Genomic DNA, 55620 nt, shown 5'->3' on the forward strand with positions numbered 1-55620 from the left:
AGCCGGGACGCCAGTTCCGGTGGAGCCATAGGTGAAATACCACCCTGTTGTTTTCTGATGTCTAACCTCGCACCGTCATCCGGTGCAGGGACCCTCTGTGGCGGGTAGTTTGACTGGGGCGGTCGCCTCCTAAAGAGTAACGGAGGCGCGCGATGGTGGGCTCAGGACGGTTGGAAACCGTCTGTTAGAGTGCAATGGCATAAGCCCGCCTGACTGCGAGACTGACAAGTCGAGCAGAGACGAAAGTCGGTCATAGTGATCCGGTGGTCCCTCGTGGAAGGGCCATCGCTCAACGGATAAAAGGTACGCCGGGGATAACAGGCTGATGATTCCCAAGAGCTCATATCGACGGAATCGTTTGGCACCTCGATGTCGGCTCATCACATCCTGGGGCTGGAGCAGGTCCCAAGGGTTTGGCTGTTCGCCAATTAAAGTGGTACGTGAGCTGGGTTCAGAACGTCGCGAGACAGTTTGGTCCCTATCTGCCGTGGGCGTCGAAATTTGAGAGGAGTTGACCCTAGTACGAGAGGACCGGGTTGAACATGCCTCTGGTGTACCTGTCGTCCTGCCAAGGGCGCAGCAGGGTAGCTATGCATGGACGGGATAACCGCTGAAAGCATCTAAGCGGGAAGCCTCCCTCAAGATAAGATTTCTTCGAGCGGTCGTAGACCACGACCTTGATAGGCCGGATGTGGAAGTGCGGTAACGCATGGAGCTAACCGGTCCTAATTGCTCTGTTCGCGCTTGAATGCTTCTCCAAAGAAGCGAGTCCCACCATCAATGACAACACTGGAATAAACCAGCGTCAAAGATGTGGTGATCACCCTCATGCCAGACATCATTGCCTCAAGTGCACGGCACCGATTAAAACCCGAAGCGCAAGCTCTATTGCTTGGTGACCATAGCGTCTGTGACCCACCCGATCCCTTCCCGAACTCGGACGTGAAACCAGTCTGCGCCAATGGTACTGTGGCTCAAGCCCCGGAAGAGTAGGTCGTCGCCAGGCATTATAGCTCGCGCTCCATTAAACCCATTCGCAATAAATGCGGCCTCCGCAGCGATCTCTAGTGTCGCGGGATGGAGCAGCCCGGTAGCTCGTCAGGCTCATAACCTGAAGGTCGTAGGTTCAAATCCTACTCCCGCAACCAGAGGCCGCAATTCACTTCACAAAGCTTCAGAACCTGCCCAGGCAGAAAGCATCCCGTCACGCCGGTCCTTCGGATCGACGATGAGCAGGATCGTTTCTCGCTGCATGCGGATCAGCGCCATATCCTTCCCATGGAGGGCTTTCCAAGCGGTCGAAACGGATCGCTGGCTAGGAAATCGCGGAAAACAAAGAAATTGGAGCGGCGATCTGATCAATCAGATCAACACCCGCTTCAATATGGCTCCGCCGCGGCATGACGACGGCTTGCGCCGCTTCCTAATCCCGCAAAGCGATCATCGAAATCTGCCGGCCATAATCGGCTTCCCCCCGATGGCAGGAGCGCCGATAGCTGTAAAAGCGATCCGGCTGGCTATAGGTATCTTCATCCAGCAGTTCGATCTGGCCGATCCCCGCGCCCGCGAGCCGCGCAGCCACATAGGCGGCAATGTCGAATTGGCAATGCCCTTCCCGTCCTGCCGAGAAGAAGCGATCATTCTCCGCATCCGCCGCTGCGAAGCGTTCCGCGAAATCCAGCGTCACCTCATAGGAGGAACGCCCGATGCACGGCCCGATCGCGCAGGCGATCCGGTCGCGCCCAGCGCCCAGCGCCTCCATCGCGCCGATCGTCCGGTCCGTGACTCCGCCCAGGGCGCCTTTCCACCCCGCATGCGCCGCACCGATGACGCCGGCCGAAGCATCGGCAAACAGCACAGGCACGCAATCGGCGGTGAGTATTCCCAAAATCAGTCCAGAGCGATTCGTCACCATGGCGTCTGCCGCCGGCCGTTCGTCAGCGGCGATGGGCGCCGTGACCGTGACCGCATCGGGCGAGTGCACCTGATGCACCGTCACCAGCGTCGCGCCGGGGAGCAAGGCGTCGCGCGCCAGATCCCGGTTGCGCAGAACCGCGTCCCGCTCATCCTCCGACCCCAGCCCGACGTTCAGGCCCGCATGAACCCCTGTCGAAACGCCGCCGCGCCGTCCCGCAAACCCGTGCAGGACATCCCCTAAACCTGCCGCCCGCAGCAATTCAACCACGCTTCGCTCCTCAACATCGTCATGGGAACCGCTTTTGGACCATGTCCTGAATGCGCAACATACTTGCGCGCTGCGGATTAGGCGATAGTCTCCGTTTCATCATAAAAGGGGAGCGGCCGCAACGGTCGCCTCGGGCAAAAGACTTCAAAGATAAAGGGCTCCACCATGATCTTCGGGCGCATAAAGCCATTGGACGCCATATTGGCCACGGCCGAGAAGAAATCTCTCGTCCGTACCCTGGGGCCGGTTCAACTGACGCTATTGGGTGTCGGCGCGATCATCGGCACCGGCATCTTCGTCCTGACCGCCGCCGCCGCGCAAAAGGCCGGACCGGGCATGATGTGGAGCTTCGTGATCGCGGGGGCCGTCTGCGCCTTCGCCGCGCTCTGCTATTCCGAGATCGCGTCGATGGTGCCCGTATCGGGTTCCGCCTATACCTATACCTATGCGGTGGTCGGCGAATTGCTCGCCTGGATGGTGGGATGGGCGCTCATCCTGGAATATGCGGTCGCGGCCAGCGCCGTTTCGGTCGGCTGGTCAGGCTATTTCATGGGATTGCTCAAAAGCATAACCGGGCTTGAGCTGCCGCAGGCGCTTTCGGCGGGGCCGGTGTGGACGATGAACGGCCTGGTCCCGCATGCCGACATCACCCATGGCCTCATCAACATTCCCGCCATCGTCATCGCCCTGGCGGTCACCGCCCTGCTGGTGATCGGCACCACGGAAAGCGCCCGCGTCAACGCCGTGCTCGTCGCCATCAAGGTGACAGCGCTCACCGCCTTCATCCTTCTGACCCTCCCCGTGCTCGACACCGGCAATTTCTCGCCTTTCGCGCCCAATGGCTGGTTCGGGCCGGAAGGCGCCAGCGGCATGGGCATCGTCGGCGCCGCCGCCTCGATCTTCTTCGCCTATGTCGGCTTCGACGCCGTGTCGACCGCGGCGGAGGAAACCAAGAACCCGCAGCGCAACGTGCCCATCGGCCTGATCGGCAGCCTGGCGCTCTGCACCGTCTTCTACCTGCTGGTGGCGGGCGGCGCGATCGGCGCGATCGGCGCGCAGCCGGTGCTTGGCCCCGACGGTTCTGTCGTCGCGCCCGGATCGCAGGGCTTCGCCGCCGCCTGCGCGACCGCCGCCCATGCCCAGGACCTCGTCTGCTCCAACGAAGCGCTTGCCCATGTGCTGCGCGAGATCAACTGGACGGTCGTGGGCAATGCCCTGGGCCTTGCCGCCAACCTGGCGCTGCCGTCGGTCATCCTGATGATGATGTTCGGCCAGACCCGCATCTTCTTCGTGATGGCGCGCGACGGCCTGCTGCCCGAAAAGCTCGCCAGCATCCATCCCCGTTTCAAGACGCCCCATGTCGTCACCATGGTGACGGGCGTCTTCGTCGCCATCGGCGCCGCTCTGCTGCCCGTGGGCCAGCTTGCGGACATCTCCAATTCCGGCACGCTGTTCGCCTTCTTCATGGTGTCCATCGCCGTGCTGGTGTTGCGCGTGAAGGAACCGGGCCGCGCCCGTCCGTTCCGCACCCCCCTGGTGTGGGTGATCGCGCCCATGGCGGCCTTCGGCTGCGTCTTCCTCTTCTTCAACCTGCCGTTCGATGCCCAGCTCGTCCTGCCGATCTGGGGCGGAATCGGCCTCGTTCTCTATTTCATCTACGGCTATCGCAAGAGCCATGTGGGGCGCGGACTGGTCGAAACCCATGAACAGGATGCCGGCATTCCGCCCCAGCCCGTGCCGCCGATGCCGGGTGCGCATACGCCGGGCGGACGGGACGCCTGATCGACGAAGGGGGCGGCCACACCGCCCCCTTTTCAGTGCAGCGGCTCGAATTCCGGATCGCGCAGCGCGCCATGATGGGGGCGCGTGAACAAATTGCCCCGTTCCGCCCAGGCGACGATCAGGAAGGAGACGGAGCCGAACACCGCCAGCCCCAATGTCAGCGGCAGTGTCGTCCCGTTGAAGGCCTGGCCGATCAGGCTGCCCAGCGCGCTCGACACCGCCGTGGTCAGAAAGGCCTGGAAGGAGGATGCGACGCCGGCGCCTTTCGCGAAGGGCTCCATCGAAATCGCGCTGAAATTCGACGCGGTGAAGGCGATGGTCATCATCGTCGCCGCCTGCAGGATCATGAAGCTGACGATGGTTTCATGCCCCGCCAGGATCACCGCCAGATGCACGACATTGATCGATACCAGGCACAGCAGCGCCGTCTGGCTCAGCCGCCGGGCGCCGAAGCGGGAGACGAGCCGGCTGTTGAGCAGGCTGCCGACACCCATGCTGCCGGCCATGGCCGCGAAGGCGAAGGGAAAAATCCCCTGCGCCCCGAATATGTCGAAGAAGATCTGCTGCACCGACAGGATGAAGCCGATCAGGCCGCTCATCACGACGCCGCTCGCCAGCATATAGCCGATGGACGTGCGCGTGCGGACGATGGTGCCGACCGTGCGGAAGATCGTCCCCGCGCTCATCCGCAGGCGATTTTCGGGCAGCAGCGTTTCCGGAAGCCTCATCCCCATCCACAACAGGATCAGCGTCGCCAGGATCGCCAGCGCCCAGAATATCCATCGCCAGGGCGCGATCCACAGGATCGCCTGGCCGAAAGTCGGCGCCATGACCGGGATCAGCATGAACACGGCGAAGATCAGCGACATCACCCGGGCCATCGCGTCGCCCCGGAACCGATCGCGGACGATGCCGACGGTGATCACCCGGCTGGCGCCCGCGAAGAAGCCGGCGCAGGCCCGGGCGGCCAGCATCATGGCAAAGCTGTGCGCGCCCGCGCAGGCGATGGAGGAAAGGATGAACAGCGCCATCGCGCCGCCCAGCACCCGTTTCCGCCCATAGCGGTCCGAAAGCACGCCGAACAGCAGCGATCCGACGCCCAGTCCCAAGAAGTAGACGCTGATGATCAATTGCCGGTCATTGGGGTGCGGCACCGAAAGATCCCGGCCGATGTCGGGCAAGGCAGGCAGCATGGGATCGATCGACAGCGCGTTCATCGCCATCAGGCAGGCGCACAGCATCACGAATTCGCGGAATGCCATGTCCCGTTTCGGCTGTGCTGCGGCGGTGTCGGGATGTTCGGTCATGCCGGTCGCTATGCGGATAATCCAACGGCCGCGCCACCCCCCTAGGGCGTTTTGCGGATGAAGGAATCGTCTGTCGGACCGGAAACGCGGCGAGACGAGGAACCGGCGCATTCGATCCGCGGTCGGACCGCCCCGCACGCACATGGTATCTGCTGCGTTAACCATTTTTTATCCGGTGCCGGTGCAGCCTGCCGATCGTCGAAAACCATCAAGTCGAAATCCATGAGGGGGATTCGGTTATGGCCAATGGACTGAAGAGCGCGCAGTTTCTGATGGAAAGCCGGTACGCGGGAGCGGCGGGCGGAACCGCAGAGGCCTGTTTCGATCTGGGCGTCGCCTATAGCTGCGGCACGGGCGGCCTGCCCGTCGACCTGATCGAGGCGCATAAATGGTTCAATCTCGCCGCGCTCAAGGGCAGCGAGGAAGGGCAGACGATGCGCGCGGAAGTGGCCGGGGAAATGTCGGCGCGCGAAATCGCCGAGGCGCAGCGGCAGGCGCGCGCGCTGATGGCCGCGACGCAATTGCGCGCCGCCTGAACAGAGCGATTTCCACGCGATCGAAACCCGTCCTGGAGGGGCGCAACCTTAGAGCGTGATCATCTTAGATTGAAGCGTATCCGGAGTTTCTGAGGTAGTTGGCGCATTCTGTTGGCGGGAAGTCATCCAGTAGAGAACCGATGCGCCTCCATGTTGCCTCGACCGAGCGCATTTCAGCTTTTCGGAGCAGGGTTTTGAGTTTGGCGAAGACCTGTTCGATAGGATTGAGGTCCGGGCTGTAAGGCGGCAGGAACAGCAGCTTGGCGCCGACGGCTCTGATGGCTTGCCGGACGGCCTGGCCTTTGTGGCTGCCCAGATTGTCCATGATGACGATGTCCCCTGCCGAGAGGGTCGGAACGAGGAACTGCTCGACATAGGCGGTAAAGAGCTGGCCGTTGATCGGGCCATCGAGCACGCAAGGCGCGTCGATCCGGTCATGACGAAGCGCGGCCAGGAAGGTGAGCGTGCGCCACTTTCCGAACGGCGCTTTGGCGTAGAGCCGTTCCCCACGGCGCGACCGGCCATGGGTGCGGGTCATGTTGGTTTTGGCCCAGGTCTCATCGATGAAGACAAGGCGACGAGGATCAAGCCGACCCTGATACTTCTTCCACTGCATTCGCCGCCGCGCGATCTGCGGTCGGTCCTGCTCGCTGGCGAACAGGCTTTTTTTTGAACGACAATCCCTCGCGTTCGAGGAACAGCCACAAGGCGCCGTAGCTCGCCTTCACCCCGCGCTCGACCAACTCGGCAAGCAAGCCGCGCAAGGTCAAGTCCGGCTCGGCCGCAACGCGCGCCAGCAGCCAGTCCCGCTCGGGCAGCAACACCGGTTTGCGATGTCCGCCCAGCTTGCCCGGAGCCACCCCGCCAGTCCGCCGATGACGCTGCGACCAGCGCACCGCACTGGCTACGCTCACCCCAAACTGCGCCGCTGCACCGCGCGCCGACAGGCCAGACGCCATCGCCGCCACAACGCGCTCTCTCAGATCAATCGAATAGGCTCGGCTCATCCTTGCTGTCCTCCAAACCAGCCAGCAGGTTGAATCAGAAAATCTCGCGCCCTTGAAGCCCAATTCGATTCATTCAAACAAGATCACGATCTAGTCCGGCCGCGCCTCGCCCTTTCGAAAGGGCGTCCTTTCGGTCAGCCAGATCCGGTCGCGCTGCACGCCCTGCCGCTCTGCCGCCAGGAAATCGGCCACGGCGCGGCGGAAGCTGTCATTGGGGATGAAATGGGCCGAGAAGGTCGGCTCCGGCGCATAGCCGCGCGCCAGCTTGTGGCCGCCCTGCGCGCCGGCCTCCACTCGTTTCAGCCCGCGGGCGATGGCGATGTCGATCGCCTGATAATAGCATAGCTCGAAATGCAGGTTGGGCACGTCCTCGGTGCAGCCCCAATAGCGGCCGTACAGCGTATCCGCGCCGATCAGGTTGAGCGCGCCCGCGATCGGCTGCCCCTGCCGCAGCGCCAGCACCAGCAGCACCCGGTCGGCCATGCTCTCCCCCAGCAGGGAGAAGAAGGCGCGGGTCAGATAGGGCCGGCCCCATTTGCGCGCCCCGGTATCCTGATAGAAGGTCCAGAAAATATCCCAATGCGCCTCGGTCAGCGCCGGGCCGGTCAGGTGGACGATCTCCAGCCCCTCGACCGCCCGTTCGCGTTCCTTGCGGATATTCTTGCGCTTGGCGCTCGACAGGTCGGCCAGGAAATCGCTGAAATCGCGATAGCCGCGATTGGTCCAGTGGAACTGGCTGTCCTCCCGGATCAGCCAGCCCGCCGCCTCGAACAGCGGCACCTGCTCCGGCGCGACGAAGGTCGCATGGGCGGATGACAGCCCGTTCTGCTCCACCACCGCCTCTATCCCCGCGACCAGCGCCGGGGCCAGCGCCTCGTCGCGCAGCAGCAAGCGCGGCCCCGGCACCGGCGAAAAGGGGGAGGCGATCTGGATCTTCGGATAATATTGCCCGCCCGCCCGTTCCCAGGCGTCGGCCCAGCCATGGTCGAACACATATTCGCCCTGGCTGTGGGTCTTGCCGTAAAGCGGCGCGGCAGCGGCGATCCGCCCGTCCGGCCCGTCGATCACCAGCGGCAGGGGTTGCCAGCCGCTATGGCCGCCGACGCTGCCGGACCGTTCCAGCGCGGTCAGGAAATCCCAGCTCATGAAAGGATTGGCGTCCCCCGCGCAGGCGTCCCACTGGTCCCGCGGCAGTTCGGCCACGCCTTGGGCCAGGCGCGCCACGCACTCAGTCATGCGACCGCTCGAAGATGATCTGGTCGGCGTGCAGCGCGGCGCGGGCGCGCTCCTCCTCGCCGCGCACCGTCCATGTCAGCACGGGCAGGCCCCTCCGGCGGGCGCGGGCGGACAGGGAAGAAGGCAGGTCGCGAATGTCACAGGCGATAAAATCGGGTTTCGCCGCCCAAAGTGCAAGAGCGCGCCCGATCCTGCCGCGCCAGCCCCGCTTCCCCTGTTCGCTGATCACCAGCCCGCGCGCCACATTGGGCCGGCGGCGCCTGAACCAGCGCATCGCCGCGGGATTGAACGACATGACGGCTGCCGGCGTCTTGGGCCGCCGCGCCAGATCCTCGGCGACCGCCATGCAGATCGGCTGGACATGCCGCCCCTCCACCTTGATCTCGACAAGCAGCGGGACATCCGTCCCGCACAGGTCCAGCAGGGCGCGAAGACGGGGAACGCCGCCGCCGTCGGGCAGCATCAGCCGGTCTATCGCCCCGGCATCATGGTCCTGCACGGACCCATTTTCGCCCGTCATGCGGCGCAGCGCGGCGTCGTGGAAGATAATGGCGACGCCGTCGCGGCTCAGGCGCACGTCGCATTCGATGCCGAAACCGGCGGCGACGGCGGCCGCGAAGGCCGCCATGCCGTTTTCGCTGATCCGGCCCCCGTGCAGCCCGCGATGGGCGAAGGGGCGTTCGGTCAGGAAGGGGCGGGCGTCAGGCCGGGCGGACAAGGACGATCGCGTCGATCTCTACCGCCGCGCCCAGCGGCAGCACCGGAACCCCCACGGCGCTGCGGGCATGCTTGCCCGCCTCGCCGAAGACATCGACCATCAGTTCGGACGCGCCATTGGCGACCTTGGGCTGGTCGGTGAATTCGGGCGTGCTGCTGATGAAGGCGCCCAGCTTCACGATCCGCTCGACCCGGTCCAGGCTGCCCAGCGCCGCCTTCATCTGGGCGATCAAGTTCAGGCCGCAGGCGCGCGCCGCCTTGACGCCATAGTCCAGGTCGCGGTCCTCGCCCAGGCGGCCGGTCATCAACTGGCCGTCGGACAGCGAGATCTGGCCGGAGATATGCAGCAGGCCGTTCGCCTCCACCGCCGCGACATAGGCGGCGACCGGCGCGGCGGCGGCGGGAAGGGCGATGCCCAGTTCGGTCAGGCGGGCTTCGATGCTCATGCGGATGCTCCTTGGATGGTCGGGCTGCCCTGGGGCGCCGGGGTTTCAGGCGCCGGCCCTTCGGCCAGCCGGGCCGCGATCCAGGCTTCGGCGGCGGCCCAGTCGTCGATCCGGGCATGGGCCAGCGGCGCGACGGGGACGCTGGCGGCGATCTGCGGCTCGCCCACCATGTGCAGGCGCCAGACGCCGGGCGCATGGTCCGCCACGGATGCATGATGCTGCGCCAGATCGTCGATGAACAGGGCGACGCCGGGCTGGCGCTCCGCCAGGATGGCGGCCAGCGGTTCGCCCTTGCCTCCCTGGTTCCAGTGCACCGGCAGGTCGAGCCCGTGGGCGGCGAGTTGTTCGATGCGCTGGAGATGATGCCGTTCGGTGATGTTGGTCAGGACCACGATGTCGGCGATCCGGCCAAGGCGTCCCATGGCCTCCACCGCTCCGGCGATCGGCGTCTGGCGGTGCATCTGCGTCTCGAAAAAGCCCAGCAGCAGTTCCCAGACCAGCGCCCGCTCCACCGGCTGCCCGCTATCCTTGTGGCGCAGCGCCTCGCCGAAGCCGCGGTCGTGCATGTCGAAATGGATGTCATGGCTCTCGTCCAGCCATTCGCGAAAGGGAACGACCATGTGCAGCAGCACCTCGTCGCAATCGGTGATGATCAGGGGACGGTTCATGCGGCAAGACGCTCCTTTGCCGTTATCAGCGCTTCCGGGCTGCTGTCGATGCTTTCCGCGCAGGCGATCAGGTCCGGCTCATGATCGGCCAGGAAGCCCAGCACCGCGCCCAATATCGCCGGATCGGCCACCCCCGCCCTCAGCGCATCTGCGTCCAGCCCGGTCAGCGCCAGCAGCCGGTCGGCGCGGCGGTCGTCCGCCAGCGTCCAGGCCAGCGCCATCAGGGCCAGCACGGATGGCTCTCGGGTCTCGCTTCGACTATGCTGCTTGCCATGGTTAATGTCGGGACGCATGATTGATCTCAACGAAGGGCGGGCTTAGGGGGACGCACTTCCATTATGTTGGCGGATTTCTCCAAACGCGGGTGACTGGTGGCAAAGCGCGTGCTCGTTGTCGAGGACAACGAACTCAATCTCAAACTTTTTTGCGACCTGCTGCGCGCGCACGGGCACGATGTGCTGCCGCTGCGCGACGGGCGCGACCTGCTGGCCCAGGCGCGGGATTTCCATCCGGACCTGGTGATCACCGACATCCACCTGCCGCATGTCAGCGGGCTGGACCTCATCGTCTCGCTGAAACGGGACGCGCAATTGTCGCCCGTGCCGATCATGGCGGTCACCGCCTATGCCGGCCATGGCGATGAGGAGCGCATTCGGGAGGCCGGCGCGCAGGCCTATGTGTCGAAGCCGATTTCCGTGCTGCGCTTCGTGGAGCAGGTGAACGCCCTGCTTTGATGCGGCAAGGGCGGGTTTCCGGATAGGGCCGCCCGCCGCCCTTACCCCCGCCCCAATATCTTCCGCGCCCGCGGCGCCAGGCGTTCCGCGGCCGCCGCGTGAATCCCCGGCGCCGCGCACAGCAAGCCGAAGGCGGTCGGCTGCGGCCGGTTGAAGGAAAAGGGGTTGCTGAGCGCATCGGTGACGATGGCGCCGGCCTCCTGCGCGATCAGCGCGGCGGCGGCGACATCCCATTCATTGCCCCAGCGCACCGTGGCGACCAGATCGGCCTCGTCCGCCGCGACCATCGCCATGCGCAGCGCGATGCTGTTGGGCTTGTCCACGGTGACGAGATCGCGGTCATGGCGGGGAAGCTGGTCGGCGGGCACCCGCGAACCGCGCAGGATGGAACGCGATCCGGCCCGCAAGGTCCGCCCGTTGCGGGTCGCCCCCGCGCCCGCCTGCGCGATCCACAGCTCGTTCCGGGCGGGCGCCGCCAATATGCCGAAGCGGGCCTCGCCATGCTCCACCAGCGCCACCGAAACCGCCCAGCCTGGCCGCCCGCGCAGATAGTCCCGCGTGCCGTCGATGGGATCGACCACCCAGACGCGGGGCAGGTCCAGCCGGTGCACGGTGTCGGCCGTCTCCTCCGACAGCCATCCGGCGGAAGGATCGATGGCGTAGAGCCGCTCGCGCAGCATCGCGTCCAGTTCCAGATCGGCCTCGCACACCGGATGGCCGGGCACCTTTTCCCACTGGCGCACACGGGTCTGGCCGCCAGCCCAGAGCGTCAAGGCCCGGTCCGCGGCGTCCGACGCGGCCGTCACGACATCGCGCAGGGAGATGTCAGCCGCCGGCAACGGTCATCCCGTCGATGCGGATCGTCGGCACGTTCATGCCATAGCGGAAGGCGAGGTCGTTGGCCGGCGCCAGCGCGCGGAACATGTCCTTCAGATTGCCGGCGATGGTGATTTCCGACACCGCCCGGCCCACCGCGCCATTCTCGATCAGGAAGCCCGCCGCCCCCCGGCTGTAGTCGCCGGTGACGCCGTTGACGCCCATGCCGATCAGTTCGGTGACATAGAGGCCGCGCTTCACGTCGGCCATCAATTCGCCGGGCGACTGCCTGCCCGGCTCCATATGCACGTTGGTGACGCCCGCGCCGGGCGCGCCGCTGCCGCCCCGGCTGGCATGGCCGGTCGGCTGCAAGCCCAATTGCCGCGCCGAGGCGCTGTCCAGCAGCCAGCCGGTCAGCACGCCCCGGTCGATCAGGGCGCGCCGTTCCACGGGGAGGCCCTCGCCGTCGAAGGGGCGCGAACGCAGGCCGCGCAGGCGCAGCGGATCGTCGATGATGGTCACGCCGGAATCGAACAGCGCCTCGCCCAGCGATTCCAGCAGGAAGCTCGACCGCCGCGCAATCGCTGGACCCACCATGCCGCCGATCAGATGACCGACCAGGCTGGAGCCGATGCGCGGATCGAAGATGACCGGCATTACGCCGCTGCCGACCTTCACCGGGTTCAAGCGGGCCACGGCCCGTCGCCCGGCGCGGGTGCCGACCGCGTCGGCATCGTCCAGATCGGCGATATGGCGGACGCTGTGGCTGGCATGGTCGCGCTGCATATCGGCGCCGGTTCCGGCCAGCACGCTGGCCCAGGTCGAATGGCTGGTCCCGGCATAGGCCCCGGCGAAGCCGTGGCTGGTGGCGAGCGCCATCTGGCTCCGCCCCGTCGCCGCGCCGCCGCCCTCGCTGTTGGTGACGCCCGGCACCGCCCGCGCCGCCTCCTCCGCGATCATGGCGCGCTCCCTGAGCTGCGCGGGTTCCGGCTCGAACGGATCGGCCAGGTCAAGCGCGGGCAGCTTTTTCCTGAGCAGCCGGTCTTCGGGGGCAAGGCCCGCATAAGGGTCTTCGGGCGCCTGCCCCGCCATGGCGATGCAGCGGTCGACCAAAGTCGCCAATGTCGCGGGATTCATGTCCGACGCCGAAATGCTGGCGGATCGGCGGCCGATGAACACGCGCAGGCCGATCTCCTCGCCCTCCGACCGCTCCACATCCTCCAGCGCGCCCAGCCGTACCGACACGTTGGTCGACGCGTTGCAGGCATAGACGGCGTCGGCCGCATCCGCCCCCGCCCGGCGCGCCGCCGCCACCAGATCCTGCGCGCGGGACTGGGCTTCTTCTAGGCTGAGCATGGGATCGGTCGATTCCTGTAAGGGGAGGGCGAAGGGGCGGCCTTACGCGCTTGGGCCATGGTGGGCAACATGCCCGTCCGGCCCCCGCTCATCCGGCCGTCCGCCGATCCAGCCAATGCCGCAGCAGATGCCAGGCCACGGCCATGGGCGGCGGCGCCAGGAAGGGCGCGTCCTCCTCCCCCGCCATCGCGGCGCGCACGCCCGCCTCATCGCACCAGAAGGCATGCTCGATCTCGTTCTCGTCCACCTTCAGCGCGTCGTCATCGGCCTCCGCCGTGCAGGCGATCATCAGCGAAGAGGGGAAGGGCCAGGGCTGGCTGGTGACATAGCGCACCGAATGGGTGGCGACGCCCGCTTCCTCCCTGATCTCCCGGACCACCGCTTCCTCCAGCGTCTCGCCCGGCTCGACGAAGCCGGCCAGCGCCGAATAGCGCCCCGCCGGCCAGCTATGCTGCCGGCCGAGCAGCACGCGCCCGCGATGTTCGGCCAGCATGATCACCACCGGATCGACGCGGGGGAAATGCTCTGCCTCGCAAGACCCGCATTTCCGCGACCAGCCCGCCTTGGAAGGCGCCGTGCGCTGACCGCACATGGAACAGAATCGATGCCGCGCATGCCAGGCCAGCAGGCTGCGCGCCGTTCCGTAGAGCGCGACCTCATGCCCCGGCACCTCGCTGGCCAGGGCGCGGCTGCGCGGCGTGGCGAAGAAGCTGTCCGGCGCTTCCGCCAGCAATTCCGCGAAGATCGGCCGCTGATCCTCATCCACGCCGAGCAGGGCATGATGCTCGATCCAGGCGTCGCCGGGCAGCGGTTCCATGACCAGATGGCCGCCCTCGACCACCGGCTCCAATCCCTCCAGCACGATGCGGCGCGCCAGCGGAGACGCGAAGGCTTCGGCCAGCAGCAGGGGATTGCTGCGGACATGATCGACCCGGTCCAGCCGTCCGCCGCCAAAGGCGACAAGCCGCGAATCGGGGGTTTTAGAACCGTGCATCCTTCCTTCTCTCCTTCATCGCCGCTTCGGCCGCGCGGGCGAACAGCGTCGGCAGGCCCGCCCTTCCGATTTCCGCCACCGGCCACCATTCACCCTCGCCGGGCGGTGTCGCATCCTGCCCCACATGGGCATGATGCACCGTCAATGCGAGGGAGAAATGGGTAAAAACATGGGCGACCGGCTCCGCGACCTGCCGCCAGGGGGCGGGCAGGGGCGGCGTCGCGTCGGGCGCGTCGTTCCATTCGGAGGAAGGCAGCGCCCGCATGCCGCCCAGCATCCCCCTGCCGGGCCGCCGCACCAGCCAGACATGGCCGTCCTGCCGCTCTATCCACCAGCCATGGCCCAGCCGGCGCGGCTTGGCCTTCTTCGCTGCCTTGACGGGGAAGGCGGCGGGATCGGCGGTGCGGAAAGCCGCGCAATGCGGCCGCAGCGGGCAAATGCCGCAGGCCGGATTGCGCGCCGTGCAGATGGTGGCGCCCAGGTCCATCATCGCCTGGGCGAAGTCCCCGGCGCGCAGATCGGGCGTGATCGCATCGGTCGCCGCCCGAATCTCTGGCCGCGCAGCGGGCAGGGGCGTCGATATGGCGAAAAGCCGCGCCACCACCCGCTCGACATTGGCGTCGACCACCACAGCCCGCCGCCCGAAGGCGATCGCCGCCACCGCCGCCGCCGTATAGGCGCCGACGCCCGGCAGGGCGCGCAGGCCCTCCTCCGTGTCGGGAAACGCGCCGCCATGCTGGCCCGCCACCGCCCGCGCGCAGGCCAGCAGGTTGCGGGCGCGGGCATAATAGCCCAGCCCCGCCCAGGCGGCCATGACCTCCGCATCCTCCTCCGCCGCCAATGCCGCCACGTCGGGCCAGCGCCGCGTGAACGTCGCGAAATAAGGGCCGACCGCCGCCACCGTCGTCTGCTGGAGCATCACCTCCGACAGCCAGACCCGATAGGGATCGGCCGCATTGGCCCCCGGCGGGGCGCGCCAGGGCAGGCTGCGCGCATGGACGTCATAATGGGCGAGCAGGTCGGATGCTATTTTATCGGATGGTCCCTCGACGCGCATGCCGCCCCTATGCCATTAAGCGAGGCATGACGGAACGCCCCCCGCAACCCAAATCGAAAAGCCGCAGGGCAAAGGCGGAGGAACGCCCGCGCATCGGCGCGCCGCGGCGGATCGCGGACCTGATGCCCGCCATCGGCGCCGCCGCCTTCCGCAAGTTCGGTTTCGTCCAGTCCAGCATCGTCACCCGCTGGGCGGAGATCGTCGGCCCGCATTATGCGGCGATCAGCGAACCCGAATCGATCCGCTTCCCGGTGGGCAAGAAGGCGGGCGGCACCTTGCAGCTCACCGTGATGAGCGGCCATGCGCCCATGATCCAGCATGTGCTGCCCGACATTGTCGAGCGGGTGAACCGCTTTTTCGGCTATGCCGCCGTCGCCAGGGTGGTGATGAAGCAGGGGATGGTCCAGGCCAGGGAACCGGAACGCCGCCCCCCGCCCGGCAACCTCAAGCCCATTCCGGTCGAACTGGGCGATTCGCTGCGCGACATCGGCGACCCCGAACTGCGCGCCGTGCTGGAATCGCTGGCGCAGGGGCTGGCCAATAGCGGCGGTTTGCCGAAGATCGGGTAGGTAGAGCGGACAATTTAAGACTCGTCGGAATGGGTGATTGGGGTGTTTGGCGGACCTCTCCTTTCCTCCCCATCGAGAGATGGGGAGGGGGACCGCCGCTGAAAGCGGTGGTGGAGGGGAATGGGGCACGACCTCCGAATTTCCTCTCCACATCGGCTGCGCCGACGTCGAAGAGAGTCACGTGCCTCTCTTCGACCCTCCTCACGCTGCGCGTAGGGAGGAATGGGGATGGCCCATGGCCGTGTTCCTGCCTTCGCGGGAGCATGTTGCGCTGGGGACAAGGAAGTATACATCATAGCCATCCTTGCCGTGACAGGGGCGGCGCATCATTGGACATCGCATGACGAAACTCCGCCTGGCCCTCCTTCCCCTGCTCGCCGTCCCGGCGAGCCTTGCCGCCGCCCCGGCCGCCAACTGGCTGGCCCGGATCGCCCTTTCCCCGATCGGCGGCCATGTGCTGGGCAATCCCGGCGCGCCGACGAAGCTGGTCGAATATGTGAGCTACACATGCTCTCACTGCGCCCATTTCGTGAAAGAGGCGAGCGAACCGCTGCGCGCCGGATATGTGAAGGGCGGCAAGGTCAGCGTCGAGGTGCGCAACGCCGTGCGCGACAAATATGACCTGGCCGCCGCCCTGCTGGCCCGTTGCGGCGGGCCCGGCCGCTTCTTCGGCAATCATGAGGCGCTGTTCGCCAACCAGGACGCCTGGATGGAAAAGCTGATCGCCTATGACAAGGACGCGACCAAGCCGACCGAGGAAAAGGCCGCCCTGCGCGACATCGGGCAGAAGACCGGCCTCTATGCGCTGATGGGCAAGCGCGGGTTCAAGCCCGCGCAACTGGACGCCTGCATCGACGACCCCGCGTCGATGAAGCAGATCCTCGCCATGACCGACGAAGCCTGGAACAAGCTGCGGATCGGCGGCACGCCTGCCTTCACGCTGAACGGCGCGCTGGTCCACGGGTCGGACTGGACGCGGTTGCAGGCCGCATTGCCCTGATCTAAACCCCTTCGTAGAATGCACGATAACGCCCGACGAACGGAGCCAGAATAACGTGAAAGCCCTTTCCGGACTTGCCCTGATCGCCCTCAGCCTGACCGTCGCCGCCTGCGGCAAGAAGGAGGAGGGCGGCGCCACCTCCGCCCAGCCGGTCGCCGCCGTGGCCGCGCCGGCCGGCACCACATGGTCGGAGACTATCGCCGCGACGCCCGAGGGCTATTTCCTCATGGGCAATCCCGATGCGAAGGTGAAGCTGGTCGAATATGGCTCCTACACCTGCTCGCACTGCCGCGACTTCGCCGCCGAATCGGCGGAGGAGATCAGGCAGATCGTCGACAGCGGCAAGATGAGCTTCGAATTCCGCAACTATGTGCGCGATCCGATCGACATCTCGACGGCGCTGCTGGCCCGTTGCGGCGGCAAGGACATATTCTATCCGCTGTCCGACCAGTTCTTCGCCAACCAGAACGCGATGTTCGAAAAGGCGCAGGCCCTGGGCGACGAACGGTACAAGGCGCTGATGAGCGCGCCGCCCGCCCAGCGATTCGGCCAGCTTGCTGAGGCCATCGGCCTGGTCGACTTCGCCAAGCAGCGCGGCATAGCGGAGGATCAGGCGAAGCAATGCCTGGCCGACACCGCCGCCGCCGAAAAGCTGGCCAAGACGGTCGAGGACGCCAATCGGCAATATAAGATCGAAGGCACGCCGACCTTCATCCTGAACGGCGTGATGGTGGAGAACACCGCCGCCTGGCCGGCGTTGCGCGCGAAGCTCAAGGAAGCGGGGATCTGATTGGACCAGGGGGGGCTGACATCGTCGGTCCGGCTTCCTGCTGATGGCGGGGCGGCTCCGCGCTGCCCCGATCCCGCGCGATGCAGATAAAGCGCCTCAAGCTCTCCGGCTTCAAGAGCTTCGTCGACCCGACGGAGCTGCGCATCGAGCCCGGCCTTACCGGCATCGTCGGGCCGAACGGCTGCGGCAAGTCGAACCTGCTGGAAGCGATCCGCTGGGTCATGGGCGAATCCAGCGCCAAGTCGATGCGTGGCGGCGGCATGGAGGATGTGATCTTCGCGGGCACCTCCACCCGCCCGCAGCGCGATTTCGCGGAAGTCTCGCTGCTCACCGTGCAGGAGCAGGGGGAACTGTTCAACGCGGTGGAGGTCGCCGCCGACGGGGAACTGGAAGTCACTCGCCGGATCGAGCGCGGGGCGGGCAGCGCCTATCGCGCCAATGGCCGCGACGTCCGGGCGAAGGACGTGTCGCTGATCTTCGCCGACGCCGCCACCGGCCCGCATAGCCCGGCTCTGGTCAGTCAGGGGCGCATCGCCGCCGTGATCGCCGCCCGTCCGCAGGAACGCCGCGCCATGCTGGAGGAGGCGGCGGGCATTTCCGGCCTGCACGTTCGGCGCAAGGATGCCGAACAGAAGCTGCGCGCCGCCGAAGCGAATCTGATGCGGCTGGACGAAATCCTCTCCGACATGGATGCCCGCGCCAACAGCCTGCGCCGTCAGGCCAAGGCGGCGGAGCGCTATATCCGCCTGTCGGAGCAGATCCGCATTGCCGAGGCGCGGGTGATCTTCGCTCGCTGGCGCGAGGCGGCCGCCAGCGCGGACGCCGCCCGCGCCGAGGCGAAGCAGGCCGAAAGCGCCGTCGCCGCCGCGCAGGAGGCGCAGCAGGCCGCCGCTGTCCATGCCAATGCCGCCGTCGAAACGCTTGCGCGGAAGCGCGCCGCCGCCCAGGCAGCACGCGACGCCGCCAGCGAAGCGGGCCACAAGCTCGCCGCGCTGCGCACCGAGCGCGATGGCGCGGTCCGCCGCCTCCATGACCTCGCCCAGCAGGCCGCCCGGCTGGAAGAGGACAGGGAGCGGGAGGGCACGCTCGCCAACGACGCGGCGGAGGCGATCGCCCGCCTCACCGACGAAATCGCCGCGCTCAAGGCGCGCATCGCGCAAACCGAATCGATGCGTCCCGATTTCGCCGGGCGCATCGCCCGCGCCGAGGATGCCGCCCGCGACGCCGAACTCGATCTGGCCAGGGCGATGGCGAAGCAGGCGGGCGAGCAGGCGGAACTGCGCGTGGCCGAGGCTGCGCTGGCCGCTGCGCGCAGCCGCCTCGACCGCGCATCCCGCGAGGCGCAGCGGCTGGAGGCCGAAGCCGCCGCGCTGCCCGACGCAACGCCGCTGGAAGGGAAGCGGGCCGAGGCGCTCGCCGCGCAGCAGCAGGCCGGTGCGGATCGCGACGCGGCCGAAGCCGCGATCCGCTCCGCCGAGACCAGCCGCGCCGAGGCTGCCGAGGCGCGGGCCGTCGCCGAAGCCGCCTTGTCGTCCGCCCGCGCCACCCTTGCCGCCCTGGATAGCGAAGCCGCCGCGCTCCGGCGCGCCGTCGACAGCGGCACGGGCAATCGAAGTCGGGCACTCGACCGGCTGAAGGCGGCTCCCGGCTATGAACGCGCTCTCGCGGCGGCGCTGGGGGACGATCTGGAAGCGCCCATCGCGGCCGAAGGCAAGCGGCGATGGACCGGCGCCGCCGCGCTCGCCAGCGACCCGCCCTTGCCCGAAGGCTGCACCGCCCTTTCCGCCCATGTATCCGCGCCGCCCGAACTTGCCCGCCGCCTGGCGCAGGTCGCGGTCGCGGATGGAGACGAAGGCCAGGCCCTTGCGGTCGGCCAGCGGCTCGTCACCAGGGACGGGCAGCTTCGCCGTTGGGACGGCTATGTCGCCATAGAGGGCGGGGCCGCGGCCGCCGAGCGGTTGATCCGGCTCAACCGCCTGGAAGCCATTGCCGCCGCCCGGCCCGCCGCCGAAGCCGAGGTCGAGACTGCCCGCGCCGCGCAGGACGCCGCTTCGGGACGCGAGCGGGAGGCTGGCCAGACGCTGGCTGCCGGCCGCGCCCGGCTTGCGGATGCGGACCAGCGGCTGCGCACCGCCCTGCGCGCCGCCGACGAGGCCGCCACCGCGCTGGAGCGGCTGAGCGGGCGCCGAGAGGCGATAGAGGAACGGTTGAGCGAAGCCCGCGCCGACCTGCATGCCGCGCAGGCCGAGCATGACAAGGCGCAGGCCGGCCGCGCCGCCATGCCCGATGGCGAGGAAACCCGCGCCCAGGTCGCCGCGCTGCAGCAGGGGAGCGAGAAGGCCCGGCTGGCCGTCAGCCAGCTACAGGCCGATCAGGCTCTGGCCGACCGCGCATTGGCCAGCGACCGCGAGCGCGTGGCCGCCGCCGACGCGGAGGCCAGGGGCTGGCGCGCCCGCGCCGGCGAAGCGGCCAAGCGCATCGCCGCCATGGTCGAGCGCGGCGAGGCCATAGCGAAGGAACGGGCCGAGATCGCGGACCAGCCGGACAGCCTGGCCGCCGCCATCGCCGCTTTGAGCGAGCAGGGCGATACATTGACGCAGGCCGCAGACACCGCCCGCCGCGAGGAAAGCGAAGCCGAAGCCGCGCTCCGCACCGCCGAACAGCGCGCAGCCCAGGCGGGCGAAGCGCTCGCCACCGCCCGCGAAGCGCGCGCCACCGCCGCCGCTCGCGCCGAGGCCGCCGATGAGAAGCGGGTCGAAACCAACCGCCTTTCCGGCGAACGTTTCGAGTGCCCGCCGCCGGTCCTGCCGGAAAAACTGGGTTTCGCCAGCGCCGACATCCGCATCGCCCAGAGCGAACAGGCCGAACATGACCGGCTCGTCACCGAGCGGGAGCGCATCGGCCCTGTCAACCTCGTCGCCGCGCAGGAACTGGAGGAGCTGGAAGCGACCCAGGCCAACAGCCGCGCCGAAAGCGAGGAACTGAGCCAGGCGATCAACCGCCTGCGCGGCTCCATCGGCAGCTTGAACAGGGAGGGGCGGCAACGCCTGCTCGCCGCGTTCGAGGCGGTGGACGGGCATTTCCGCCGCCTGTTCACCACCCTGTTCAACGGCGGCCAGGCGCATCTGGAACTGATCGACAGCGACGATCCGCTGGAGGCGGGTCTGGAGATCATGGCCCAGCCGCCGGGCAAGAAGCTCGCCGCCCTGACCCTGCTTTCCGGCGGCGAGCAGGCGCTGACCGCCGTCGCCCTGATCTTCGGACTGTTCCTGACGAACCCCGCGCCGATCTGCGTCCTGGATGAAGTCGACGCGCCGCTGGACGACGCCAATGTCGAACGCTTCTGCGACCTGCTCGACGCCATGGTGGCGCAGACCGACACGCGATACCTCATCGTCAGCCATAATGCGGTGACGATGGCCCGCATGCACCGGCTGTTCGGCGTGACCATGGTGGAACGGGGCGTCAGTCGGCTGGTTTCGGTCAATCTGGGCGGCGCGGAGGCCCTTCTGGCAGCGGAGTAGATCGACCTCCGCTCGAAACGAACGGCTGCGGTGGCTTTAATCCCCCTCCATCCATCCCCGCATCCGCCGGAAAAGTCCGCGCTCCGTGATCGGCTCCAGCATTTCGCCCGGTCCTTCCGGATCGAGCGCCTCATTGTCCGCCAGCCATGCCTGCACGCCGTTCAGATCCGGCGTCACATAGGGCCGCAAGGTCCGTCCCGGCCTGTCGCGCAGCTGTTCGATGGCGGCGATCAGCCCCTGTTCGGCAATCACCGCCGCCACCCGCTCGACCGGCAGGTCGAGATGCTCCGCGATCAGATCGTCGCGAATGGCGCGGATCGCATCTTCCCGCCCCGCATTGGCGGGCAGCGCCGCGTCGATCGTCACGTCGCATTCGGTGTCCAGCCGCATCGATCGGTTGTTCATGTTGGACGATCCGACGCGCAGCACCCGGTCGTCGACGATCAATATCTTGGCATGGACATAGATCGGCTCCCCCCGCGCCGTGAAGGGATGATAGAGCCGGAACCGGCCATGGGCGTCCCGCGCCTTCAGCGCCTCGAACAGCCGGGCGCGGGCCGTGTCCATCGCCTGCTGCTCCAGCCAGCCGTCGGCCTGCTCCGGATTGACGATGACGATTTCCGGCCCGTCCTCTTCCGCCAGCCGCGCCGCGATCGCCTCTGCAATGCGGCGGGAGGCGAAATATTGGCTCTCTGCGTAGATATGGCGCCGCGCCGCCGCGATCTGGTTCACATAGAGCCGCTCGATCTCGATCAGCGGTTCCTGATCCTCCATCTCCGGCGCGGAACGGGATATGGCGATGTCCACATCCTCGAACTGCACCGGCAGCGCATCGGGCCAGCAATCCTGCTGGCCTTCGACCGGCGGCAGTTCCCCGCCGCCCGCACCCTTCCACCGCGCCCGCGCATGTTGCCCCAGCGCCGCCGCCACGGGGCCCTGCAAGGCCGTGGTCGCATCATGCCAGGGACCATAGGGCGATCCGTCCGGATGCCGCCGCCACGGTTCCCCGTCGCGGTGATGCCGCGTGTCCCAGCGGTCGCCGGTCATGTCGATCCCGCCGCAAAAGGCGAAGCAATCGTCGATCACCACGATCTTCTGATGATGGGAGGCGGCGGTCGGGTGATGGCTGTCCAGCTTCACCGTGATCCGCGGATTGACCATCCAGCGGACCGTGGTGAACAGGTTGGACGGCCGCGCCATCGACTTCATCGCCCCCACGTCCCAGCGCAGCAGGAAGATTTCCAGCTCCGGCGTCCGCTCCACCAGCCAGCTTATGAAGTCCCCGATCACCGTCGGCGCGCCGTCGCTCGCCTCATCCTCGCGGATCAGCGTGATGGCGGCGTCGAAATCCCAGCCGATCAGCATGATCCGCCGCTTCGCCTTCATCATCGCGGCGCGGGCATGGCGGAAATAGGCGTCCGCATCGACGATCACGCTGGCCTTCAGCGCTCGCGCGATCCGCCAGCAATCCTCCCCCTCGCGCGGGCCGCTCATGCGCTGCCCACCACCAGGCAGCCCAGGAACATCAGCAATCCCGCAAAGCGATTGGAGCGGAATTTGACCAGGGGATCCATGCCGTCCTCCTTCAAAGTTGCGACCTGCCAGGCCAGATGCGCCGCCATCGGCAGCAGCGCCGCCAGCGCCAGGCCCTGCGGCCGGACCTGCCAGATCGCGCCGCCCCACAGCGCCAGGGCCAGCGCGTAGCAAAGCGCCACGCCCGCCCGCACATGCCTGCCCATGGACAGGGCGCTTGATCCGATGCCGATCAGCGCGTCGTCCTCCCGATCCTGCAAGGCATAGATGGTGTCATAGCCCACCACCCAGACGATGCAGCCGCCATAGAGCAACAATCCCGGCATGGCGAGGGTTCCCGCCACCTCGCTCCATCCGACCAGCGCGGCCCAGGAAAAGACCAGCCCCAGCCAGATTTGCGGCCAGCCGGTGATCCGCTTCATGAAGGGATAGGCCGCCACCAGCGCCAGCGAGCCCAGGGCCACGACCTGCGCATATGGATGCAGTTGGAGCAGCACCGCCAGCCCGACCAGGCAGAGGGACAGCAGCCATATCCACGCCGTCCTCAGCGACACCGCACCGCTCGCCAGCGGGCGCGACGCGGTGCGCGCCACCTGCCGGTCGAGGCCGCGGTCGACAATGTCGTTGAACACGCATCCCGCCCCGCGCATGGCGATGCTGCCCAGCAGCAGCCACAGGATCAGCGGCCAGCGCTGCCCCGCGCCCCCCGCCAGCGCCACCGCCCAGGCCCCCGGCCAGAACAGCAGCCACCAGCCGATCGGCCGGTCGAACCGCGCCAGCAGGGCGAGCGCCCGGGGAAGGTCCGGCAAGCGGGCGACCAGGCCGCGGTCTTCGCTGTCGGGAAGGATGCTACTTGTCACGCTTACTCCGTTCGTCTGATCTTGTCGAAGGACCGTTCTTCTCTAGAAGGAAAAAATGGGCTTCGACAGGCTCCGCCCGAACGGATGATGGATTTTTTGATGACCGCAACCCCCGCCTGGCCGCCGCAAAGCGCGCCGCGCCTCCATGTCGAAACGCAACTGGGCGAGGGCGTTTCCGTGCCGGTCGACGGCAATCCCGCCCATTACCTCATCAGCGTCATGCGGGTGAAGGCGGACGACATCGTCCTGCTGTTCGACGGCCGCTCGGGCGAATGGGCGGCCAAGGCCCGGGACATCCGCAAGCGCGACCTGGTGCTGGAGGTGGTCAGCCGGACCAGGCCGCCGGAGGACGTCCCCGATTTCTGGCTCTGCTGCGCGCCGATCAGGAAGGGGCGCATCGACCTGGTCGCGGAAAAGGCCTGCGAACTGGGCGTGGCGCGGCTCCAGCCCGTGCTCACCCGCCGCGCCGTGGTGGACAAGCTCAACCTCGACCGGCTCTACGCCCATCTGGTGGAGGCGGCCGAACAATGCGGGCGCACGGCACTTCCCGAACTGGGGCAAATGGCGAAGCTCGACGCGCTGCTGAGGGATTGGCCCGAAGGACGCTGGCTTTTCTTCGCGGATGAAAGCGGGGGCGAACCGCTGGCGGATACGCTCAAGGCCCATCCCGGCCCCGCCGCCTTCCTGATCGGCCCCGAAGGCGGCTTCGACCCCGCCGAGCGCGAAGCGATCCGCAGGGTGGCGAAGGCTATCCCGGTTTCGCTGGGTCCGCGCATTTTACGCGCCGAAACCGCCGCTATCGCCGCGACGAGCGCGTGGATGACGATCAACGGGGACTGGCGATAGCGTTTGGCCGTTCGCGCCCCTGCCTTCGCAGGAGCGCGCTGTACAATAATCAAGGAATATCGTTTTCTTCCGCAACCGGATTGAAGCCTTCATCGACGCAGCTTATCTGAGCGCCGAACGTTGCGCCTTTGACGCAGGCGGGGGAAAGATTAAGGCGGGGCATGAGCACCAGAACCGACTCAGGGGGGACCGATCCCATCATCGAAAGCCGCGAGCAACTGATCGCGGCCTTCGCCAAGGGCGCCAAGCCCAAGGACCGCTGGCGCATCGGCACCGAGCATGAGAAATTCGTCTATGCCAAGGCGGATTTCCACGCGCCCAGCTATGACGAGCGCGGCGGCATCCACACGCTGCTGATCGGCCTCACCCGCTATGGCTGGAATCCGGTGTTCGAGGGGGAGAATATCATCGCCCTGTCCGGCGCCGACGGCACCATCAGCCTGGAACCGGCGGGCCAGCTGGAACTGTCGGGCGCGCCGCTCGAAAACCTGCACCAGACCTGCGCGGAGACCAGCCGGCACCTGGAGCAGGTCAAATATGTGGGCGACATGCTGGGCCTGGGCTTTCTCGGCCTGGGCATGTGGCCCGACAAGAGCCGCGAAGAACTGCCCATCATGCCCAAGGGGCGCTACGACATCATGCTGCGCCACATGCCGCGCGTGGGTTCGCTGGGCCTGGACATGATGCTGCGCACCTGCACCATCCAGACCAACCTCGACTATGGCAGCGAGGCGGACATGGTCAAGAAGTTCCGCGTCTCCCTCGCCCTGCAGCCGCTGGCGACGGCGCTGTTCGCCAATTCCCCCTTCACCGAAGGCAAGCCCAACGGCTTCCTGTCCTATCGCAGCCATATCTGGTCGGACACCGACCCCGGCCGCACCGGCATGCTGCCCTTCGTGTTCGAGGACGGCTTCGGCTATGAACGCTATGCCGACTATGCGCTCGATGTGCCGATGTATTTCGTCTATCGCGACGGCCGCTATGTCGACGCGGCGGGCCAGAGCTTCCGGGACTTCCTGAATGGCAGGCTGCCCGCCCTTCCGGGCGAGAAGCCGACGGAGAAGGATTGGGAGGACCATCTGTCCACCGCCTTCCCCGAAGTGCGGATGAAGAGTTTTCTGGAAATGCGCGGCGCGGACGGCGGGCCGTGGAACCGCATCTGCGCGTTGCCGGCCTTGTGGGTCGGGCTGCTCTATGACGAGGGCGCGCTGGACGCCGCCTGGGATCTGGTCAAGGACTGGAGCATGGAGGAGCGGCAGGTTCTGCGCGATTCCGTGCCGAAACTGGCGCTGGATGCGCCCATCGCCGGCAACCGCAAGCTGCGCGACATAGCGGGTGAAGTGCTGGACATCGCCCGGGGCGGCCTTTCGGCCCGCGCCCGGCTCAATGCCTCAGGCGACAATGAGACCGGCTATCTGGCCCCGCTGGACGAGGTCGTCGCCTCCGGCCAGACGCACGCCGAACGCCTGCTCGCCCGCTACCATGGGGAGTGGAAGGGCGACCTCAGCCAGATCTACGCCGAGGAAAGTTTCTGATCCTCTGTCCTCTCCCTGCCGCAGAAGGATAGGCGGCCTGTCCCGTGCCGCTGGTCCGGTGCGGTTGGGGGTGTTGCGTGCCGCTCATTCGGCAGGCTGCGCCAGCCCCACGGCCTTCCGCCCCGCAATCCACGCAAAGAAGCGCGGTACGGCGCCATTGCGTTCCATCCAGTCGCTATAGGCGCGATATTCCGGATCGGCGCCCAAATGCGCCTCCTCGGTCTTCGCGCGCCAATAATAGACCGCGTTGGTCACGCCCAGCAGGGCGCAGTTCCGTACCACGTCGGTCAGGCTGCCCGACAGGCTCAGGAAAGGCAGGGCGGAAAACCACCAGAACAGATTTTTCGACAGATAGGCCGGATGCCGCGTCCAGCGATACGGCCCGTGGGTCAGGATCCCCCGATGCGTCAGGTTGGAGAAACGCAGCCCGAAAGCCACCGTCGCCCAGGCATAGATGGCCGTCAGCAACACCAGCCAGCCGCCCAGCAGCCATTGCAGGGCTTCATGCCCCCGCGTCCAGACATCCCATTCAGCCCCGCCCGCATGATAATCGATCGGGCCGCCATTGCCCATCAGCACGAAGGGCGGATAGCAGATCAGCGCCGCCACCCACCCGGCCAATAATGGATTGGCCGTGCGGATATGCGAATCCAGCGGCTTCATCGTCAGCATATAGCCGACGGTCGCCATGCAGACGTCGATCATGAACATGACCGCGATCAGGAAACTGGCCAGCGCCACGGGATGGCCGAACGCCTCCTCGATCCGCAAATCGACCACGCTGGCGAAATTGCCCGGCACGATCGACAGCATGAAGGCGAGGAAAAAGCCCTTCACCGCCCAGGCGCGGGCATGATGGGCGACCTCGGCCTTGTCCGGCGCGCCGGCGGCCCCGCCGATCACCCATTGGCCGAAGGCATGGCTGGCGTCCCTCGGCTCGATCAGGCGCCGGTCCAGCCAGATCACATAGGGCACCGACGCCGCCAGCAGCCATGGCGCCGCGCCCATCAGCACATTCATGGAAAGGCGATAATCCCCGCTCCAATACCAGCGGGCGATGCAATAGAAGACCGCGATGGCAAGCCAGGTGGCCCACAGGCCGGCGATCTTGACGATGCTGACATCCAGCACGGCCCGCCATGGCCGCGCAGGCGCGGTCCAGTCGATCCCGGTCGATGCGCGGCGATGCACCTTGTCGACCAGCAGCGACCACAGCACCATCGGCAGGCCGCAGGCGGCGACGGCGGCAAAGCCCGCATTCGGCCCGTTCATGCCATAATGCCGCGCCACAAGCGTCCAAAGCCCCAGTCCGACCAGCCCGGCCATACCGACGCCGTGGCTGACGGCGGATTTCGGGCAGGGATCGGCAGGGTTGGTCATGCCGTGGCCCTAGCGGGAAATGGTAAACAACCGGCGAAGGGGGATGGGGGTAGCGGCTATCCTATTCCTCCCCATCGGGAGATGGGGAGGGGGACCAGCCGCAGGCTGGTGGAGGGGAAAGGGGCAAGACCTCCGAAATTTCCCCTCCACCACCGCCTTCGGCGCCGGTCCCCCTCCCGACGCTGCGCGTAGGGAGGATTTAAGCCGCGCTTATCCCCCACCCAGCACATTGATGGTGAACGCCAATATTCCCAGGTTGAACAGGAACGCCGCCAGGCAATGGAACAGCGCCGCCTGCCGCATGCTCCGGCTGGTCACCGACACGTCGGATGTCTGGAACGTCATCCCCAATGTGAAGGCGAAATAGAGGAAGTCCCAATAGTCCGGCTCCCGCATGCCGGGAAAATCAAGCCCGCCGCTGTCGCCGCCCTTCCCATCGTCCAGATAGAAGATGTGCGCATAGTGCATCGCATAGACGAGGTTGGAAAACAGCCAGGCCAGCGCCAGCGTCGCGAGCAACAGCGCGATCGCCGCCCGGCTCGGCCCGCCATGCTGGCTGACCGCCACGCCCACGGCGACCAGGATCACCACCGACACGATCGCGGTCAGCAGCAGCATCAATCGCCGGTTCGCGTCGTTTTCCGCCGCCTTGCGCCGCATCGCGTCCGCATCGGAATCCAGCAGCGGCCAGGCGGACAGGATGAACGCCAGCGCCGCAAGGTCGAACCCCGCCATCACCGCCTCATGCCATGGAAGCAGGAGGCCTAAGGGCGCCATGCTCGCCAGCAGGGCCAGGAACATGCCATAACGCCAGGGAAATATCCGCGACCGGCTCATGCGCGCATCAAAGGCATAATCCGCGCCCCGCGCAAGGCGCTTTATATTACGGCAGCGATCAGCCCCAGCGCCTGCGCCTCGCTCGCTTCCAGATACCAGTTCTCCGGCGCGCGGTTCAGCAGTTCCTCCATGGAAACCTGCGATCCCAGGATCAGGTTGGCGAAACCTTCATTCTGGATCGAGATCGACGCCTCTATCTCATGCAGCGTGGCCTTGAGCGAAGCGATGCAGGTCGACAGCGGTCCTTCCAGATGGATGTCCCGCGTGATGATGCGTTCGTGGATCATCAGCCGCGTGCCCCGCGCCAGATAGCGGTTCTCCGCCGCGAAGAAGCTCATGAAGGTCGCGCCCGCCGAATAGACCGCCGTCTTGCCCAGGAACACCAGCCGTCGGTCGGGATAGAGATCGGAATGGAAGCGTATATCCTCCCCCATCATCCGCGCGATTTCCGGGTCGCCGCCCAAGGTGGCGATCTCCACCACCACCAGCCCCTGCTGCGGCGCGGAGGAAAGGCAATTGCGGAAATGCAGATACATGCCATGGTCGACATAGCCCGACAGCATGATCGCGGGATATTCGAAATCCCTGGGGCCCAGCAATGGCGCCTGCATCGACATGAAAAACGGCTCCTTCCTTCGCCCCGCCTCCTTCGCCCCGCCGGCTGCTCTACGCGCGGGCCGGCAAATGGTGCCTTTGCTTGTCGGTTTTTAGCTGGCGCCCCGCCGGAGACGCCCTTAAAGAACAGATCATGACCAAAGGGCGGGGCGCATGATCGCGAAACTGAAAGGACGGCTGGACAGCACGGGCCTGGACCATGCCATCATCGATGTGGGCGGGGTCGGCTATCTGGTCGGCGCTTCTTCCCGCACGCTCGCGGCGCTGGGGCCGGTGGGCGAAGCGGTGACGGTCCACACCGAAATGCTGGTGTCGGACGATGCGATCCGCCTGGTCGGCTTCGCCCGGGCGGAGGAGCGCGACTGGTTCCGCCTGCTGACCGGCGTGCAGGGCGTGGGTTCCCGCGTGGCGCTGGCCATCCTCTCCGCGCTGGAACCGGTGGAACTGCACCGCGCCGTGGCGGCCGGCGACAAGGCGATGATCGCCCGCGCCAACGGCGTGGGTCCCAAGCTTGCCCAACGCATCGCCAATGAATTGAAGGACAAGATCGGCGCGGCGCCCATGCCGGCCGGGGCGGTCGGCGCCGGGTTTGCGGCGCTGCCCACCGGCGGCCACAGCGCCGATGCGATCTCGGCCCTCCAGAATCTGGGCTTCAAGCCTGCCGAAGCCAGCATCGCCGTCGCCGCCGCCGAAGAGGAACTGGGCGAAGACGCGTCGCTGGATGCGCTGGTGCGCCTGGCGCTCAGGAAAGCGGCGAAATGATGAGCATCGCCCTCTCCACTCGTCATGCTGAACTTGTTTCAGCATCCATTCCGCCTCTCGCGCCGAAGGGAAGGAATGATGAAGGAACCGTGCGTCTATATCCTCGCCAGCCAGCCCTATGGCACGATCTATATTGGGGTGACGTCGAACCTGCTGGGACGCTTGCATCAGCACCGCACGAACGGCGTTCCGGGCTTCACCGGGCGATATGCCGTCCACAATCTCGTCCGTTTCGAAATGTGCGACACGATGGAGCAAGCCATCCGTCGGGAAAAGCAGCTCAAGCGTTGGCATCGGCAGTGGAAGATCAATCTGATCGAAACCGAAAATCCGAGGTGGGTCGATCTGGCGGTTGGGTTGGGTTTGCCCTCTCTGGATCAGCACCAGCGGCACGATGGATGCTGAAACTAGTTCAGCATGACGATTGGGTTGGGGGTCGCGCATGAGCGAGGACCGCCTCATATCCTCCACCCGTCGCGTCGAGGATGCCGACGCCGCGCTGCGGCCCAAGTCGCTGGCGGAATTCATCGGCCAGCAGGCGGCGCGGGAAAATCTGCGCATCTTCATCGAGGCCGCCAAGGGCCGCGGCGAAGCGCTGGACCATGTCCTCTTCTTCGGTCCGCCGGGCCTGGGCAAGACGACGCTGGCGCAGATCGTCGCCCGCGAAATGGGCGTGGGTTTCCGCGCCACGTCCGGCCCGGTCATCGCCAAGTCGGGCGATCTGGCCGCGCTGCTCACCAATCTGGACGAGGGCGACGTGCTGTTCGTCGACGAGATACACCGGCTAAACCCGGCGGTCGAGGAAGTGCTCTACCCCGCCATGGAGGACCGGGCGCTGGACCTGATGATCGGCGAAGGCCCGTCCGCCCGGTCAGTGCGGATCGACCTGCCGCCCTTCACCCTGGTCGGCGCGACCACGCGGCAGGGGCTGCTGACGACGCCGCTGCGCGACCGTTTCGGCATTCCGGTGCGGTTGCAATTCTACACGGTCGATGAACTGGAACTGGTGGTTCGGCGCGCCGCCCGGCTGCTGGACCTCGCCATCACGTCCGACGGCGCGGTGGAGATCGCCCGGCGCTCGCGGGGGACGCCGCGCATCGCCGGACGGTTGCTGCGCCGGGTGCGCGACTTCGCCAATGTGGCGGGCGCGGCGGCGGTGGACGCCAAGGTGGCCGATGCCGCGCTGACCCGGCTGGAGGTCGACCATCTCGGCCTGGACCTGATGGACCGCCGTTATCTCACCATGATCGCGGACATCTATCGCGGCGGGCCGGTGGGTGTCGAAACGCTGGCCGCCGGCCTTTCCGAAGCGCGCGACACGATAGAGGAAGTGATCGAACCCTATCTCATCCAGCTTGGCCTGATCGCCCGCACCGCGCGGGGGCGCTGCCTGAACGCCCTCGGCTGGAAGCATTTGGGCCTCAATCCCCCTTCCCATGTCCAGGATGGATTGTTCGACTGAAATCGCTGGCGGCGACCTGCCATGTCGATCGGCATCAGGCCATGCCCCGGCAGCCTCTTCGTCGACATCCATCGCCGGCTCCGACCGGCAAACAAGGAAAGGCCCGTTCCCCCAGGGGGACGGGCCTCTTCGTTCGGGCAGCATGCGCCCGCGAACCCAAATGTCGTCAGGCGGCGCGAACCGCCCTCAGATCACTTGATCTTGGCTTCCTTGAACTCGACATGCTTGCGCACGACGGGATCATATTTCCGGAAGCTCAGCTTCTCGGTCTTGGTGCGCGGATTCTTCTTGGTGACGTAGAAGAAGCCGGTGTCAGCCGAGCTGACGAGGCGAATCTTGACGGTTGCTGGCTTGGCCATGGCCTTAGTCCCTGGTCGTGAATATCGTGAAAAAGAAGAGCGGCCCCAAATCTCTTTCGAGGAAGGGACCGCCCCGTTTCAGCGGTGCCCCATGAGGCAGATTCGGCCCCATGTCAAGGCTCGTGGCCGCAGCGCCGGGGCTGTGCTACACTTTACGCGGCCTTAACCCGCTCCGGTCTATCGGGGAGTTCGGAGTTACAGGACGGGGGAGTCTTCTCCATGCGACATGATCCGATGCTGGCCATTCTTGCCGATCTGCTGAGGCGGGTCGACGGGCTTGCGGGGGAACGGGGCCATGTATCGGTCGCGCGGCTGCGCGACGAGATCGACCGGATTCGCCATATCGCCCGCGCCTTCCACCTGGATGGGGTGGGAAGCCTGGCCGGCACCCTGCAATCGGCGCTGTCGCTGCAAGGGGCGGGGCCGGTCGTCATGTCCTATCTCGACCTGATGCGCGACGCGATCTCGGCCGAAATGCCGGCGGCGGCGGAGGTTCTGGCGATGCCCGTCGCCGCCAGGCCGGCGGTCGGGCCGGGCGCGCGCCTGACCGCCTGATCGTCCGGCCGGCCGAATGGATGCCTTGCTGATCGCGCTGCTTGGCTGCTTGTTGGCCGAAACCGGGGACAAGGGGCAATTGCTGGCGCATGCGCTGGCCGAACGCTTCCGGCGCGACGGAGCGGTGATTGCGGGAATCGTGGCGGCGGCGCTGGCCAATGCCGCCATCGGCGCGGCGGCGGGCGCCTTCATCGCGCCGATGCTGGGGACCGACGGGCGGCTGCTTTTCCTGGCGCTGGCGCTGATCTTCCTGGCGGTCGGCATGTTCTGGCCGACGAAACAGCCCGATCCTCTGGCGAACTGGCGGCTCGGCCCCTTTCTGACCAGCGCGCTCGGCCTCTTCATCCTCGGCTTCGGGGACGGCGCGCAGTTCCTGATCCTGGGAATCGCCGTGCGGACGGCCGACCCCTTCCTTGCCGCAGCCGGCGGGGCCATCGGCATCATCGCCGCGACGGTTCTCGTCGTCCTGCTGCGCGGCCCGACGTTCAAGGCGCTGCCGCTGCGCGGCATCCGGCTGGGCGGCGGGGTGCTGGTGCTGCTGGCCGGCGTGGCGGCGGCGGTGTCTGCGCTGCATCTCGCCTGATCGACTGGCTGCATCACACTGACCGGCATTATCCCGGCAAAAATCGCGGCATTTCATGGCACCATATCGGGCACGGATCATTATATGTCCGAAACCAAGTTCTTCAGCAGGAGCCAAGCATGACCTCCCCCGATCTCAAGACCCCGACGGACCTGCGCAGCAACGCCACCAAGTCTGTGGCGGAGGCGCTGAACGGCGTGCTCGCGGACAGCTATGCGCTGTATTTCAAGACCAAGAATTTCCACTGGCACGTGTCCGGCCCGCATTTCCGCGACTATCACCTGATGTTCGACGAGCAGGCGACGCAGATCCTGGCCACCACCGACCTGATCGCGGAGCGGGTGCGCAAGACCGGCAACACCACGCTGCGCTCCATCGGCGACATTTCGCGCCATCAGTCCCTGGTCGACAATGACGCCGATTATGTCAGCCCCGGCGACATGCTGAACGAACTGCGCGAGGATAATCTGAAGCTGGTGGAATCCCTGCGCGCCGCGAAGGCCGCCGCCACGGAGGCGGGGGACAACGCCACGGAGGGCATTATCGACGACTGGACGGACGAGGCCGAGGAACGCGCCTGGTTCCTGTTCGAGGCCGGTCGCAACGGTTGACAGGAAAGCCCTCCGGTCGGGCCGGAGGGCTTTTGTTTTCCAATAGTCTTAACGTGCTCCTGCGCAGGCAGGAGCCCAGTTCCACCGTCTGAACTGGGTTCCTGCCTTCGCAGGAACATGGGCGGGCTTATTCTTCTGTAATCGCCTCAATCGCCAGGATGGTGATCGCGCCCGGCTTTCCGGCGAAATCGACCGTCTCGCCCTCCTCCGCATCCATCATGGCGCGGGCCAGCGGCGCGGAGAAGGCGATGCGCCCTTCCGCCGGTTCGGCCTCATCGTCGCCGACGATGTCGATCCGCTTTTCTCGGCCGTTCAGGCGGTAGGTGACGCGGCTGCCGAAGGCCACGGCCTCCGCATCCGGGACCGGCCGCAATTCCGCCGTCGCCAGCCGGGTCCGCCAGTAACGCAGTTCGCGCTTCAGCTTCTTCGCGTCCTCCTCGGCCATGGCTTGGGTGTCGACCGCTTCCAGCGCCTCCACCTTCTCCCGCGTCAGCCGCAAGCCCCGCGCCGTCACCCAGTTGGGGCCGGGCGGCAGGGGGATCTCGAACGTGGGTTCCAGATGCTCCTCGTCACTCTCGCGACGGAAGGCGACGCTCATTACACTCTCCTATTCGAACGTCCGTGGCGCCTCTACGCGCACGGCCTAGTCTTCGTCGAACAATCCGGCGAGTTGCTCCACCATCGTCCCGCCAAGCTGTTCGGCATCCATGATGGTCACGGCGCGGCGATAATAGCGGGTGACGTCATGGCCGATGCCGATGGCGACGAGCTGCACGGGCGAGCGATTCTCGATCCATTCGATCACCTGCCGCAAATGGCGCTCCAGATAGGTGCCGCTGTTCACCGACAGGGTGGAATCGTCCACCGGCGCGCCGTCGGATATCACCATCAATATGCGGCGTTCCTCATTGCGCGCGATCAGGCGGCCATGCGCCCAGAGCAGCGCCTCCCCGTCGATATTCTCCTTGAGCAGCCCCTCGCGCATCATCAGGCCCAGATTCTTGCGCGCCCGGCGCCAGGGTTCGTCGGCCTTCTTGTAGATGATGTGGCGCAGGTCGTTCAAACGCCCCGGCATGGCCGGACGCCCGGCGGCCAGCCAGTCCTCCCGGCTCTGCCCGCCCTTCCACGCCCGCGTGGTGAAGCCCAATATCTCGGTCTTCACGCCGCAGCGTTCCAGCGTGCGCGCCATGATGTCGGCGCTGATCGCGGCGATGGAGATGGGCCGCCCGCGCATCGACCCGCTATTGTCGATCAGCAGCGTCACGACGGTGTCGCGGAACTCGGTATCCCGCTCGATCTTGTAGGAAAGCGAGCGCGTCGGATCGATCACGATCCGCGCCAGCCGCGCCGCGTCGAGCAGCCCTTCCTCCTGGTCGAAGTCCCAGGACCGCGACTGCTGCGCCATCAGCCGCCGCTGGAGCCGGTTGGCGAGTTTCGTCACCGCCCCCTGCAGGCTCACCAACTGCTGGTCGAGGAAGCCGCGCAGCCGCAGCAGTTCATCCTCGTCGCACAGATCCTCCGCCGTCACGACCTCATCGTGAAGCTGCGTATAGGGCTTGTAGTCGAAACCCGGCGGCAGGTCGCCCATCGGCCGGTTCGGGCGGACCGGCATCATGCCTTCCTCGCCCATATCCTCCGCGCCTTCCTCGCTGTCGGCGTCGAATTCGTCGCTATATTCGGTTTCGCCGTCCTCGGTGTCGCCGCCCTGATCCTCGGCCCGCGCCTCCGCCAAGGCGTCGCTGTCGCCCGCCTGATCCTCGCCGCTGTCGCCGTCTTCTTGGCTCTGCTCCTCTTCCTCGCCCTCTTCCTGCGGTTCGGAATCGTCGGTTTCGGGCGGCACGTCGGCGTCGATCAACTGGAGATGCTCCAGCATGGCGGACGTCAGCTTCTGGAAGGCGCGCTGGTCGTCTATCGCCATGGCCAGCGCGTCCAGATCGGCGCCCGCCTTGTCCTCGATCCACTGGTCGACCATAGCGAGGCCCGCCCGCACATCCTTCGGCGCGGCCTGCCCGGTCAGCCGCTCCCGCACCTTGAGCGCCAGCGCGGTCGACAGCGGCACCTCGTCGGCGGAACGGGCGCGGCGGATCGGGTCGGACTTCAATTTCAGGTCCAGCGCATGGTTGAGGTTGGCGCGCACCCCCTCCATCGCCCGCGAACCGATCGCCTCCACCCGCGCCTGCTCGACCGCGTCATAGACCGCGCGCGCCGTCGCGTCGGCGGGCGCGGCGCTGTTGTGGACCTTCGCATTATGGTGCCGCAGCCGCAGCGCATTGGCGTCGGCATAGCCCCGCGCCAGCGCCACCTGATCGGCGGGCAGGTTGCGGCCGGGCGTCGGCACCTTGATCGCCTTGCCCGCCATATGCGGCGTGTCGGCGGTGAAGCCCACCTCCACCTCCGCGTCGCGGGCGATGGAGCGCGCCGCGCCGGACAGCACATCCTTGAAGGCGTCGAGGGGCGAACGGTCGGCCATCAGTCCAGCAGCATCCCGCGCATCGCATCCCGCGCCGCCGCGTCGACGCCCAGCATGTCGTTCAGATAGTCGTCCACGCCGCCATGGCTTTCATCCAGCGCCGCGAAGAAGGAATCCAGATAGGCCGATTCCGCCCTCAGCAGTGGTTCGAGCATATCGGCCCCCGCCAGCCGCATCCGCGCCACCAGCGTATCGCGCTGCGCCAGCAGCCAGTCCCAATCGGCATGGGCGTTGGTCGCCAGATAATCCTGGACGATGGTCGGGCGCGGCACGCCGAGCGCCGCCAGGATCAGCGCCGCGCCGACCCCGGTGCGGTCCTTGCCCGCCGAACAGTTGATCAGCAACGGCACGCGACCGTCCGCGATCCGTTCGAACATGGCGCGATAGGATGCGGCATGGTCCACCGGGATCATGCGATAAAGGGCGATCATCGTCCGCCGCATATCGTCCGCCGTGGCGCCCTCGCGCTGGAGCATCTCGCCCAACAGGCCGCTGCTTTCCGTATAGTCGCGGCAGAAATAATCGACATCCGCCCCGTGCCAGAGCGTGGGTTCGGCCGTCCGCTCATTGCCGCGGCGGAAATCGCAGATCGCCCGGATGCCGAGCGAGCGGAGATGGTCCGCATCCCCGTCCGTCAGCAGCGCCATCGTGCCCGATCGATAGAGCATGCCGCGCTTCACGCAGCGCCCGTCGGCCGTCGCATAGCCGCCGAAGTCGCGCAGGTTGAACGCGCTCTCCAGCGGCAGGCGGCCTTCCTCCGGCGTCAGGGCGGCGGGTTCGCTCACGGCCTCTCGCCCTCCCCGACATAGGGCACGGCGATGGTTTCGATCTGCGTTTCGACTTCGCTCATCAGCTTGTGCACCGGGCATTTCGCGGCGACGGCGATCAGCCTGTCATGCTGTTCCGCGCTCAACGGCCCGGACAGCGCGATGCGCGTCGTCAGCTTGTAGACGCCCTTGCGCTCCTGGCTGGCGTCGCGCACCACGCCGACATGGATGCCCTCCACCGGGATGCCGTTGCGCTGCGCATACCAGAGCATGGTCATCGCCTTGCACGCGCCCAGCGCCGAATCGTAGAGGTCATGCGGGTCCGGCCCGGCGTCATGGCCATCCGGCGCCGACATGTCCGCGATCAGTTCATGCCCTCTGATGCTGATCCGATGGGCGGTCCCGCCATCCGGATCGATCCGTTCGACGACGATCACGTCACGCCGCCCGGTGCGCCACGCTTTCGGGCAAATCCTTGCCGAAGACGCGCTGATAATATTCGGCCACCAGCGGCCGTTCCGCCTCGTCGCATTTGTTGAGGAAGCTAAGGCGGAAGGCGAAGCCGACATTCTTGAAGATCAGCGCATTCTGCGCCCAGCTAATCACCGTGCGCGGCGACATGACGGTCGAGATGTCGCCGTTGATGAAGCCCTGGCGGGTCAGTTCCGCCACCTTGATCATATTCTCGACTTCCTTGCGGCCGCCCTCATGATCATATTCGCCGGACTTGGCCAGCACCACCTGCGCCTCGGTCGCGGCGGGCAGGTAATTGAGCGCCACCACCAGGTTCCAGCGGTCCATCTGGCCCTGGTTGATCTGCTGCGTGCCGTGATAGAGGCCGGTCGTGTCGCCCAGGCCCACGGTGTTGGCGGTCGCGAACAGGCGGAACCAGGGATTGGGCCGGATCACCCGGTTCTGGTCGAGCAGCGTCATCTTGCCGTCGGTTTCCAGCACGCGCTGGATCACGAACATCACGTCGGGGCGGCCGGCGTCATATTCGTCGAACACCAGGGCCACGGGCCGCTGCAACGCCCAGGGGAGCAGGCCTTCGCGGAATTCCGTGACCTGCTGGCCTTCCTTGAGGACGATGGCGTCGCGCCCGACCAGGTCGATGCGGCTGATATGCGCGTCCAGGTTGATGCGGATGCACGGCCAGCGCAGGCGGGCGGCGACCTGCTCGATATGGCTGGACTTACCGGTGCCGTGATAGCCCTGCACCATCACGCGGCGATTATAGGCGAAGCCCGCCAGGATCGCGAGGGTGGTGTCCGGATCGAAGACATAGGCGGGGTCGAGGTCGGGCACCCGCTCGTCAGCCTCCGAAAAGGCGGGGATCTTCATGTCGACATCGATGCCGAACATTTCGCGCGCGTCGACTTCGCGGTCGGGCGAGGCCAGCAGCGTATCGGCGCGGGTATCGGGCTGGACGTTCGGGATGTCGGTCATTTCTCTTGTCTCTTCGAGCGGCTGGTCGGCACTGCCCTAACCATCAGGGACAGGCATGTCGATAGAGTGGGGCCTTAACGTGCCGGGATCAAGCAGCCCATTCGGCCAAATTGGCCTGCTGTCCGATCAGCGCCCGCCTCAGGCAAAGGCCTCCGCCTTGCGCAGAAGCTGATAGGCCTCGATCACCCCCTGCAACGACGCCTCATGGCTCCGGTCGCCGCCATTATGGTCGGGATGGAAGCGCCGCAGCAATTCGGTATAGCGCTGCCGCAGCGCCCTGCGGTCGGCATCGATCGGCAGGCCCATCACGTCCAGCGCCCGGCGGTCGTCCCGCGAGAGGAATTTCCCGTCCTGCCGCATCCGGCCGTCCGCCCGCGCCTTCGCCACCCGTTCCTTGAACCGGGCGCCGATGGCGTCCAGCGGATCCTGAAAATCCGACCATTTGGGCGGCGGGCTGGCGGCGTTGGAGGAAAAGGCCCGCGTCTCCCGCTCCCATCCCGCATAGGGGCGCTGGGCGGCGGCGATCTCCTCCGGGCTCATGCCGGTGAAGAAATTATAGCCCTGGTTGAATTCGCGCACATGGTCCAGGCACAGCCAGCGCCAATTCGGCCCCTCCCGGTTCGATCCGCTTCCTTCCAGCGGCGGCGCGCGAAATTCCCCCGGCTCCTCGCAGCCCGGAACCGCGCAGGGGCGGTCGCTTTCCACGCGGCCGTGGAAACGGTTGAAACGACGGGTCGAGAAGGGATCGCTGGCCAAGATTGTCCTGATGCAACTGCGGGCAAAGGGCCTATATAGGGGCCATGACCGAGATTCTGAAAGGCCCTGTCGCCACCGAAATCGAAGCCCGGCTGCGCGCCGCCCTGGCCCCCGAACGGCTCGCCGTGATCGACGACAGCGAGAAGCATCGCGGCCATGCCGGGCATGACGGATCGGGCGAAAGCCACTTCACCGTGGACATCGTGTCCGACCGCTTCGCCGGCCGGAACCGGGTCGCCCGCCAGCGCCTGGTCAACGCCGCGCTGGCCGACCTGCTGCGCGACAAGGTCCACGCCCTGGCGATCAAGGCCCGCGCCCCCGGCGAAGCGTAACCATAGCGCCGCTCAAGCGTTGTGCCGCCATCCAAGGAGGCGCAACCTATGGCCTATGATTTCTGGTACTGGTCAACCATTGCCGGACGCGGCGAGTTCGTGCGGCTGACGCTGGAGGCGTGCGGCATCCCCTATCGCGATCGCGCCCGCGCCGACGGCGACGAAGCGCTGATGGCGGACATGGAGCGGCACGACGCCGGCCCCGCCTTCGCGCCGCCCTATCTGGTGACGGACGGGCGCACCGTGGCGCAGACCGCCAACATCCTGTTCTACCTGGCCGAACGGCACGAATGCGGACCCGCGGGCCTCAAGCCCCGCTATTGGCTTGCGCAGGTGCAGCTTACCGTCATGGACATGGTGGCGGAGGCGCATGACGTGCACCATCCCCTCGGTCCCGACCTATATTATGAGGAGCAGAAGGCCGAAGCGCTGCGCGCCGCCCATGGGTTTCGGGCCCACCGCATCCCCAAATTCCTGACCTATTTCGAACATGCGCTGAGCGCCGAACCGGGCGAATGGCTGGCTGCCCAGCGCTGGAGCCATGCCGACCTGTCGCTGTTCCACCTGGTCGCCGGGCTGCGCTATGCCTTTCCGCTGCGCATGGCGACGCTGATGCCGTCCTTCCCGCGCCTTTCCGACCTGCATGACCGGGTTGCGGCGCTGCCCGAATTGCAGGATTATCTGGCAAGTGACCGGCGCCTGCCGTTCACCCAAGAAGACGTCTTCCGCCATTATCCCGAACTGGACGCAGCATGACCCCGCCCGAATCCATCATCCAGAACGATCCGATCATCCAGACGATCACGCCGACCAGCCATAATCTGGGCGATTTCCGGGTCCATCGCTCCCTGCCGGCGAAGGAACGCACCATGGTCGGCCCCTTCATCTTCTTCGACCAGGCCGGTCCCGCCCGGATCGCGCCGGGACAGGGCGTCGACGTGCGCCCGCACCCGCATATCAACCTCGCCACCGTCACCTATATGTATGAGGGCAGCTTCCTTCACCGCGACTCCCTGGGCACGGAGCAGTTGATCGAGCCGGGCGCGGTGAACCTGATGACGGCGGGCAAGGGCATCGTCCATAGCGAGCGGTCGCCGGACGAGGACCGGGCGAAACTGTCGAAGCTCTCCGCCATACAGACCTGGCTGGCGCTGCCCGACCGTTATGAGGAGATGGACCCGGCCTTCGAACATGTCGGCGAGGGCGGCCTGCCGGTCATCGACGGCGGCCATGCGCGGGCTCGCGTGATCATGGGCAGCCTCTGGGGCCAGACCTCGCCCGTCACCACATATGCGAACACCATCTATGCCGACATCCAGCTTGCCCCCGGCGGATCGGTCCCCATCGACGCGGATGCGGAGGAGCGGGCGATATACGTCTCCGGCGGCGACGCGGCGCTGGACGGCGTGATGCTCCAGCCGCAGACGCTCTACGTCCTGCGGCCCGGCATCAGGGCGACGTTGATGAGCGTGGACGGCGGCCGTGCGATACTCTGCGGGGGAGAGGCGTTCCGGACGCCTCGCCATGTCTGGTGGAATTTCGTGTCCTCCACCACCGACCGCCTGATGCAGGCCCGCGAGGATTGGGAAGCCATGCGCTTTCCGCTGATCCCCGGCGACGACCGGGAATTCATCCCGATCCCCCAGGGGCGACCGAAGACGGTGAGCTATCCCTGAAGGGGCCTCGCGCTCCAATAATGCAACGTGCTCCTGCGAAGGCAGGAGCCCAGTCCCCCGTCTGAACTAGGCTCCTGCGTTCGCAGGAGCACGGCTCGCTTATACGCCCGGTTCTCCGCAAATCACTGCACGAAGGTCAGCGACAGATTCTCGGCATTTTTCGGGATGTCGATCCGGCTTTCGTTGATCGACGCTTCCTCCCCCGGTTTCAGGCTGGTCCGGTCCGCCTTGGTGGTCCAACTGAACACCAGCCGGTTCTGCCGGTCGCGCAACTGCACCAATACGGGCGGCACGGGCAGCACCTGCTTGCCGCTGTTCACGATCCGGGCGCCGAAGGCGAAATATTCCTCCCCGGTCGGCAGCTTGCGCCGCTCGGCGGGCTTGGAGAGATAAAAGAGCAGGTCGGGATCGCCTTCCTCCGGCACCAGTCCCAGATTGACTGCCCAGCCAGGCGCGCCGAAATACCAGAGCGCTCCGCCGGCTGCGCCGACGGCCAGGCAGAAGGCGAGCGCGGCATAGGTCCAGATCTTCAGCCGGTTGCGGCGCGGCTTCGCGGTGGCCGGTTCGGGTTCGACCCAATCGTCGCGCGCATCCGCTTCGGCGCGCCCGTAGACATCGTCGAAACGATAGTCCGGCCTGGCCGCTTCCGGGGATGCGGCCTGCGCGACCGGCTCGGACTCCTCGGGCGCCGCGACCGGCTCGACCGTCGGCGCGGCAGGTTCCTCGACTGGAGGGGGAGGCGGCGGCGGAGGGGGTGGCGCGGGGGGAGGCGGCGGTGCCGCGACTTCGGGCATGCCGGAAGTCGCCAGCGCTTCCTCCCGCGGGGCGAGCGCGGCGCCCTCCTGGAACCAGCTATGCTTGCAGGCGGCGCAGCGAACCTGGCGGCCGTTCGGGCCGACGGCGCTGTCCGGCACGATATAGCGCGTGGCGCAATTGGGACACACCAGGATCATGACGCTTCATAGGCATGAGTTGGATTCGAGGGCAAGCGGCTTCAAGCATGCCGCCAGCATGGACCGCGACTCGCGGGAACAGGCCGGGTCGGCCTCGGATGGGCTTTACGGCCGCCCGTCCGCTGTGCCATGGCTAGAGGCTCGGGGAAGCAGGGAGCGCGCAGGCGCTGAAATTGACGCATGTCGGCCATCGTCCAGTTCGAAAATGTCGGCCTGCGCTATGGTCTGGATAGCGAGACGCTGTCCGACGTCAGCTTTTCGCTCGCCAGCGGCGGTTTCTATTTCCTGACCGGCGCGTCCGGCGCGGGCAAGACGTCGCTGCTGAAGCTGCTCTACCTCGCCCAGCGGCCCAGCCGGGGCGTCATCCGCCTGTTCGGGGAGGATGTGGTGACGCTGCCCCGCAAGCGCCTGCCCGGTTTCCGCCGCCGCATCGGCGTGGTGTTCCAGGATTTCCGGCTGGTGCCGCATCTGTCCGTCTATGACAATATCGCCCTGCCGCTGCGCGTCGCCGGCCTGGCGGAAGGCGAGATCGACGCGCCGGTGAGCGAGATGCTGAGCTGGGTCGGCCTGGGCGACCGGGGCCAGGCGCGCCCCGCCACCTTGTCGGGCGGGGAGCAGCAGCGCGTCGCCATCGCCCGCGCCGTCATCGGCCGCCCGGAAATATTGGTGGCGGACGAACCGACCGGCAACGTCGACGCCGACATGGCCCGCCGCCTCATGACCCTGTTCGAAGCGCTGAACCGGCTGGGCACCACCATCGTCGTCGCCACCCACGACCTGCCGCTGATCGCGCAGGTGGGCAGCGCGCAGATGATGAAGCTGGACAAGGGCCGCCTGTCGGACCCCACCGGATCGCTGCGCTACCCGCCCCGGCCGCAGGCGGCCGGCTGATGGCGTCCTCCAGCGCCATGGGCAATCGCCGCGCCGCCGCCGCCGCGCGCCACCGGCTGCTGCCGGAGGGGAGGGTGGCCGGCCCCATGCCCTGGATCATCGCGATCATGATGTTCCTGACGGTGTTGTCCGCCGCCGCCGGCCTGGGCCTGGGCGCGGCGGTGAAGGCGATGGGGGCCGACCTTGCCGGGCGAGCGACGGTGCAGATCGTCGAAGCCCATGCCGAACGGCGCGAGCGCCTGAGCGCGGGCATAGCCGCCGCGCTGCGCAAGGACGCGACGGTCCGCGCCGTCCGCCCGGTTTCGTCCGCCGCGCTTGCGGAGCAGATCCGCCCCTGGCTGGGGCAGGATGCGGCCAGCGGCGACCTGCCGATACCGGCGCTGATCGACATCGAACTGACGCCGGGCCAGACGGACGGGAAGATCGAGCGCCTCCGCCGCCAGCTCCGCGCCCTCTCGCCCAAGGTCCGCATCGAACCCCATGCCGCCTTCCTCGCGCCGCTTGCGGGCCTGCTTTCCGCGCTTGGCTGGCTGGCGGCGGGCATCGTCGTGCTGATGACGCTGGCGACCGGCGCGGTGGTCGTCCTCGCCGCCCGCGCCGCGCATGACAGCCATCGCGGCACCATCGACGTGCTGCACCTGATGGGCGCGACCGACGTGCAGATCGCCCGGCTGTTTCAGCGCCGCATCGGCCTGGACGCGCTGTTCGGCGGCGCGCTCGGCTTTACCTGCGCCTTGCTGGTGATCCTGCTGCTGGGGGCGCGGCTGATGGCGACGGGATCGGAACTGCTGAGCGCCGTCCAACTGCCATGGACAAGCTGGGTCGCGCTGGCCGCGATACCCATGGGTTGCGTGCTGCTGGCGCGGATCGCGGCGCGCTGGACGGTGTTGCGGTCGCTGGGGCGGCTGCTGTGATCGTCCGCTTCATCGCCGTCACGCTGCTGGGGTGGATGCTGGGCTTCGCCTGGTTCGCGATTTTCCTGCCGCAGCCGCTGGACGGCCGCCAGACCGACGCCATCGTCGTGCTGACCGGCGGGGCGGGGCGCATCGATCGCGGCCTTGCCCTGCTTCAGGACGGCGCGGCCAAGCGGATGCTGATCTCCGGCGTGGACCGCTCGGTCCGCCCGGTGGAGCTGGCCGCGCAATATAAGGTGCCTGAACGCCTCTTCTCCTGCTGCATCACGCTTGGCCGCGAGGCCATCGACACCCGCTCCAACGCCATAGAGACCGCGCACTGGCTGGAACGCCGCGATTTCAAGACGGTGCGCCTCATCACCACCGACTGGCACATGCGCCGGTCCGCGCTCGAACTGCGGCAGGCCTTGCCCGAACGGGTCACGCTGGTCTACGACGCCGTGCCCAGCCGCCCCAGCCTCACCATGCTGGCGCGGGAATATAATAAATATCTGCTGCGCCGGGCGGCGGCGCTTATTGGTATCTGAACGGTTCACCCGGAATGCTGACCGCGCTGCGATCCCTCGCCTTCATGTCGATCTTCTATCCGGGGTCGCTGCTGTTCGTCCTTGCGGCCATGGCGGTGGATCTGGTCGCGCCCCGCTCCATTCCCCGCGTCGCCACCGCCTGGAGCCGCTTTCATCGCGGCTGCGCGCGCTGGCTTCTGGGGCAGAAGGTGCGGGTCGAGGGAAGGTTGGAGGACGGGCCCTATCTCTACATCCTCAAGCATGAATCGATGTTCGAGACGATCGACCTGCTCTGCCTGCTGGACCGTCCGGCCATCGCCGCCAAGCGCGAGCTGTTCGACATTCCGCTCTGGGGCGGCATCGCCCGCCGCTATGGCCTGATCCCCATCGAACGCAGCGCGGGGGCGAGCGCGCTGCGCGCCTTGCGCGCCGCCGCCAGGGCGACGACGGCGCAGGGCCGCGCCATCTGCCTCTTCCCCGAAGGCACCCGCGTCCCCCATGGCGAAAGGCCGCCGTTACGCGCCGGCTTCGCGGGGCTTTATGTGCTGCTGGGCCTGCCGGTGGTGCCCATCGCGGTAGACAGCGGCCGGGTTTCGCCGCGGGGCAAGTTCATGAAGCGCAGCGGCACGATCACGTACAAGGTGGGCGAGATCGTTCCGCCCGGCCTGGATCGGAACGAGGCCGAGGCCCGCGTCCATGCGGCGATCAATGCGCTGAACGAGCCTTTATAGGCTGACGTGCTTCCTGCGAAGGCAGGAGTCCAGTCCCGCCCTCGCTGGCTTGCGCAAGTTCCGAACTGGGCACCTGCCTTTCGCAGGAGCACGCTGCTATTTAATGCGAACGCCCGAAGTCGGGCTTGGGATCGTCCTGTCCCTGTTCGATGATCGAGCGCCGGATCGCCCGCGTGCGGGTGAACAGGTTGAACAGCGCATCCCCGTCATTCCAGCGGATCGCCCGCTGCAGGGCCGACAGATCCTCCGAAAAGCGCTGGAGCATCTCCAACACCGCATCCTTGTTCGCCAGGAACACGTCGCGCCACATGGTCGGGTCGGACGCGGCGATGCGGGTGAAGTCGCGGAAGCCGCCGGCGGAATATTTGATGACCTCCGACTGGGTCACATCCTCCAGGTCGCTGGCCGTGCCGACGATGGTATAGGCGATGAGGTGCGGCAGATGGCTCGTCACCGCCAGCACCAGGTCGTGATGCGCCGGGTCCATCGTCTCGACATCGGCGCCCACGCGCCGCCACAGTTCGGAAACGCGCTCCACCGCTGCCTGATCGGCGTCGGCGGGCGGCGTGACGATGCACCAGCGGCCCTGGAACAGGGAGGCGAAGCCCGCCTCCGGCCCGCTATTCTCGGTCCCCGCGACGGGATGCGCGGGAATGACCTTGCGCCCCGGCAGCGCCGCGCTCAACTGCGCCAGCACGTCGGCCTTGCAGGAACCCACGTCGCTGACGATCGCCTCGGCCGGCAGGTCGTCGGCAATCTCCGCCGCCGCCGCGCCCATGGCCCGCACCGGCACGCACAGCACGACCAGATCGGCGTCCATCACCGAAGCGCCCGCCGTATCGGTCACGTCGTCGGTCAGGTCGATGGCCCGCGCCACTTCCCGCACGCCCGCGTCGGCGTCATAGCCCGTCACCCGCACCGTCGGCATATATTCGCGGATCGCCCGCGCCAGCGAGGAACCGATCAGCCCCAGCCCGATGATCGTGATCCGCGTAAATGGCAGCATCAGGCCGCTTCCGCCATGGCGCGCAGCTTGGCCGCGACCTTGCGCACCTGATCCTCCGTGCCGATGGTGATGCGCAGGCCATTGGGCAGCCCCTGCCCCGGCAGCCAGCGGGTGGCGAAGCCTTCGTCCCACAGGCCCTTCATCGCGGCCTCCGCGGTCAGCTTGCCGTCGAACAGGATCAGCAGGAAATTCGCCTTGCTCGGCACGGCGCGCAGCCCATGGTTGGACAGCGAAGCCACTTCGCCCGCCAGCCATTCGCGCCATTGCCGGTTATGCGCCCGGCTCGCCTCGATCCAGGCGGTGTCCTGGACCGCAGCGACCGCCGCCGCCTGGCCCGCCGTCGTCACGTTGAACGGCGCGCGGATGCGATGCAGCACGTCGATCACGTCGACGCTGGCATAGCCCCAGCCGATCCGCTCTGCCGCCAGCCCGTAAATCTTGGAGAAGGTCCGGGTCACGAAGACGTTGGAGGCATTCTTCGCCAGTTCCAGCCCGCCATCATCCTCTTGCCCGTCCAGATATTCGGCATAGGCCTGATCCAGCACGAACAATATGTCGGGCCGCAGCCCCGCGTGCAGCCGCGCAATTTCTTCACGCGACGTCATGGTGCCGGTCGGGTTGTTGGGATTGGCGAGGAAGACGACCTTGGTCTTTTCCGTGACCGCCGCGAGCAGCGCATCCACATCGGTCGCATAGTCGGCGTCCGGCGCGACGACCGGCGTCGCGCCCACGCGCCGCGCCGCGATGTCGTACACCGAAAAGCCGTAGCGGACGTAGAGAATCTCGTCCCCCGGCCCGGCATAGGCGCTGGCGGCGATATGCAGCAGCTCGTCCGATCCGGTGCCGTAGATCACCCGCGCAGGGTCCAGCCCATGCGCCGCCGCGATCGCCTCGCGCAGCCTGGCCGCGCCCGGATCGGGATAGGTGGCGAGGTCCGCCGTCGCCGCCGCCAGCGCGGCCCGCGCCGCGTCTCCGGTGCCCAGCGGATTTTCATTGGCGGACAGCTTCACTAGCGGCCGCCCGTCATCGGCGGCCGACTTGCCCGGCACATAGGGCGAAATGCCGAGAATCCAGTCTTTGGGAGCAGGTTTTGTCATGCGCCGCGCTTTAGCGCCATCGAAGCCAAACGCAAAGCGCTTGGAGGGCGACAAGGCGCCGAATGATGTCGCCCTGTTCCTGCCTTCGCAGGAACAGGAAATATTACAACACCGGCGTCAGCAGCGGCTCCCCCGCCGCCCACGCGTCCAGATTGGCCAGCACCAGGTCGGCCATGGCCCTGCGCGTCTCGATGGTCGCGCTGCCCTGATGCGGTTGCAGCACCACATGGTCCATGCCGAGCAAGGCTTGGGGCACATGCGGTTCGTTCGCGAAGACGTCCAGCCCCGCGCCCGCGATCCGCTTTTCCGCCAGCGCCGCCACCAGCGCATCCTCATCGATCACGCTGCCCCGGCTGATGTTGACGATCACCCCTTCCGGACCCAGCGCGTCCAGCATCGCCGCATCGACCAGCCCCCGCGCCTCCGGCCCGCCGGAAGTGGCGACAATGATCACGTCGCTCTCCCGCGCGAAATCCAGCGGATCGGCCACATGGCGATAGGCCGCGTCCGCCGCGGGCCGCCGGTTGTGATAGAAAATCTCCCCCGCCACCGGCTCCAGCCGCCGGGCGATGGCGCGCCCGATCCGGCCCAGCCCCAATATCCCGATCCTTCGTCCTGTCACCCGCCCCGAAAGCGCCGGCTTCACGCCCCGCGCCCAGTTCCCGGCCCGCACCATCCGGTCATTGGCCGCTATATTGCGCACCGTCGCGTATAGCAGTCCCACCGCCAGGTCGGCCACGTCATCGGTCAGCACGTCCGGCGTGTTGGTGACGCGGATGCCCTTCGCCCGCGCATGATCGACATCGACCTTGTCATAGCCGACCGAAAACAGCCCGATCATCTCCAGCTTCGGCAGGGCGTCCATGATCGCGGCGGAGGCCCCGACCGAACCGAAGGACACCAGCGCCCGCGCCTCCCGCGCTTCCGGCGGAAGCGCGTCGGGATCGGCGTCCGCCGCGACGGCATGAACGACGAAGCGCCGCGCCAGCGCCTCGTCCAGATAGGGATAGAGCGCGCCATAGGCGACGATGGGTATGGAAGGATGGCCAGTCATGCCCGCCATCTAGGCCAAGGGACGGCCGATTGACAGAGCCCGGCCCCGGTCCTAGCCCGAAGCGATATGGCCAGCGCGTCCTTTCCCGATGACAACCGTTTCGGCCTGCGCCGCCAGGCGCGCCTGCCCGGCCCGCTGCGGCTGGACAGCGGAGCCGCGCTGGGGCCGGTCGACATCGCCTATGAAACCTATGGGCGGATGGATGCGGACAGGTCCAACGTCATCCTGATCTGCCACGCGTTGACGGGCGATCAATATGTCGCGTCGGCGCATCCCGTCACCGGCAAGCCCGGCTGGTGGTGGCGCCTGGTGGGGGAGGGGAAGCCGGTCGATCCCGCCCGTCATTTCATCGTCTGCGCGAACGTGATCGGCAGTTGCATGGGCTCCAGCGGGCCCGCCAGCATCGATCCCGCGACCGGCGAGCCGCATGCGATGCGCTTCCCGGTGATCACCATCGCCGACATGGTGCGCGCCCAGGCCATGCTGCTCGATCATCTGGGCGTCGACCGGCTGCGCGCCGTCATCGGCGGCTCCATGGGCGGGATGCAGGCGCTGAGCTGGCCGACCCTCTACCCCGACCGCGTGGAAAGCTGCATCGTTATCGCCTCGACCGCCCGCCACAGCGCCCAGAACATCGCCTTCCACGAAGTCGGGCGGCAGGCGATCATGGCCGATCCCAACTGGCGCGGCGGCGATTATTATGCCGACGGCGCGATCCCCAGCGCCGGGCTGGCGGTGGCGCGCATGGCGGCGCACATCACCTATCTGTCCGAAGCGGGGCTGACCGAGAAATTCGGGCGGCGGTTGCAGGGGCGCCCGGAAAACCCCAACGGGTCAAAGACCTTCGGCTTCGATGCCGATTTCCAGGTGGAATCCTATCTTCGCCACCAGGGACTGAGCTTCGTCGAGCGGTTCGACGCCAACTCCTATCTCTACATCACCCGCGCCATGGACTATTATGACATAGCGGAGGATCATGGCGGCAGCCTGGCCAGGGCCTTCGCCGCGTCGAAGGCGCGCTTCTGCCTCGTCAGCTTCGATACGGACTGGCTCTATCCCACGGCGGAGTCCCGCCTGATCGTCCATGCCCTCAACGCCGGCGGCGCGCAGGCGAGCTTCGTCGAACTGTCCAGCCCGTTCGGCCATGACGCCTTCCTGCTGGAATGCCCGGAACTGAACCGCGTGGTCGATGGCTTCCTGAAGGGCGGGCGCGCATGAGCCTGCGCCCGGACCTTGCCCTGATCGCCCGGACCGTCACGCCGGGGGCGAGGGTTCTGGACGTCGGCTGCGGCGACGGCGCGCTGATGGCGGCGCTGCGGGATGCGAAGCAGGTCGACGCCAGGGGGTTGGAGATCGACCCGCGCAATGTCGCTGCCGCCGTGGGCCGGGGCCTTTCCGTGGTGCAGGGGGACGCCGACACCGACCTTGCCACCTATCCCGAAGCCAGTTTCGATTATGCGATATTGAGCCAGACGCTCCAGACCACCCGCCGCCCGGACCGCGTGGTGGAGGAACTGCTGCGCATCGGCAGGCAGGCCTTCGTCTCCTTCCCCAATTTCGCCCATTGGCGGGGGCGGCTGTCGCTGTTCTGGGGCGGAAGGATGCCGGTGACGCGGCTGTTGCCCGACACATGGTATGACACGCTCAACATCCACCATGTCACGGTGGACGATTTCCGCGCCCTGGTGAAGGATCGCGGCTGGACCATAGACGGCCAATGGTTCCTGAAGGGCGACCGCGAAACCACCCATGCGAACGCCAACCTGTTCGCGGAACATGCGGTGTTCCTGCTCAGGCGGTGAAAACCCTTGCCTGATTTCGGCGGGCGAAAGTTGAATTGCGCGAGCCGTGGACCGGGGACGATGGGTTCTCCCCCGGCGACGCCCGTAAAATCCGCCTTCTATTCTTCTGCAGGATCAAAATTGCCAGTTCAGGCCTGCCTGAAGCTGATGATTTTGCCCGCTACGCGCAATCGCGCCCCGATACCCCAGATTGATCTGCAACCGATCGCGTATCGCGCCATGCAACCGCAATTCGCTGATCAGGCTGTCGCGTGCGATCGGCAGGCCGCTGACCGCGAAACGCTGGCCGTCAAGGCCAGCCTGAACCACCGGCAGTTGATCTCCGAACACATGCTGCCAGCCCGCGGACGCGCGCACCGCGAGCCGAGCGCCTCCTACCGCCAGATCGAGGTCGCCGCGCGTGCCTGCGGTCGCGTAGCTGGTGCGCAGGGAATCCGCCTCCAGTTGCAGCGCCGCCGCCGCGCCGCTTTCCTGCCCGCGACCGACATCCAGCCGCACATGCGCGATGCTGGCGAAGGGCTCGATCGATCCCGCCGCCGTTTCGATGCGATAGGCGGTCTCCCCGAACATCTGCGCCGTTGTTGCGCGATATTGCGTGGCGACGCCCTCTGCAAAACCGGAAAAGCGCACGGACCGCTGGACCGCGATATCCTGCCAGGCGAAGGCCAAGCCGCCGCGCAACGCCACCCGGCCCAGCGTCCCGCCGCCATAGAGCCCGGCGTGGTAGCTGTCCACATCCGCCTGCCCCTGTCCCCTCATGCGATCGCGGTTGTGCCCGCCGATCATGCCAAGGCGAAAGCTGCCGTCGGGTGCCTGAGCCTCGATGCCCATCAGCCCGCCCGACGAGCTTTGATCGAACCGCGCGGCGTTGCCGTCGCTGCGCCAATGGCTCCAGGCGTCGAGCGCCTGTCCCCAATAGGTCAGCCCCGGACGGTCCGGAATGGTCGCACGCAATCGGTCCAGCGCCGCATCGCGCGACAGGCTGCTGTTCTGGATCAACGCGGCACGCAGCGAGGCATGAAATTCACCGGACAGTTGATCGAAGGCCTTGCGCGCCGTTTCGGCGTCGCTCATCAACACGGCGTCCTGCACCTTGCTGCCCGCCGCCATCCTCTCCAGCGCCGCGCCGGTCGCCTGCTGGTTGGAGGATGCGGCGACATCGCTGAACCGGACATCATTGCGATCCAGCCTCAGCCTCACGCTGTCATGGCCATAGCGCAGCGTAGGCGTCAGGAAGGCATAGGTGGACGTGACCGCGTCGAACCGGCCCTGCACCCCGCCTTCTGCGAGCAGGATGACATAGGTGGACCTGGGCCGGTAATTGCCGTTGGCGCCGATATGGGCGACCGTGCCGCCGAGCGTCGCCACGCCGGTCACGATGATCGCATCCGCCGACGTGCCGAACGGATCGACCTCCACCTCATAGCGGCTTCCCGGCGCGAAGGTCAGATCTCCCTCGACATGAAGCTTTGCGATCCCAGGGCCGGGCGCGATCCTGCCGCCCGGAGCGACCCGGACGGACCCCAATGTCCCGCGTCCGGACAGCAGCGCGTTCGCCTCCACCGCGATCTGGCCGCCCAGCTTTCCGTCGACGATCAGGCGTCCGGACTGAAGCTGGGTGCTGCCGGTGAAGCCGGAGGAATCGCCATCGAGGGTCAACGCGCCGCCGCCCGCCTTGATGAACCGCCCGCTGCCGCCGATCCGGCCGGAATAGCGGCTGCTGATGGTCTCCGCGAACTGGAGTTCCGCGCCCGGCCGCAGGTCGGCATTGCCGGTAAAGCGGCTCGCGGCGGTCGCCAGCCGCCCCTCTTCCAATCGCCAGTCGAGCGTGCTGGGGCCGGTGAGCGTCAGCACGCCGCTGCCCCTTTTCACCATCGTCCCGGCATTCCCGTCGAGCGCCCGGATCGAGCCGGAGAAACTGCCATTCTCCCGCTGGTCGAACACCAGCGTCGCCGCATTGCGGACATTGCCGCGAAGCGCGCGGGCGTTGCCGACCAGCGTGCCCGCCTCGACCTCTGTATCGCCCGTGTAGCTGTTGGCGCCGGACAGGATGAGCGTGCCCGCATCGCGCTTGACCAGGGTCGTGGTTCCGGACAAGGGCGCGGCGATTTCGGCAGTCAGGCTGGAATCCCAGACGCTGCCCGCGCCGACGCGGATGACCGTGCGATCCCCTCCCGCCAGTGTCAGCGTGCCTCCCGACAGGACATAGCCGCCGGTCGCGAACTGCAATCCGCCGGTTTTTACCGCCCCGGCGCTATTGTCGATCAGCACTTGCCCGCTATTGCCGGTGAAGATCGCAAAGCCATTGGCCTTTCCGGCCTCGTTGACGGTCCCGTCCTGCCCGGTCCAACTGAGCGCGCCGTTGCGCCAGACGCCGGGGCCGCCGTCCACCCGGCCATTGCCATAGCGGGTCGGGTCGCCACCGTCCCAGAATTGCAAGGGGCGCGCCGCCGTGCCGGAAAGCAGATTCACCTGCCCCACGGTTGCGGTCTGGATCGAAAGGCTGTCGGCGGCTTGACCGGGCGGCAGGGCACCGATCTCCAGCCCCCTGTCGGTGAGCTGGCCGCCATAGCTGATGAGCCGATAAAGCCCTTCACCCAGCGGCGCGCCGTTGGCGACATGCAGCGTGCCGTCCAGCGTCAGATCGCCCGCCACATCGAACAGCGCCGGATCTTGCGTCGTTCCGAAACTGGCCTCTGTGATCGAGCCGTCGCCAAGTGCAAGACTTCCCATATGAAGCGTCGCGCCGGCCCTGCCCGTCAGGCGCCCGCCCGTGGCGATCTCCACCGCCCCGACCTGCCCGCCGCCGCTCAACATGCCGTTCGCGCCGACATGGAGCATGCCGCCCAGTGCGCCATCGACCCGCAGCGCGCTGTCGGCAACCTCCGTTCGGCCGGAAAAGGTGGACTGGCCGGTCAGGACGAGCATGTTGGCTCCCTTGACGTCGAAACGGCCATCGCCCGAAAGAGCGTAGGGATAGATGGTTTCCGCCCCCGTCCCCTCGCCCGCGTCGAAGGTCAGCCGTCCCGCCGCGCCTATCTCGACATTGCCGCCAAAGCCGGCCGCGCGGGCCACAAGTGCGCCTTCCTCCACGCGCCAGTCCAGATTGTTGCTGCCGCCAAGGGTAAGCGCGCCCTCACCCCGTTTGATCATGAAGCCCCAGAAGCTGAACAGGCCGCTGACGCCCCCGGCAAAGATTCCGTCCCGATTCTGATCGAAGATGACCGTGCCGCCATTTTCCAGATTGCCGCGGATCGAATCCGTGTTGCCGATCACCGTGCCGCCATCGACGCGGCTATTGCCCTGATAGCTGTTCGCGCCGGTCAGGATGACCGTGCCGAGATCATTGAAGAACACGCCGCCGTTGCCGGTCAGTTGGGCGTCGATCCGCGTGGTCGCCCCCGCCGTCGAACGGATCGAGCTATAGGCGCCGCCATCGAGTTTCAGTTGCCCGCCGACGAGGCGATAGCCGTCCGTCAGAAAATGCATGCCGGTGACCGCCGGTATGCCATTACTGTCGTCGATCGTTATCGTGCCCGCCTGGCCCTGAAAAACGGTGAAGGCGGGCACGGGCCGCATCGGCCCATTCACCGTGCCGCTGCTGTCGGTCCAGTTCGGGTCGGTGGCGCTCCAGACGCCCGAACCGCCGTCGATGACGCCATTCTCCCGCTCGGCCGGATCGCCGCCATCCCAGAAGCGCAGCGCCGGTTGCGCTTCGGCACTGTCGGGCAGCACCATCAATCCGCCCACGACCAGCGCCGCGATGCTGTCGCTCGCCAGTCGTCCTACCTTCGATACCGATTGCGCAATCGCTCCGCGCCGCCCTTCACCTCGCATCGGCTTAACCCCTTCATCAAGCAGGCATTTTTATAGCCTCCTGAGGTGCTGCACGGGCGCAATCGCTTTGCGCCATTGCGTTGTCAATCTGCGGGGGAGCGATGGGGCGCTCGCCGAACTCGCCGCCAGGGCGGCTATCCTGGCCTCATCGCGGAACGGAGAGGCGAAGAAGAATTTGACGAGTTCGGACAGATGCGGAAGCTGTTTGACATCAGATGCCGCTCGCCTGCGACGCTGAAGCGGTTTTAAGCCAGACTTTCCTCGCCCACTCTATAGCGTTCCGCGACCTGCCCGGACCGCGCGGCTTCCATGAATGCGAGCCGGGCCGCCTCAAGCGCTTCCCATATGCCGGTCTCCGCGACCGTCGGCGTGGTGACCAGTTCGCCCGCATCCAGACCGGCAAGTGCTGCATCGACCAGTTGTTCGGCGGTCAGATAGGAATCTTCGGGAAATACGCTTTCGCTGACGCCGGCGGCCGTAAAGAATTCGGTGCGGATAGGACCAGGCTGGACCAACTGTATCCGAATTGCGGTGTCGGCATATTCGGCCTGAAGCGATCGGGTGAAATTAAGCACATAGGCCTTCGATCCGCTATAGGCGGCGGCGCTTGGAGACGGGCTCAGCGCGATGATCGATCCGATATTGACCAGCGTGCCCGCGCCGCGCGAACGGAAGCCCTCCAGCACCGCATGCGACAGGCGCGAGAGCGCCGTGATGTTCAGCCGCACGACATTCTCCACCCGGTCGGCGGATATGGCGGCCGTCGGCCCCAGCCCGCCGGCGCCGGCATTGTTGACCAGCAGGACGGCGTTTGATTCGCGGACCAGCGCCTCGACCCGGGCAAGGCTTTCCGGCTCCGCCAGGTCCGCCGTCGCCGTCTGGACCTGCACGCCGTGGCGGTCGCTCAATTCCTGCGCTAACTGCCTCAGCCGGTCGGCGCGGCGCGCCACGAGCAGCAGGTCATGGCCGCGCGCCGCCAGCCGATCGGCATAGACCGCTCCTATTCCCGAAGAGGCGCCGGTTACAACCGCTACGCCTGTCGCATCGCCACCCGCTTGTCCGACCATATTGCCAAGTCCCATTCCTAGAGCGCTCGAAAGCCGCCTCGCCAGTCCATTGGACCCATCGCCTCTCACGGCTCCCCAAATGGTTCAAATGAGAAAGACAAGACTTTCGGTTTGCATTTCTCAATTTCGGCCGCCTGCCGAAGCGGTGTAGTGTCGGCGTGAATAATGTCACCCCCGCTTCCTGCATCGGTCTTGGGGAAAGCTGGCATCCACTGGTTGGCCGCAGGAGTTAATGATGGCGACAAGGGCGATATCCGCCGCTGATGATGCAACCGGCCCACGCGCGACGGGCGCGACGGTGGAGCCTCGCGTGCTCGACTGGATTCGCGACGATTTCGCCAGCCGCGCGGCGGATCACGATACCGATGGATCCTTCCCGTTCGAGAATTTCGCTATCCTGCACAGGCATGGATTGCTGTCTGCGGCCCTGCCGGCCGATCTGGGCGGAGGCGGCGCCGATCTGGCCCGGCTCGCAAAGATCGTGCGCGCAGTGTCTTATGGCGATCCATCGACCGGCCTGGTGCTGGTGATGCAATATCTGTTCACCGCCCAGTTCGCGCGCGGCCGAAACTGGGCGCCTGGCCTGCGGGAGAGAGTCCTGCGCAGCGTCATCGACGATGGGGCGCTCGTCAACGGCCTGCGCGTCGAGCCTGACCTGGGTACGCCGGGGCGGGGCGGCGTGCCCGCCACGGTCGTGCGCCGTACCGCGACGGGATGGGTGCTGAATGGCCGCAAAATCTATTCCACCGGGGCGCCGGGCCTGAAATGGATGTCCGTATGGGCGGCCACGGACGAGGATGAACCGCGCATCGGCGGAGTACTTGTCGATTCCGCTACGCCCGGCGTCCGCATCGAGCCGACATGGAACCATCTGGGCATGCGGGCGACCGGCAGCCATGATGTGGTGTTCGAAGATGTCCGCATCCCGGACGATCAATTGTCCGCGCTCGTGCGCCTGCAGGACCAGCATCTCCTGCTGGATGCTGAATTCCAGTTGCGCAACGCCCTCCTGATCTCGATCGTCTATGACAGCGTGGCCCATGCCGCCCGCGACTGGTTCGTTTCCTGGCTGCAACAGCGGGTTCCCACAGCGTTGGGCGCGCCCCTGTCAACCTTGCCGCGCTTTCAGGAATTGGTGGGCAGGATCGAGGCCCTTCTCTACGCAAACAGGCTGTTGCTGGAACGGTCGATCCACATGCCCGATCCGGCCGCCGCCGGTACGGTCAAATATATCGTGACCAACAATGCGGTGCAGGCCGTTCAACTGGCAATCGATGCGATCGGCAATCCGGCGCTTACGCGCGCCCATCCGCTGGAGCGGCATCTGCGCAATGTCCTTTGCAGCCGGGTTCATATGCCGCAGGACGATATTGTCCTGACCGGACTGGGGCGAGCGGCTTTCGCGGCGACGCATGGCTGAAGCAGGCGGCGTGATGGCGAGCCAGCCTGGCGAAGCGCCAAGGGGCCGGCCGCAAGACCGGCCCTGGAATCCGCCGAGCCGGGGGATCGACCAGGCGCTGCGCGACGGGCAACGCCTGCGTTTCGAGGTGCCGCCCGAGCGCGCCGATCCGGCGGAGGAGCGGCTGCACCGCAAACAGCGTCTCGCCGCGACGTTCCGCCTGTTCGCGCGCTACAACCTGTCGAGCGGTATCG

The 55620-nt window shown here is 66.9% G+C and carries 56 protein-coding genes, 1 tRNA gene and 2 rRNA genes (2 of these 59 only partly in view); 29 read left to right on the plus strand and 30 right to left on the minus strand.

The features are described 5' to 3' along the window. The 3 genes from Sj15T_RS14165 to Sj15T_RS14175 form a co-directional block, all read left to right on the plus strand. A 23S ribosomal RNA gene (locus Sj15T_RS14165) occupies positions 1 to 749 on the plus strand; it begins 2047 nt to the left of the window's first position. 142 nt (positions 750 to 891) lie between these two features. Beyond that, positions 892 to 1006: ribosomal RNA gene (rrf, locus tag Sj15T_RS14170) — 5S ribosomal RNA — on the plus strand. Between the two features lie 65 nt (positions 1007 to 1071). Next, positions 1072 to 1148 (plus strand) — tRNA-Met (locus Sj15T_RS14175). Between the two features lie 275 nt (positions 1149 to 1423). Here the strand turns inward: Sj15T_RS14175 and pgeF are convergent. Beyond that, positions 1424 to 2185: a peptidoglycan editing factor PgeF gene (gene pgeF, locus Sj15T_RS14180; protein WP_013038739.1), complete on the minus strand. Its 762-nt coding sequence runs from the start codon at positions 2183 to 2185 to the stop codon at positions 1424 to 1426. A 165-nt stretch (positions 2186 to 2350) separates the two neighbouring features. Between pgeF and Sj15T_RS14185 the strand changes: the two genes are divergently transcribed. Beyond that, on the plus strand, positions 2351 to 3967 hold the full coding sequence (locus Sj15T_RS14185; protein ID WP_013038740.1) for an amino acid permease: 1617 nt from the start codon (positions 2351 to 2353) through the stop codon (positions 3965 to 3967). Between the two features lie 32 nt (positions 3968 to 3999). On the opposite strand, the gene Sj15T_RS14190 is transcribed toward Sj15T_RS14185, so the two are convergent. Beyond that, complete coding sequence (locus tag Sj15T_RS14190) at positions 4000 to 5274, minus strand: multidrug effflux MFS transporter (protein ID WP_013038741.1); 1275 nt, start codon at positions 5272 to 5274, stop codon at positions 4000 to 4002. Positions 5275 to 5513: 239 nt separating this feature from the next. On the opposite strand from Sj15T_RS14190, the gene Sj15T_RS14195 reads away from it, so the two are divergent. After that, a complete protein-coding gene (locus Sj15T_RS14195) occupies positions 5514 to 5810 on the plus strand; it encodes an SEL1-like repeat protein (protein WP_013038742.1) in 297 nt (98 codons plus the stop codon). 64 nt (positions 5811 to 5874) lie between these two features. Here the strand turns inward: Sj15T_RS14195 and Sj15T_RS14200 are convergent. From Sj15T_RS14200 to Sj15T_RS14225, 6 genes are all read right to left on the minus strand, one after another. Further along, positions 5875 to 6817, minus strand: a protein-coding gene (locus tag Sj15T_RS14200) for an IS630 family transposase (protein ID WP_148225516.1) whose coding sequence is annotated in 2 segments (ribosomal slippage) — positions 5875 to 6480 and positions 6482 to 6817 — 942 coding nt in all. Because the reading frame shifts where the segments join, the coding sequence is not laid out codon by codon here. A gap of 90 nt (positions 6818 to 6907) precedes the next feature. Then, complete coding sequence (locus Sj15T_RS14205; RefSeq protein ID WP_041385595.1) at positions 6908 to 8053, minus strand: GNAT family N-acetyltransferase; 1146 nt, start codon at positions 8051 to 8053, stop codon at positions 6908 to 6910. Beyond that, positions 8046 to 8771, minus strand: a complete 726-nt coding sequence (locus Sj15T_RS14210) for a glycerophosphodiester phosphodiesterase family protein (RefSeq protein ID WP_013038746.1) — start codon at positions 8769 to 8771, stop codon at positions 8046 to 8048. The genes Sj15T_RS14205 and Sj15T_RS14210 overlap by 8 nt, the downstream gene beginning before the upstream one ends. Next, positions 8755 to 9216: a RidA family protein gene (locus Sj15T_RS14215; RefSeq protein WP_007687391.1), complete on the minus strand. Its 462-nt coding sequence runs from the start codon at positions 9214 to 9216 to the stop codon at positions 8755 to 8757. The genes Sj15T_RS14210 and Sj15T_RS14215 overlap by 17 nt, the downstream gene beginning before the upstream one ends. Then, positions 9213 to 9884: a hypothetical protein gene (locus tag Sj15T_RS14220; RefSeq protein WP_007687389.1), complete on the minus strand. Its 672-nt coding sequence runs from the start codon at positions 9882 to 9884 to the stop codon at positions 9213 to 9215. Before Sj15T_RS14220 ends, Sj15T_RS14215 begins: the two co-directional genes overlap by 4 nt. After that, positions 9881 to 10177: a DUF3572 domain-containing protein gene (locus tag Sj15T_RS14225; RefSeq protein ID WP_013038747.1), complete on the minus strand. Its 297-nt coding sequence runs from the start codon at positions 10175 to 10177 to the stop codon at positions 9881 to 9883. Before Sj15T_RS14225 ends, Sj15T_RS14220 begins: the two co-directional genes overlap by 4 nt. A 78-nt stretch (positions 10178 to 10255) precedes the next feature. Here Sj15T_RS14225 and Sj15T_RS14230 point away from each other — a divergent pair, with 78 nt between their 5' ends. Next, the gene (locus Sj15T_RS14230; protein ID WP_013038748.1) at positions 10256 to 10618 is read left to right on the plus strand and encodes a response regulator; all 363 of its coding nucleotides are present in this window, start codon (positions 10256 to 10258) and stop codon (positions 10616 to 10618) included. A gap of 41 nt (positions 10619 to 10659) precedes the next feature. On the opposite strand, the gene Sj15T_RS14235 is transcribed toward Sj15T_RS14230, so the two are convergent. The 4 genes from Sj15T_RS14235 to Sj15T_RS14250 form a co-directional block, all read right to left on the minus strand. Then, the gene (locus Sj15T_RS14235) at positions 10660 to 11457 is read right to left on the minus strand and encodes an inositol monophosphatase family protein (RefSeq protein WP_007687384.1); all 798 of its coding nucleotides are present in this window, start codon (positions 11455 to 11457) and stop codon (positions 10660 to 10662) included. Then, a complete protein-coding gene (locus Sj15T_RS14240; protein WP_013038749.1) occupies positions 11444 to 12790 on the minus strand; it encodes a TldD/PmbA family protein in 1347 nt (448 codons plus the stop codon). Before Sj15T_RS14240 ends, Sj15T_RS14235 begins: the two co-directional genes overlap by 14 nt. A gap of 88 nt (positions 12791 to 12878) precedes the next feature. Continuing rightward, a complete protein-coding gene (gene nudC, locus Sj15T_RS14245; protein ID WP_007687380.1) occupies positions 12879 to 13784 on the minus strand; it encodes an NAD(+) diphosphatase in 906 nt (301 codons plus the stop codon). After that, positions 13771 to 14841, minus strand: coding sequence for an A/G-specific adenine glycosylase (locus tag Sj15T_RS14250; protein WP_007687378.1), 1071 nt, complete (start codon positions 14839 to 14841; stop codon positions 13771 to 13773). The genes nudC and Sj15T_RS14250 overlap by 14 nt, the downstream gene beginning before the upstream one ends. 26 nt (positions 14842 to 14867) lie before the next feature. Here Sj15T_RS14250 and Sj15T_RS14255 point away from each other — a divergent pair, with 26 nt between their 5' ends. The 4 genes from Sj15T_RS14255 to smc all read left to right on the plus strand — a co-directional run bounded on the left by Sj15T_RS14255 (position 14868) and on the right by smc (position 20724). Beyond that, complete coding sequence (locus tag Sj15T_RS14255) at positions 14868 to 15410, plus strand: DUF721 domain-containing protein (RefSeq protein WP_013038750.1); 543 nt, start codon at positions 14868 to 14870, stop codon at positions 15408 to 15410. Positions 15411 to 15750: 340 nt separating this feature from the next. After that, a complete protein-coding gene (locus Sj15T_RS14260) occupies positions 15751 to 16410 on the plus strand; it encodes a thioredoxin domain-containing protein (RefSeq protein WP_013038752.1) in 660 nt (219 codons plus the stop codon). Between the two features lie 55 nt (positions 16411 to 16465). Next, entirely contained in the window at positions 16466 to 17200 is a 735-nt protein-coding gene (locus Sj15T_RS14265; RefSeq protein ID WP_007687367.1) for a thioredoxin domain-containing protein, read from the plus strand. Between the two features lie 80 nt (positions 17201 to 17280). After that, positions 17281 to 20724 carry a chromosome segregation protein SMC gene (gene smc / locus Sj15T_RS14270; protein WP_013038753.1) on the plus strand — a complete coding sequence of 1148 codons (3444 nt, stop codon included), beginning with the start codon at positions 17281 to 17283 and terminating at the stop codon, positions 20722 to 20724. Positions 20725 to 20760: 36 nt separating this feature from the next. Here the strand turns inward: smc and Sj15T_RS14275 are convergent, their stop codons facing one another. After that, entirely contained in the window at positions 20761 to 22218 is a 1458-nt protein-coding gene (locus Sj15T_RS14275; protein ID WP_013038754.1) for a phospholipase D-like domain-containing protein, read from the minus strand. Next, positions 22215 to 23117: a 4-hydroxybenzoate octaprenyltransferase gene (ubiA, locus tag Sj15T_RS14280; protein WP_013038755.1), complete on the minus strand. Its 903-nt coding sequence runs from the start codon at positions 23115 to 23117 to the stop codon at positions 22215 to 22217. Before ubiA ends, Sj15T_RS14275 begins: the two co-directional genes overlap by 4 nt. A gap of 99 nt (positions 23118 to 23216) precedes the next feature. On the opposite strand from ubiA, the gene Sj15T_RS14285 reads away from it, so the two are divergent. Beyond that, positions 23217 to 23963: a 16S rRNA (uracil(1498)-N(3))-methyltransferase gene (locus tag Sj15T_RS14285; protein WP_041386182.1), complete on the plus strand. Its 747-nt coding sequence runs from the start codon at positions 23217 to 23219 to the stop codon at positions 23961 to 23963. Between the two features lie 161 nt (positions 23964 to 24124). Then, the gene (locus Sj15T_RS14290; RefSeq protein ID WP_007687357.1) at positions 24125 to 25498 is read left to right on the plus strand and encodes a glutamate--cysteine ligase; all 1374 of its coding nucleotides are present in this window, start codon (positions 24125 to 24127) and stop codon (positions 25496 to 25498) included. 84 nt (positions 25499 to 25582) lie between these two features. On the opposite strand, the gene Sj15T_RS14295 is transcribed toward Sj15T_RS14290, so the two are convergent. The 3 genes from Sj15T_RS14295 to Sj15T_RS14305 all read right to left on the minus strand — a co-directional run bounded on the left by Sj15T_RS14295 (position 25583) and on the right by Sj15T_RS14305 (position 28332). Further along, entirely contained in the window at positions 25583 to 26878 is a 1296-nt protein-coding gene (locus tag Sj15T_RS14295; protein ID WP_013038757.1) for a DUF1295 domain-containing protein, read from the minus strand. Positions 26879 to 27088: 210 nt separating this feature from the next. Next, a complete protein-coding gene (locus Sj15T_RS14300; protein WP_013038758.1) occupies positions 27089 to 27715 on the minus strand; it encodes a DUF1345 domain-containing protein in 627 nt (208 codons plus the stop codon). Positions 27716 to 27756: 41 nt separating this feature from the next. Further along, a complete protein-coding gene (locus Sj15T_RS14305; protein ID WP_007687351.1) occupies positions 27757 to 28332 on the minus strand; it encodes a hypothetical protein in 576 nt (191 codons plus the stop codon). A 151-nt stretch (positions 28333 to 28483) separates the two neighbouring features. Here Sj15T_RS14305 and ruvA point away from each other — a divergent pair, with 151 nt between their 5' ends. From ruvA to ruvB, 3 genes are all read left to right on the plus strand, one after another. Next, positions 28484 to 29092, plus strand: coding sequence for a Holliday junction branch migration protein RuvA (gene ruvA / locus Sj15T_RS14310; protein ID WP_013038759.1), 609 nt, complete (start codon positions 28484 to 28486; stop codon positions 29090 to 29092). 78 nt (positions 29093 to 29170) lie between these two features. Continuing rightward, a complete protein-coding gene (locus tag Sj15T_RS14315) occupies positions 29171 to 29497 on the plus strand; it encodes a GIY-YIG nuclease family protein (RefSeq protein ID WP_013038760.1) in 327 nt (108 codons plus the stop codon). Positions 29498 to 29534: 37 nt separating this feature from the next. Next, positions 29535 to 30554 carry a Holliday junction branch migration DNA helicase RuvB gene (ruvB, locus tag Sj15T_RS14320; RefSeq protein WP_007687344.1) on the plus strand — a complete coding sequence of 340 codons (1020 nt, stop codon included), beginning with the start codon at positions 29535 to 29537 and terminating at the stop codon, positions 30552 to 30554. A 191-nt stretch (positions 30555 to 30745) separates the two neighbouring features. Here the strand turns inward: ruvB and rpmG are convergent, their stop codons facing one another. Then, positions 30746 to 30913: a 50S ribosomal protein L33 gene (gene rpmG / locus Sj15T_RS14325; protein WP_007687342.1), complete on the minus strand. Its 168-nt coding sequence runs from the start codon at positions 30911 to 30913 to the stop codon at positions 30746 to 30748. Between the two features lie 219 nt (positions 30914 to 31132). Here rpmG and Sj15T_RS14330 point away from each other — a divergent pair, with 219 nt between their 5' ends. The 3 genes from Sj15T_RS14330 to Sj15T_RS14340 all read left to right on the plus strand — a co-directional run bounded on the left by Sj15T_RS14330 (position 31133) and on the right by Sj15T_RS14340 (position 32662). After that, positions 31133 to 31468, plus strand: coding sequence for a hypothetical protein (locus Sj15T_RS14330; RefSeq protein ID WP_041385599.1), 336 nt, complete (start codon positions 31133 to 31135; stop codon positions 31466 to 31468). 16 nt (positions 31469 to 31484) lie between these two features. Continuing rightward, on the plus strand, positions 31485 to 32051 hold the full coding sequence (locus Sj15T_RS14335) for a TMEM165/GDT1 family protein (protein ID WP_013038762.1): 567 nt from the start codon (positions 31485 to 31487) through the stop codon (positions 32049 to 32051). Positions 32052 to 32170: 119 nt separating this feature from the next. Further along, positions 32171 to 32662, plus strand: a complete 492-nt coding sequence (locus Sj15T_RS14340) for a DNA starvation/stationary phase protection protein (RefSeq protein ID WP_007687336.1) — start codon at positions 32171 to 32173, stop codon at positions 32660 to 32662. A 127-nt stretch (positions 32663 to 32789) separates the two neighbouring features. Here Sj15T_RS14340 and Sj15T_RS14345 read toward each other — a convergent pair whose 3' ends face one another. From Sj15T_RS14345 to Sj15T_RS14370, 6 genes are all read right to left on the minus strand, one after another. After that, positions 32790 to 33260, minus strand: a complete 471-nt coding sequence (locus tag Sj15T_RS14345; protein ID WP_013038763.1) for a GreA/GreB family elongation factor — start codon at positions 33258 to 33260, stop codon at positions 32790 to 32792. A 45-nt stretch (positions 33261 to 33305) separates the two neighbouring features. Beyond that, positions 33306 to 35132, minus strand: a complete 1827-nt coding sequence (cobT, locus tag Sj15T_RS14350) for a cobaltochelatase subunit CobT (RefSeq protein WP_013038764.1) — start codon at positions 35130 to 35132, stop codon at positions 33306 to 33308. Next, positions 35132 to 35917, minus strand: a complete 786-nt coding sequence (locus Sj15T_RS14355) for a tyrosine-protein phosphatase (protein ID WP_013038765.1) — start codon at positions 35915 to 35917, stop codon at positions 35132 to 35134. Before Sj15T_RS14355 ends, cobT begins: the two co-directional genes overlap by 1 nt. Then, positions 35914 to 36336 (minus strand): OsmC family protein, encoded by a 423-nt coding sequence (locus tag Sj15T_RS14360; RefSeq protein WP_007687329.1) that lies wholly within the window; start codon positions 36334 to 36336, stop codon positions 35914 to 35916. The genes Sj15T_RS14355 and Sj15T_RS14360 overlap by 4 nt, the downstream gene beginning before the upstream one ends. Before the next feature lies 1 nt (position 36337). Next, positions 36338 to 37345, minus strand: coding sequence for a cobaltochelatase subunit CobS (cobS, locus tag Sj15T_RS14365; protein WP_013038766.1), 1008 nt, complete (start codon positions 37343 to 37345; stop codon positions 36338 to 36340). Between the two features lie 138 nt (positions 37346 to 37483). Beyond that, the gene (locus Sj15T_RS14370) at positions 37484 to 38101 is read right to left on the minus strand and encodes a J domain-containing protein (RefSeq protein ID WP_013038767.1); all 618 of its coding nucleotides are present in this window, start codon (positions 38099 to 38101) and stop codon (positions 37484 to 37486) included. Positions 38102 to 38145: 44 nt separating this feature from the next. Between Sj15T_RS14370 and Sj15T_RS14375 the strand changes: the two genes are divergently transcribed. From Sj15T_RS14375 to Sj15T_RS14385, 3 genes are read left to right on the plus strand one after another with little or no spacing between them, the layout of a single operon-like run. Further along, positions 38146 to 38433 carry a BolA family protein gene (locus Sj15T_RS14375; RefSeq protein ID WP_013038768.1) on the plus strand — a complete coding sequence of 96 codons (288 nt, stop codon included), beginning with the start codon at positions 38146 to 38148 and terminating at the stop codon, positions 38431 to 38433. A 48-nt stretch (positions 38434 to 38481) separates the two neighbouring features. Beyond that, entirely contained in the window at positions 38482 to 39189 is a 708-nt protein-coding gene (locus Sj15T_RS14380; RefSeq protein ID WP_013038769.1) for a glutathione S-transferase, read from the plus strand. Beyond that, positions 39186 to 40109, plus strand: a complete 924-nt coding sequence (locus tag Sj15T_RS14385; protein WP_013038770.1) for a pirin family protein — start codon at positions 39186 to 39188, stop codon at positions 40107 to 40109. Before Sj15T_RS14380 ends, Sj15T_RS14385 begins: the two co-directional genes overlap by 4 nt. 122 nt (positions 40110 to 40231) lie before the next feature. On the opposite strand, the gene Sj15T_RS14390 is transcribed toward Sj15T_RS14385, so the two are convergent. Beyond that, entirely contained in the window at positions 40232 to 41062 is an 831-nt protein-coding gene (locus tag Sj15T_RS14390; RefSeq protein WP_013038771.1) for an MJ0042-type zinc finger domain-containing protein, read from the minus strand. A 180-nt stretch (positions 41063 to 41242) separates the two neighbouring features. On the opposite strand from Sj15T_RS14390, the gene ftsE reads away from it, so the two are divergent. The 4 genes from ftsE to Sj15T_RS14410 are packed head-to-tail and all read left to right on the plus strand — an operon-like array spanning position 41243 to position 44104. Further along, positions 41243 to 41953, plus strand: coding sequence for a cell division ATP-binding protein FtsE (gene ftsE, locus Sj15T_RS14395; RefSeq protein ID WP_007687322.1), 711 nt, complete (start codon positions 41243 to 41245; stop codon positions 41951 to 41953). Then, positions 41953 to 42867 (plus strand): FtsX-like permease family protein, encoded by a 915-nt coding sequence (locus Sj15T_RS14400; protein WP_013038772.1) that lies wholly within the window; start codon positions 41953 to 41955, stop codon positions 42865 to 42867. Before ftsE ends, Sj15T_RS14400 begins: the two co-directional genes overlap by 1 nt. Next, positions 42864 to 43394, plus strand: a complete 531-nt coding sequence (locus Sj15T_RS14405; protein ID WP_007687320.1) for a YdcF family protein — start codon at positions 42864 to 42866, stop codon at positions 43392 to 43394. The genes Sj15T_RS14400 and Sj15T_RS14405 overlap by 4 nt, the downstream gene beginning before the upstream one ends. A gap of 14 nt (positions 43395 to 43408) precedes the next feature. Then, on the plus strand, positions 43409 to 44104 hold the full coding sequence (locus tag Sj15T_RS14410) for a lysophospholipid acyltransferase family protein (RefSeq protein ID WP_013038773.1): 696 nt from the start codon (positions 43409 to 43411) through the stop codon (positions 44102 to 44104). Between the two features lie 100 nt (positions 44105 to 44204). Here the strand turns inward: Sj15T_RS14410 and Sj15T_RS14415 are convergent, their stop codons facing one another. From Sj15T_RS14415 to Sj15T_RS14425, 3 genes are all read right to left on the minus strand, one after another. Beyond that, positions 44205 to 45110 carry a prephenate/arogenate dehydrogenase family protein gene (locus tag Sj15T_RS14415; RefSeq protein WP_013038774.1) on the minus strand — a complete coding sequence of 302 codons (906 nt, stop codon included), beginning with the start codon at positions 45108 to 45110 and terminating at the stop codon, positions 44205 to 44207. After that, positions 45110 to 46207 carry a histidinol-phosphate transaminase gene (gene hisC, locus Sj15T_RS14420; RefSeq protein ID WP_013038775.1) on the minus strand — a complete coding sequence of 366 codons (1098 nt, stop codon included), beginning with the start codon at positions 46205 to 46207 and terminating at the stop codon, positions 45110 to 45112. The genes Sj15T_RS14415 and hisC overlap by 1 nt, the downstream gene beginning before the upstream one ends. Positions 46208 to 46310: 103 nt before the next feature. Continuing rightward, positions 46311 to 47270, minus strand: a complete 960-nt coding sequence (locus Sj15T_RS14425; RefSeq protein ID WP_013038776.1) for a 2-hydroxyacid dehydrogenase — start codon at positions 47268 to 47270, stop codon at positions 46311 to 46313. 57 nt (positions 47271 to 47327) lie between these two features. On the opposite strand from Sj15T_RS14425, the gene Sj15T_RS14430 reads away from it, so the two are divergent. Both Sj15T_RS14430 and metW read left to right on the plus strand, forming a co-directional pair. Continuing rightward, positions 47328 to 48479, plus strand: a complete 1152-nt coding sequence (locus Sj15T_RS14430) for a homoserine O-acetyltransferase (RefSeq protein ID WP_013038777.1) — start codon at positions 47328 to 47330, stop codon at positions 48477 to 48479. Further along, on the plus strand, positions 48476 to 49063 hold the full coding sequence (metW, locus tag Sj15T_RS14435; protein ID WP_013038778.1) for a methionine biosynthesis protein MetW: 588 nt from the start codon (positions 48476 to 48478) through the stop codon (positions 49061 to 49063). The genes Sj15T_RS14430 and metW overlap by 4 nt, the downstream gene beginning before the upstream one ends. A gap of 114 nt (positions 49064 to 49177) precedes the next feature. On the opposite strand, the gene Sj15T_RS14440 is transcribed toward metW, so the two are convergent. Both Sj15T_RS14440 and Sj15T_RS14445 read right to left on the minus strand, forming a co-directional pair. Next, positions 49178 to 52900 (minus strand): autotransporter domain-containing protein, encoded by a 3723-nt coding sequence (locus Sj15T_RS14440; protein WP_013038779.1) that lies wholly within the window; start codon positions 52898 to 52900, stop codon positions 49178 to 49180. 245 nt (positions 52901 to 53145) lie between these two features. Beyond that, entirely contained in the window at positions 53146 to 53967 is an 822-nt protein-coding gene (locus tag Sj15T_RS14445) for an SDR family oxidoreductase (protein WP_007687303.1), read from the minus strand. A 235-nt stretch (positions 53968 to 54202) separates the two neighbouring features. On the opposite strand from Sj15T_RS14445, the gene Sj15T_RS14450 reads away from it, so the two are divergent. Both Sj15T_RS14450 and Sj15T_RS14455 read left to right on the plus strand, forming a co-directional pair. Further along, on the plus strand, positions 54203 to 55387 hold the full coding sequence (locus Sj15T_RS14450; protein WP_253720670.1) for an acyl-CoA dehydrogenase family protein: 1185 nt from the start codon (positions 54203 to 54205) through the stop codon (positions 55385 to 55387). Beyond that, a protein-coding gene (locus Sj15T_RS14455) for a class II aldolase/adducin family protein (protein WP_013038781.1) crosses the window boundary here: on the plus strand, positions 55380 to 55620 show its beginning. It continues 635 nt past the right edge of the window; the window shows 241 of its 876 coding nt (coding positions 1-241); it begins with the start codon at positions 55380 to 55382; its stop codon lies beyond the right edge, outside the window. Before Sj15T_RS14450 ends, Sj15T_RS14455 begins: the two co-directional genes overlap by 8 nt.

This window comes from Sphingobium sp. TA15 (assembly GCF_037101235.1).
Lineage (GTDB): Bacteria > Pseudomonadota > Alphaproteobacteria > Sphingomonadales > Sphingomonadaceae > Sphingobium > Sphingobium indicum.

Coding starts and splice junctions, on each gene's coding strand:
- Sj15T_RS14185 (WP_013038740.1), top strand. CDS start 2,351: ATGATCTTCGGGCGCATAAAGCCATTGGACGCCATATTGGCCACGGCC.
- Sj15T_RS14190 (WP_013038741.1), bottom strand. CDS start 5,274: ATGACCGAACATCCCGACACCGCCGCAGCACAGCCGAAACGGGACATG.
- Sj15T_RS14195 (WP_013038742.1), top strand. CDS start 5,514: ATGGCCAATGGACTGAAGAGCGCGCAGTTTCTGATGGAAAGCCGGTAC.
- Sj15T_RS14205 (WP_041385595.1), bottom strand. CDS start 8,053: ATGACTGAGTGCGTGGCGCGCCTGGCCCAAGGCGTGGCCGAACTGCCG.
- Sj15T_RS14215 (WP_007687391.1), bottom strand. CDS start 9,216: ATGAGCATCGAAGCCCGCCTGACCGAACTGGGCATCGCCCTTCCCGCC.
- Sj15T_RS14220 (WP_007687389.1), bottom strand. CDS start 9,884: ATGAACCGTCCCCTGATCATCACCGATTGCGACGAGGTGCTGCTGCAC.
- Sj15T_RS14225 (WP_013038747.1), bottom strand. CDS start 10,177: ATGCGTCCCGACATTAACCATGGCAAGCAGCATAGTCGAAGCGAGACC.
- Sj15T_RS14240 (WP_013038749.1), bottom strand. CDS start 12,790: ATGCTCAGCCTAGAAGAAGCCCAGTCCCGCGCGCAGGATCTGGTGGCG.
- nudC (WP_007687380.1), bottom strand. CDS start 13,784: ATGCACGGTTCTAAAACCCCCGATTCGCGGCTTGTCGCCTTTGGCGGC.
- Sj15T_RS14250 (WP_007687378.1), bottom strand. CDS start 14,841: ATGCGCGTCGAGGGACCATCCGATAAAATAGCATCCGACCTGCTCGCC.
- Sj15T_RS14255 (WP_013038750.1), top strand. CDS start 14,868: ATGACGGAACGCCCCCCGCAACCCAAATCGAAAAGCCGCAGGGCAAAG.
- Sj15T_RS14260 (WP_013038752.1), top strand. CDS start 15,751: ATGACGAAACTCCGCCTGGCCCTCCTTCCCCTGCTCGCCGTCCCGGCG.
- smc (WP_013038753.1), top strand. CDS start 17,281: ATGCAGATAAAGCGCCTCAAGCTCTCCGGCTTCAAGAGCTTCGTCGAC.
- Sj15T_RS14275 (WP_013038754.1), bottom strand. CDS start 22,218: ATGAGCGGCCCGCGCGAGGGGGAGGATTGCTGGCGGATCGCGCGAGCG.
- Sj15T_RS14285 (WP_041386182.1), top strand. CDS start 23,217: ATGACCGCAACCCCCGCCTGGCCGCCGCAAAGCGCGCCGCGCCTCCAT.
- Sj15T_RS14290 (WP_007687357.1), top strand. CDS start 24,125: ATGAGCACCAGAACCGACTCAGGGGGGACCGATCCCATCATCGAAAGC.
- Sj15T_RS14295 (WP_013038757.1), bottom strand. CDS start 26,878: ATGACCAACCCTGCCGATCCCTGCCCGAAATCCGCCGTCAGCCACGGC.
- Sj15T_RS14300 (WP_013038758.1), bottom strand. CDS start 27,715: ATGAGCCGGTCGCGGATATTTCCCTGGCGTTATGGCATGTTCCTGGCC.
- Sj15T_RS14305 (WP_007687351.1), bottom strand. CDS start 28,332: ATGTCGATGCAGGCGCCATTGCTGGGCCCCAGGGATTTCGAATATCCC.
- ruvA (WP_013038759.1), top strand. CDS start 28,484: ATGATCGCGAAACTGAAAGGACGGCTGGACAGCACGGGCCTGGACCAT.
- Sj15T_RS14315 (WP_013038760.1), top strand. CDS start 29,171: ATGAAGGAACCGTGCGTCTATATCCTCGCCAGCCAGCCCTATGGCACG.
- ruvB (WP_007687344.1), top strand. CDS start 29,535: ATGAGCGAGGACCGCCTCATATCCTCCACCCGTCGCGTCGAGGATGCC.
- rpmG (WP_007687342.1), bottom strand. CDS start 30,913: ATGGCCAAGCCAGCAACCGTCAAGATTCGCCTCGTCAGCTCGGCTGAC.
- Sj15T_RS14330 (WP_041385599.1), top strand. CDS start 31,133: ATGCGACATGATCCGATGCTGGCCATTCTTGCCGATCTGCTGAGGCGG.
- Sj15T_RS14335 (WP_013038762.1), top strand. CDS start 31,485: ATGGATGCCTTGCTGATCGCGCTGCTTGGCTGCTTGTTGGCCGAAACC.
- Sj15T_RS14340 (WP_007687336.1), top strand. CDS start 32,171: ATGACCTCCCCCGATCTCAAGACCCCGACGGACCTGCGCAGCAACGCC.
- Sj15T_RS14345 (WP_013038763.1), bottom strand. CDS start 33,260: ATGAGCGTCGCCTTCCGTCGCGAGAGTGACGAGGAGCATCTGGAACCC.
- cobT (WP_013038764.1), bottom strand. CDS start 35,132: ATGGCCGACCGTTCGCCCCTCGACGCCTTCAAGGATGTGCTGTCCGGC.
- cobS (WP_013038766.1), bottom strand. CDS start 37,345: ATGACCGACATCCCGAACGTCCAGCCCGATACCCGCGCCGATACGCTG.
- Sj15T_RS14375 (WP_013038768.1), top strand. CDS start 38,146: ATGACCGAGATTCTGAAAGGCCCTGTCGCCACCGAAATCGAAGCCCGG.
- Sj15T_RS14380 (WP_013038769.1), top strand. CDS start 38,482: ATGGCCTATGATTTCTGGTACTGGTCAACCATTGCCGGACGCGGCGAG.
- Sj15T_RS14385 (WP_013038770.1), top strand. CDS start 39,186: ATGACCCCGCCCGAATCCATCATCCAGAACGATCCGATCATCCAGACG.
- Sj15T_RS14390 (WP_013038771.1), bottom strand. CDS start 41,062: ATGATCCTGGTGTGTCCCAATTGCGCCACGCGCTATATCGTGCCGGAC.
- ftsE (WP_007687322.1), top strand. CDS start 41,243: ATGTCGGCCATCGTCCAGTTCGAAAATGTCGGCCTGCGCTATGGTCTG.
- Sj15T_RS14400 (WP_013038772.1), top strand. CDS start 41,953: ATGGCGTCCTCCAGCGCCATGGGCAATCGCCGCGCCGCCGCCGCCGCG.
- Sj15T_RS14410 (WP_013038773.1), top strand. CDS start 43,409: ATGCTGACCGCGCTGCGATCCCTCGCCTTCATGTCGATCTTCTATCCG.
- Sj15T_RS14415 (WP_013038774.1), bottom strand. CDS start 45,110: ATGCTGCCATTTACGCGGATCACGATCATCGGGCTGGGGCTGATCGGT.
- hisC (WP_013038775.1), bottom strand. CDS start 46,207: ATGACAAAACCTGCTCCCAAAGACTGGATTCTCGGCATTTCGCCCTAT.
- Sj15T_RS14425 (WP_013038776.1), bottom strand. CDS start 47,270: ATGGCGGGCATGACTGGCCATCCTTCCATACCCATCGTCGCCTATGGC.
- Sj15T_RS14430 (WP_013038777.1), top strand. CDS start 47,328: ATGGCCAGCGCGTCCTTTCCCGATGACAACCGTTTCGGCCTGCGCCGC.
- metW (WP_013038778.1), top strand. CDS start 48,476: ATGAGCCTGCGCCCGGACCTTGCCCTGATCGCCCGGACCGTCACGCCG.
- Sj15T_RS14440 (WP_013038779.1), bottom strand. CDS start 52,900: ATGCGAGGTGAAGGGCGGCGCGGAGCGATTGCGCAATCGGTATCGAAG.
- Sj15T_RS14445 (WP_007687303.1), bottom strand. CDS start 53,967: ATGGTCGGACAAGCGGGTGGCGATGCGACAGGCGTAGCGGTTGTAACC.
- Sj15T_RS14450 (WP_253720670.1), top strand. CDS start 54,203: ATGGCGACAAGGGCGATATCCGCCGCTGATGATGCAACCGGCCCACGC.